The sequence below is a fragment of the Campylobacter sp. GB48 genome, from assembly GCF_049221845.1.
Lineage (GTDB): Bacteria > Campylobacterota > Campylobacteria > Campylobacterales > Campylobacteraceae > Campylobacter_D > Campylobacter_D lari_C.
In genome coordinates this window covers 57672-113834 of sequence record NZ_JBMJAR010000004.1, presented here as the reverse complement: position 1 = coordinate 113834, position 56163 = coordinate 57672, and the positions used below count along the sequence as shown (strand labels likewise).

65 protein-coding genes (2 of these 65 running past the window's edge) are annotated in these 56163 nt (G+C 30.7%); 58 read left to right on the top strand and 7 right to left on the bottom strand.

Features of this window, described 5'->3' with window-relative positions; all coding sequences use genetic code 11:
• From ACOTVC_RS03850 to ACOTVC_RS03745, 22 genes are all read left to right on the top strand, one after another.
• Positions 1-757 carry the 3' portion of a biosynthetic peptidoglycan transglycosylase gene (locus ACOTVC_RS03850; protein WP_250323628.1) on the top strand. It extends 596 nt beyond the left edge of the window, so 757 of the gene's 1353 nt are visible here — the last part of the coding sequence; its start codon lies beyond the left edge, outside the window; the stop codon is at positions 755-757.
• A 184-nt stretch (positions 758-941) separates the two neighbouring features.
• Complete coding sequence (locus ACOTVC_RS03845; RefSeq protein ID WP_421627751.1) at positions 942-2885, top strand: BCCT family transporter; 1944 nt, start codon at positions 942-944, stop codon at positions 2883-2885.
• Between the two features lie 41 nt (positions 2886-2926).
• Positions 2927-4462, top strand: a complete 1536-nt coding sequence (locus ACOTVC_RS03840) for an ABC transporter substrate-binding protein (RefSeq protein ID WP_214115938.1) — start codon at positions 2927-2929, stop codon at positions 4460-4462.
• Positions 4463-4473: 11 nt separating this feature from the next.
• Positions 4474-5412, top strand: coding sequence for an ABC transporter permease (locus tag ACOTVC_RS03835; protein WP_039619694.1), 939 nt, complete (start codon positions 4474-4476; stop codon positions 5410-5412).
• Positions 5405-6181: an ABC transporter permease gene (locus tag ACOTVC_RS03830; protein ID WP_421627750.1), complete on the top strand. Its 777-nt coding sequence runs from the start codon at positions 5405-5407 to the stop codon at positions 6179-6181. Before ACOTVC_RS03835 ends, ACOTVC_RS03830 begins: the two co-directional genes overlap by 8 nt.
• Complete coding sequence (locus tag ACOTVC_RS03825) at positions 6178-6951, top strand: ATP-binding cassette domain-containing protein (protein WP_421627748.1); 774 nt, start codon at positions 6178-6180, stop codon at positions 6949-6951. Before ACOTVC_RS03830 ends, ACOTVC_RS03825 begins: the two co-directional genes overlap by 4 nt.
• Positions 6935-7606 carry an ATP-binding cassette domain-containing protein gene (locus ACOTVC_RS03820; protein WP_421627746.1) on the top strand — a complete coding sequence of 224 codons (672 nt, stop codon included), beginning with the start codon at positions 6935-6937 and terminating at the stop codon, positions 7604-7606. The genes ACOTVC_RS03825 and ACOTVC_RS03820 overlap by 17 nt, the downstream gene beginning before the upstream one ends.
• A gap of 116 nt (positions 7607-7722) precedes the next feature.
• Entirely contained in the window at positions 7723-8142 is a 420-nt protein-coding gene (locus ACOTVC_RS03815) for an NAD(P)H-quinone oxidoreductase subunit 3 (protein WP_039629108.1), read from the top strand.
• Positions 8121-8618 (top strand): NuoB/complex I 20 kDa subunit family protein, encoded by a 498-nt coding sequence (locus tag ACOTVC_RS03810; RefSeq protein WP_039619352.1) that lies wholly within the window; start codon positions 8121-8123, stop codon positions 8616-8618. The genes ACOTVC_RS03815 and ACOTVC_RS03810 overlap by 22 nt, the downstream gene beginning before the upstream one ends.
• The gene (locus tag ACOTVC_RS03805; RefSeq protein WP_039629104.1) at positions 8618-9409 is read left to right on the top strand and encodes an NADH-quinone oxidoreductase subunit C; all 792 of its coding nucleotides are present in this window, start codon (positions 8618-8620) and stop codon (positions 9407-9409) included. Before ACOTVC_RS03810 ends, ACOTVC_RS03805 begins: the two co-directional genes overlap by 1 nt.
• 1 nt (position 9410) lies before the next feature.
• Positions 9411-10637: an NADH dehydrogenase (quinone) subunit D gene (nuoD, locus tag ACOTVC_RS03800; protein WP_257905868.1), complete on the top strand. Its 1227-nt coding sequence runs from the start codon at positions 9411-9413 to the stop codon at positions 10635-10637.
• On the top strand, positions 10634-10861 hold the full coding sequence (locus ACOTVC_RS03795; protein ID WP_039619346.1) for an NADH-ubiquinone oxidoreductase subunit E family protein: 228 nt from the start codon (positions 10634-10636) through the stop codon (positions 10859-10861). The genes nuoD and ACOTVC_RS03795 overlap by 4 nt, the downstream gene beginning before the upstream one ends.
• Complete coding sequence (locus ACOTVC_RS03790) at positions 10858-11574, top strand: hypothetical protein (RefSeq protein WP_214115945.1); 717 nt, start codon at positions 10858-10860, stop codon at positions 11572-11574. Before ACOTVC_RS03795 ends, ACOTVC_RS03790 begins: the two co-directional genes overlap by 4 nt.
• Positions 11571-14024 carry an NADH-quinone oxidoreductase subunit G gene (locus ACOTVC_RS03785; RefSeq protein WP_214115947.1) on the top strand — a complete coding sequence of 818 codons (2454 nt, stop codon included), beginning with the start codon at positions 11571-11573 and terminating at the stop codon, positions 14022-14024. The genes ACOTVC_RS03790 and ACOTVC_RS03785 overlap by 4 nt, the downstream gene beginning before the upstream one ends.
• Entirely contained in the window at positions 14021-15019 is a 999-nt protein-coding gene (gene nuoH / locus ACOTVC_RS03780; RefSeq protein WP_039619340.1) for an NADH-quinone oxidoreductase subunit NuoH, read from the top strand. Before ACOTVC_RS03785 ends, nuoH begins: the two co-directional genes overlap by 4 nt.
• 8 nt (positions 15020-15027) lie before the next feature.
• Positions 15028-15660 (top strand): NADH-quinone oxidoreductase subunit NuoI, encoded by a 633-nt coding sequence (gene nuoI, locus ACOTVC_RS03775; protein WP_039629100.1) that lies wholly within the window; start codon positions 15028-15030, stop codon positions 15658-15660.
• Positions 15653-16159, top strand: a complete 507-nt coding sequence (locus tag ACOTVC_RS03770) for an NADH-quinone oxidoreductase subunit J (RefSeq protein WP_214115948.1) — start codon at positions 15653-15655, stop codon at positions 16157-16159. Before nuoI ends, ACOTVC_RS03770 begins: the two co-directional genes overlap by 8 nt.
• Positions 16159-16455 (top strand): NADH-quinone oxidoreductase subunit NuoK, encoded by a 297-nt coding sequence (gene nuoK, locus ACOTVC_RS03765; RefSeq protein ID WP_039619690.1) that lies wholly within the window; start codon positions 16159-16161, stop codon positions 16453-16455. Before ACOTVC_RS03770 ends, nuoK begins: the two co-directional genes overlap by 1 nt.
• A 1-nt stretch (position 16456) precedes the next feature.
• Positions 16457-18259, top strand: coding sequence for an NADH-quinone oxidoreductase subunit L (nuoL, locus tag ACOTVC_RS03760; RefSeq protein ID WP_421627744.1), 1803 nt, complete (start codon positions 16457-16459; stop codon positions 18257-18259).
• Between the two features lies 1 nt (position 18260).
• Positions 18261-19730, top strand: coding sequence for a complex I subunit 4 family protein (locus ACOTVC_RS03755; protein WP_214099225.1), 1470 nt, complete (start codon positions 18261-18263; stop codon positions 19728-19730).
• Entirely contained in the window at positions 19730-21127 is a 1398-nt protein-coding gene (locus tag ACOTVC_RS03750) for an NADH-quinone oxidoreductase subunit N (protein ID WP_214099226.1), read from the top strand. Before ACOTVC_RS03755 ends, ACOTVC_RS03750 begins: the two co-directional genes overlap by 1 nt.
• Before the next feature lie 24 nt (positions 21128-21151).
• Positions 21152-23515 (top strand): tetratricopeptide repeat protein, encoded by a 2364-nt coding sequence (locus tag ACOTVC_RS03745; RefSeq protein ID WP_214099227.1) that lies wholly within the window; start codon positions 21152-21154, stop codon positions 23513-23515.
• Here ACOTVC_RS03745 and miaA read toward each other — a convergent pair.
• Positions 23506-24381, bottom strand: coding sequence for a tRNA (adenosine(37)-N6)-dimethylallyltransferase MiaA (miaA, locus tag ACOTVC_RS03740; RefSeq protein ID WP_421627741.1), 876 nt, complete (start codon positions 24379-24381; stop codon positions 23506-23508). The genes ACOTVC_RS03745 and miaA overlap by 10 nt on opposite strands.
• 69 nt (positions 24382-24450) lie before the next feature.
• On the opposite strand from miaA, the gene mqnP reads away from it, so the two are divergent.
• From mqnP to purF, 22 genes are all read left to right on the top strand, one after another.
• Positions 24451-25326: a menaquinone biosynthesis prenyltransferase MqnP gene (gene mqnP, locus ACOTVC_RS03735; protein WP_214099229.1), complete on the top strand. Its 876-nt coding sequence runs from the start codon at positions 24451-24453 to the stop codon at positions 25324-25326.
• Positions 25317-25820, top strand: a complete 504-nt coding sequence (locus ACOTVC_RS03730; RefSeq protein WP_039619327.1) for a hypothetical protein — start codon at positions 25317-25319, stop codon at positions 25818-25820. The genes mqnP and ACOTVC_RS03730 overlap by 10 nt, the downstream gene beginning before the upstream one ends.
• Positions 25813-26334 (top strand): hypothetical protein, encoded by a 522-nt coding sequence (locus ACOTVC_RS03725; protein WP_039619325.1) that lies wholly within the window; start codon positions 25813-25815, stop codon positions 26332-26334. The genes ACOTVC_RS03730 and ACOTVC_RS03725 overlap by 8 nt, the downstream gene beginning before the upstream one ends.
• Positions 26335-26343: 9 nt before the next feature.
• Positions 26344-27312 (top strand): GTP 3',8-cyclase MoaA, encoded by a 969-nt coding sequence (gene moaA, locus ACOTVC_RS03720; protein WP_214099231.1) that lies wholly within the window; start codon positions 26344-26346, stop codon positions 27310-27312.
• A complete protein-coding gene (locus ACOTVC_RS03715) occupies positions 27312-28061 on the top strand; it encodes a 7-carboxy-7-deazaguanine synthase QueE (protein WP_421627738.1) in 750 nt (249 codons plus the stop codon). The genes moaA and ACOTVC_RS03715 overlap by 1 nt, the downstream gene beginning before the upstream one ends.
• A complete protein-coding gene (locus tag ACOTVC_RS03710; protein ID WP_039629080.1) occupies positions 28058-28642 on the top strand; it encodes a 6-pyruvoyl trahydropterin synthase family protein in 585 nt (194 codons plus the stop codon). Before ACOTVC_RS03715 ends, ACOTVC_RS03710 begins: the two co-directional genes overlap by 4 nt.
• On the top strand, positions 28642-28842 hold the full coding sequence (locus ACOTVC_RS03705) for a hypothetical protein (RefSeq protein ID WP_039619318.1): 201 nt from the start codon (positions 28642-28644) through the stop codon (positions 28840-28842). The genes ACOTVC_RS03710 and ACOTVC_RS03705 overlap by 1 nt, the downstream gene beginning before the upstream one ends.
• Positions 28842-29252 (top strand): hypothetical protein, encoded by a 411-nt coding sequence (locus tag ACOTVC_RS03700; RefSeq protein ID WP_214099233.1) that lies wholly within the window; start codon positions 28842-28844, stop codon positions 29250-29252. The genes ACOTVC_RS03705 and ACOTVC_RS03700 overlap by 1 nt, the downstream gene beginning before the upstream one ends.
• Entirely contained in the window at positions 29252-29914 is a 663-nt protein-coding gene (locus tag ACOTVC_RS03695) for a 16S rRNA (uracil(1498)-N(3))-methyltransferase (RefSeq protein ID WP_214099234.1), read from the top strand. The genes ACOTVC_RS03700 and ACOTVC_RS03695 overlap by 1 nt, the downstream gene beginning before the upstream one ends.
• Before the next feature lie 77 nt (positions 29915-29991).
• Positions 29992-30192: a 50S ribosomal protein L31 gene (gene rpmE, locus ACOTVC_RS03690; RefSeq protein WP_012662118.1), complete on the top strand. Its 201-nt coding sequence runs from the start codon at positions 29992-29994 to the stop codon at positions 30190-30192.
• Positions 30192-31010 carry a 16S rRNA (cytidine(1402)-2'-O)-methyltransferase gene (gene rsmI, locus ACOTVC_RS03685; RefSeq protein ID WP_421627736.1) on the top strand — a complete coding sequence of 273 codons (819 nt, stop codon included), beginning with the start codon at positions 30192-30194 and terminating at the stop codon, positions 31008-31010. The genes rpmE and rsmI overlap by 1 nt, the downstream gene beginning before the upstream one ends.
• A 19-nt stretch (positions 31011-31029) precedes the next feature.
• Entirely contained in the window at positions 31030-31710 is a 681-nt protein-coding gene (gene rlmB / locus ACOTVC_RS03680) for a 23S rRNA (guanosine(2251)-2'-O)-methyltransferase RlmB (RefSeq protein ID WP_039642360.1), read from the top strand.
• Positions 31703-32581 carry a hypothetical protein gene (locus tag ACOTVC_RS03675; protein WP_039642358.1) on the top strand — a complete coding sequence of 293 codons (879 nt, stop codon included), beginning with the start codon at positions 31703-31705 and terminating at the stop codon, positions 32579-32581. Before rlmB ends, ACOTVC_RS03675 begins: the two co-directional genes overlap by 8 nt.
• Positions 32575-33381 (top strand): hypothetical protein, encoded by an 807-nt coding sequence (locus tag ACOTVC_RS03670; RefSeq protein WP_039629070.1) that lies wholly within the window; start codon positions 32575-32577, stop codon positions 33379-33381. Before ACOTVC_RS03675 ends, ACOTVC_RS03670 begins: the two co-directional genes overlap by 7 nt.
• A gap of 11 nt (positions 33382-33392) precedes the next feature.
• Positions 33393-34595: an LL-diaminopimelate aminotransferase gene (locus ACOTVC_RS03665; protein WP_421627733.1), complete on the top strand. Its 1203-nt coding sequence runs from the start codon at positions 33393-33395 to the stop codon at positions 34593-34595.
• Between the two features lies 1 nt (position 34596).
• Entirely contained in the window at positions 34597-35850 is a 1254-nt protein-coding gene (locus ACOTVC_RS03660; protein ID WP_047208652.1) for a homoserine dehydrogenase, read from the top strand.
• Positions 35850-36188 carry a YraN family protein gene (locus tag ACOTVC_RS03655; RefSeq protein ID WP_039619300.1) on the top strand — a complete coding sequence of 113 codons (339 nt, stop codon included), beginning with the start codon at positions 35850-35852 and terminating at the stop codon, positions 36186-36188. Before ACOTVC_RS03660 ends, ACOTVC_RS03655 begins: the two co-directional genes overlap by 1 nt.
• Before the next feature lie 51 nt (positions 36189-36239).
• The gene (gene trxA, locus ACOTVC_RS03650; protein ID WP_039619298.1) at positions 36240-36554 is read left to right on the top strand and encodes a thioredoxin; all 315 of its coding nucleotides are present in this window, start codon (positions 36240-36242) and stop codon (positions 36552-36554) included.
• A gap of 117 nt (positions 36555-36671) precedes the next feature.
• The gene (trxB, locus tag ACOTVC_RS03645; protein WP_421627731.1) at positions 36672-37610 is read left to right on the top strand and encodes a thioredoxin-disulfide reductase; all 939 of its coding nucleotides are present in this window, start codon (positions 36672-36674) and stop codon (positions 37608-37610) included.
• 63 nt (positions 37611-37673) lie between these two features.
• Positions 37674-37925, top strand: coding sequence for a hypothetical protein (locus ACOTVC_RS03640; protein ID WP_421627729.1), 252 nt, complete (start codon positions 37674-37676; stop codon positions 37923-37925).
• A 111-nt stretch (positions 37926-38036) separates the two neighbouring features.
• Positions 38037-38765 carry a 4-hydroxy-tetrahydrodipicolinate reductase gene (dapB, locus tag ACOTVC_RS03635; RefSeq protein ID WP_214116322.1) on the top strand — a complete coding sequence of 243 codons (729 nt, stop codon included), beginning with the start codon at positions 38037-38039 and terminating at the stop codon, positions 38763-38765.
• Positions 38766-40106 (top strand): amidophosphoribosyltransferase, encoded by a 1341-nt coding sequence (purF, locus tag ACOTVC_RS03630; RefSeq protein ID WP_087685658.1) that lies wholly within the window; start codon positions 38766-38768, stop codon positions 40104-40106.
• Positions 40107-40109: 3 nt separating this feature from the next.
• Here purF and ACOTVC_RS03625 read toward each other — a convergent pair whose 3' ends face one another.
• From ACOTVC_RS03625 to ilvE, 4 genes are read right to left on the bottom strand one after another with little or no spacing between them, the layout of a single operon-like run.
• Positions 40110-40640 carry a DUF2393 domain-containing membrane protein gene (locus tag ACOTVC_RS03625; RefSeq protein WP_039619288.1) on the bottom strand — a complete coding sequence of 177 codons (531 nt, stop codon included), beginning with the start codon at positions 40638-40640 and terminating at the stop codon, positions 40110-40112.
• Positions 40640-41176: a DUF2393 domain-containing membrane protein gene (locus tag ACOTVC_RS03620; protein WP_039642348.1), complete on the bottom strand. Its 537-nt coding sequence runs from the start codon at positions 41174-41176 to the stop codon at positions 40640-40642. Before ACOTVC_RS03620 ends, ACOTVC_RS03625 begins: the two co-directional genes overlap by 1 nt.
• Before the next feature lie 15 nt (positions 41177-41191).
• On the bottom strand, positions 41192-42262 hold the full coding sequence (locus ACOTVC_RS03615; RefSeq protein ID WP_039619283.1) for a prohibitin family protein: 1071 nt from the start codon (positions 42260-42262) through the stop codon (positions 41192-41194).
• A gap of 12 nt (positions 42263-42274) precedes the next feature.
• Positions 42275-43189 (bottom strand): branched-chain-amino-acid transaminase, encoded by a 915-nt coding sequence (gene ilvE, locus ACOTVC_RS03610; protein ID WP_012662102.1) that lies wholly within the window; start codon positions 43187-43189, stop codon positions 42275-42277.
• 97 nt (positions 43190-43286) lie between these two features.
• Between ilvE and ACOTVC_RS03605 the strand changes: the two genes are divergently transcribed.
• From ACOTVC_RS03605 to ACOTVC_RS03555, 11 genes are all read left to right on the top strand, one after another.
• Positions 43287-43493, top strand: coding sequence for a tautomerase family protein (locus tag ACOTVC_RS03605; protein WP_214099241.1), 207 nt, complete (start codon positions 43287-43289; stop codon positions 43491-43493).
• A complete protein-coding gene (gene bcp, locus ACOTVC_RS03600) occupies positions 43490-43951 on the top strand; it encodes a thioredoxin-dependent thiol peroxidase (RefSeq protein WP_214099242.1) in 462 nt (153 codons plus the stop codon). The genes ACOTVC_RS03605 and bcp overlap by 4 nt, the downstream gene beginning before the upstream one ends.
• Positions 43945-45018 carry an epoxyqueuosine reductase QueH gene (locus ACOTVC_RS03595; RefSeq protein WP_214099243.1) on the top strand — a complete coding sequence of 358 codons (1074 nt, stop codon included), beginning with the start codon at positions 43945-43947 and terminating at the stop codon, positions 45016-45018. Before bcp ends, ACOTVC_RS03595 begins: the two co-directional genes overlap by 7 nt.
• A 68-nt stretch (positions 45019-45086) precedes the next feature.
• Positions 45087-45527 carry a 3-hydroxyacyl-ACP dehydratase FabZ gene (gene fabZ / locus ACOTVC_RS03590; protein ID WP_039619275.1) on the top strand — a complete coding sequence of 147 codons (441 nt, stop codon included), beginning with the start codon at positions 45087-45089 and terminating at the stop codon, positions 45525-45527.
• On the top strand, positions 45527-46318 hold the full coding sequence (gene lpxA / locus ACOTVC_RS03585) for an acyl-ACP--UDP-N-acetylglucosamine O-acyltransferase (RefSeq protein ID WP_214116645.1): 792 nt from the start codon (positions 45527-45529) through the stop codon (positions 46316-46318). Before fabZ ends, lpxA begins: the two co-directional genes overlap by 1 nt.
• Complete coding sequence (clpX, locus tag ACOTVC_RS03580) at positions 46311-47540, top strand: ATP-dependent Clp protease ATP-binding subunit ClpX (RefSeq protein WP_039619273.1); 1230 nt, start codon at positions 46311-46313, stop codon at positions 47538-47540. The genes lpxA and clpX overlap by 8 nt, the downstream gene beginning before the upstream one ends.
• Positions 47541-47542: 2 nt before the next feature.
• Positions 47543-48580, top strand: coding sequence for a rod shape-determining protein (locus tag ACOTVC_RS03575; protein ID WP_012662095.1), 1038 nt, complete (start codon positions 47543-47545; stop codon positions 48578-48580).
• Complete coding sequence (mreC, locus tag ACOTVC_RS03570) at positions 48570-49313, top strand: rod shape-determining protein MreC (protein ID WP_214116643.1); 744 nt, start codon at positions 48570-48572, stop codon at positions 49311-49313. Before ACOTVC_RS03575 ends, mreC begins: the two co-directional genes overlap by 11 nt.
• Before the next feature lie 86 nt (positions 49314-49399).
• The gene (locus ACOTVC_RS03565; RefSeq protein WP_087689874.1) at positions 49400-50371 is read left to right on the top strand and encodes a catalase; all 972 of its coding nucleotides are present in this window, start codon (positions 49400-49402) and stop codon (positions 50369-50371) included.
• Positions 50372-50468: 97 nt separating this feature from the next.
• Positions 50469-53732, top strand: coding sequence for a carbamoyl-phosphate synthase large subunit (gene carB / locus ACOTVC_RS03560; RefSeq protein ID WP_214116641.1), 3264 nt, complete (start codon positions 50469-50471; stop codon positions 53730-53732).
• Positions 53729-54151, top strand: a complete 423-nt coding sequence (locus tag ACOTVC_RS03555) for a Sua5 YciO YrdC YwlC family protein (RefSeq protein ID WP_087689870.1) — start codon at positions 53729-53731, stop codon at positions 54149-54151. The genes carB and ACOTVC_RS03555 overlap by 4 nt, the downstream gene beginning before the upstream one ends.
• Here the strand turns inward: ACOTVC_RS03555 and ACOTVC_RS03550 are convergent, their stop codons facing one another.
• Both ACOTVC_RS03550 and ACOTVC_RS03545 read right to left on the bottom strand, forming a co-directional pair.
• Positions 54152-54553, bottom strand: coding sequence for an isoaspartyl peptidase/L-asparaginase (locus ACOTVC_RS03550; protein ID WP_421627759.1), 402 nt, complete (start codon positions 54551-54553; stop codon positions 54152-54154).
• Between the two features lie 65 nt (positions 54554-54618).
• Complete coding sequence (locus tag ACOTVC_RS03545) at positions 54619-55185, bottom strand: isoaspartyl peptidase/L-asparaginase (RefSeq protein ID WP_421627726.1); 567 nt, start codon at positions 55183-55185, stop codon at positions 54619-54621.
• Positions 55186-55368: 183 nt separating this feature from the next.
• On the opposite strand from ACOTVC_RS03545, the gene ACOTVC_RS03540 reads away from it, so the two are divergent.
• The 3 genes in view from ACOTVC_RS03540 to bioD are tightly spaced (at most 7 nt apart) and all read left to right on the top strand, a layout consistent with a single transcriptional unit that may run on beyond the window.
• Positions 55369-55716, top strand: coding sequence for a DMT family transporter (locus ACOTVC_RS03540; protein ID WP_039619258.1), 348 nt, complete (start codon positions 55369-55371; stop codon positions 55714-55716).
• Positions 55716-56030, top strand: a complete 315-nt coding sequence (locus ACOTVC_RS03535; protein ID WP_039619256.1) for a DMT family transporter — start codon at positions 55716-55718, stop codon at positions 56028-56030. The genes ACOTVC_RS03540 and ACOTVC_RS03535 overlap by 1 nt, the downstream gene beginning before the upstream one ends.
• Before the next feature lie 7 nt (positions 56031-56037).
• Positions 56038-56163: the beginning of a dethiobiotin synthase gene (bioD, locus tag ACOTVC_RS03530; protein ID WP_087685449.1), read on the top strand. The gene runs 447 nt beyond the window's last position; only the first 126 of its 573 coding nucleotides appear in the window; the start codon lies at positions 56038-56040; its stop codon lies off the right edge, out of view.

Genomic DNA, 56163 nt, shown 5'->3' with positions numbered 1-56163 from the left:
TGTAAATGAAACATTATCTTTGGTTATTTTAAGATTTTTGTTTTCAACTCTTGGTATAAGTTTTGTAGATAATTTTGAGCATATTCTATATAGAGCTAAATTGTCAGTTTATGAGTGTAAAAGACAAAAGATAGATTTAGATAGTCTTAAAAAAATACTGATTGCGATTGAAGATCAAAAATTTTATCAACATAAAGGAGTAGATTTTAGGGCATTGTGTAGAGCTTTGTTGTCTCGTTGTAGAAAAATACCTTTTATTAAAAAAATACCTTTTATTAAAAAAATTCCATTTACTGGCGGTTCTACTATTACTCAACAGCTTTTTAGGACTTTGTTTATTGAAGATATGGATAAAAAAGTATTGAGAAGGAAGATAGCTGAAATTTTATTGAGTTATTTTTGGTTTAATAAAATTTTAAATAAAGAAGAGCAAATTGAAATCTATTTAAATGCTGTGCGTTTTGATAAAAAAGTATTTGGAATAAAACAAGCAATGGGGCATTTTTATAATAAATGTATTAAAAATCCTTCAAAAGCACAATCTTTTTTTCTTATCGAGCGTGTTTCCGTTACAAGCGGAACAATGCTTCCAAAAGTGATTGATACTATCGTTAGATTAGAAAAAGAAAAACTTTTAAATAAAAAGGATATTGAAGATATTATCAAAATATATACTCAAGTTCATCAAGATAATAAAATTAAAGTATTTTTTAAGAATAGAAATATTTTAGAAGAATTATCCAAAAAATATAAGTAAAAATTAGTATTTTAATATCGTAAACTTTTACTCTGTATATTCTCGCTCCAAAAAACCGCACGTAAAAACTCCATAGTGCCAAGCTAAATCAAAAGGCTTATTAAAGCCTTTTTGTTTTTTGGTTTTTAAATTTTGCTCATTTTTAGCTTATGGTATAATGAAAATTATCCAAAAAAGGAGTGCCATGCTAAAGACAAGTTTTAAAAAATCAGTTTTTATCCCAAGCATTAGCATTATAATTATCTTAAGTCTTAGTTGTATTTTCTTGCCTAAGCTTACAAATGATTTTATCAATCATATCAAAGGTGGGATTTTTGCAAATTTTTCATGGTTTTATATATTAAGCGTGAGTTTTTTTGTGTGTTTTATGCTAGCACTTGCTCTTTCAAAATTTGGCGATATCAAGCTCGGCGATGATGATGAAAAACCTCATTTTAAATTTACTTCTTGGCTTGCTATGCTTTTTGCTACGGGTATGGGTGTGGGGCTTATGTATTTTGGTGTGGCTGAACCTCTCATACATAAAAAAGCCTTACAAACAAGCGATGAAGAAGCTATGCTACATACTATCTTTCACTGGGGAATTCACCCATGGGCTATTTATGGGGTGTGTGCTTTGGCTATGGCGTATTTTGGTTTTAGATATAAAATGCCTCTTAGCTTGCGTAGTGCTTTTTACCCTTTGCTTAAAGACAAAATTTATGGTTTTTGGGGAAATTTAGTCGATATGCTAGCTTTGATTGTCACGGTTTTTGGTATTAGCACTACGCTTGGTTATAGTGCTTCTCAGCTTAATGCTGGCTTTTTAAATTTAGGCATTTTAAACGAACAAAGCTTTTTAGAACAAAGCGTGATTATAATCATCATCATTTTTTTAGCTACGCTTTCATCGATTAGTGGTTTGACAAAGGGCTTAAAAATTTTAAGTGAGGCAAATTTGGTTTTTGCAGTGTGTTTAATGCTCTTTGTGCTTTTTTCAACCAACACCATTCAAATTCTTTCACAATTTAGCTCTAATATTGGCAATTATTTGCAAAATTTAATTTCTTTGAGCTTTAAGACTTATTATTATGAAAAAGAACATATAGAATGGTTTAATAATTGGACTATTTATTATTGGGCTTGGTGGCTTAGTTGGGCGCCTTTTGTGGGCTTTTTCATTGCTAAAATTTCTCGCGGTAGAACGATAAGAGAATTTATCTTTGGTGTGCTTGTAGTGCCTACTAGTTTTAATATACTTTGGTTTAGCATTTTTGGCAATAGCGCTTTAAATTTTAATGATATTTTAAGTCCTTTTACTTCAGCACCTGAAAGTTTGCTTTTTTATTTTTTACAAAATTTTTCTTTTTCTTATTTTAGTTCTTTGCTTGCACTTTTGGTTTTAGCTTTGTTTTTCATCACTTCAGCAGATAGTGGGATATTTGTGTTAAATTCTTTAAGCAGTGGTGGGGCTCATGAGCCATACAAATGGCAAAATATCCTTTGGGGTTTTGTGCTTGCACTTTTAGCTACTTCTTTGCTGTATTCAGGCGGTTTGGGAGCGATTTTAAGTATCACCATGATAGTGGCTTTACCTTTTGCATTTTTGCTTTGTTTGATGTGCTTTTCACTGCTTAAAGGTTTAATCGTAGATGTAAATTACTCTTTAACTAAGCTTAGTCAAAGTAGTGTGTATTTTTCAGGGGAATTTTGGCAAGAAAGACTAGCTAGAATTTTAAAACAAAGCAAAGAACAAGACATACAAAATTTCTTAAATACCAAAGTTAAAAATGCTATGGAATCACTCAGCCAAAGTCTAAAAAACTACGGCTTGAAAACACAGATTGTTCAAGAAAAATCAAGTATAAGTTTGATTATAAAAAAAGAATTTGCAAAAGATTTTATCTATGGAGTGCAAGTAGTAAAAAAACAAGCAAGTCAAAGCATAATCGATGATAAATTTATGCCAACTTATTCTAAAGAATTTATCTTTGAGCCACAAACTTTCTTTGCTGATTCGCGTAATGGTTATAATATAGAGTATTTAAATGAACAAGAAATCATCGTAGATATACTAAAGCAATATGAGAGGTATTTGCAACTTTTATTTGATGATAAAAATGAAATTTTTACTAAAGCTTATGATTAAAAGTACTATAATTAAAATTTATTTCAAAAGAAAGGAAAATTATGTTGCGATTTTTTTTAATGCTTTTTTGTGCTTTAAATCTTTTTGCTGCTACGCCAAAAGATACGATTGTTATAGCAGTGGAGAATGAACCAGAGCGTATTAATCCGCTTTTTAGTGAAGATCATGATGTGGCGATTGCTCTTGTGTTTTCAGGGCTTACACGCTTTGATGAGAATATGAATCTAGCGCCTGATCTTGCTAGTTCTTGGAAAGTTAGCAAGGATGGGCTTGTTTATGAATTTACTTTAAGAGATGATGTGTTGTGGCATGATGGGGCTAAATTTAGCGCTAAAGATGTGGAATTTAGTATAAATGCTTTAAAAGATGAGAAGCTAAATTCACCTTCAAAAGTAAATTTTGACGCAGTTAAAGAAGTAAAAATCATCGATGATTATCACTTGTCTATCACACTCTCAAAGCCTTTTCCTGCATTTTTAGACGCTTTGAGTGTAGGGATTTTACCAAAACACTTGCTTGAAAAAGAAAATTTAAACACCACTAAATTTAATCAAATGCCTATAGGAACAGGATCTTATAAGCTAAAGCAATGGAAACAAGGTCAATACATGATCTTAGAAGCAAATGAAAATTATCATTTAGCTAAGGTAAAAACACCAAAACTCATACTAAAACACATTAAAGATCCAAGTATAAGTGCTATTGAGCTTAAAAATGGTTCTATTGATGTAGCTTTGGTTGATTTTGCTCTAGCTTCAAATTTTGAAAATGATAAAAACTTTAAAATGCTTATAGAACCTTCGGCTGATTACCGTGCTTTGATGTTTAATCTTAATCATGAGTTTTTAAAAGATCAAAATGTGCGTTTAGCACTAAATTATGCTATTGATAAACAAGCTATTATAAATTCACTTTTGCATTCTTTTGGAAAGGTAGCAAATCATCCTTTAGAAAAATCATGGGCAAATCCTAAAGAATTTGCAAGCTATGTTTATGATGTAAAAAAAGCAAATGAGCTTTTAGCAAAAGCGGGCTTTGTGAAAAATAAGAATGGAATTTTAGAAAAAAATGGCAAAGAATTTAGCTTTGAAATGTATGCTATGAGTGAAGATCCACTAAGAGTGGCTTTGGTAAATATCTTACAAAGTGAGTTTTTAAAGCTTGGCATAAAAGCAAAAGCGGTAGCTAAGCCAAGTGGAAGTTTTGATTATACGAAAATTGATAGTTTTTTAGTGGGTTGGGGTAGTCCTTATGATCCTGATTTTCATACCTTTAGAGTTTTTGCAAGCTCTCAAGATAGTGCTTTAAACTCAAGTGGATGGAATTTTGGTCATTATCAAAATGCTAAAGTTGATGAGGCTTTAACAAAGGCTAGAAATTCGCTTGATGTAAACGAAAGAAAAAAACACTATAAAGAATTTATCGATGCATTGCATGAAGATCCTGCGTTTTTATTTATAGCTTATATTGATTATCCTTTAGTTTTTGCTAAAAATATCCAAGGTATAAAACCTCACATTTTAGGTCACCATGGGGTAGGTTTTACTTGGAATGCTTATGAGTGGAGCAAAAATTAGTGTTAAAACTCATTTTTAAACGCCTTTTATGGGCGTTTTTTTTGATGATTTTTGCAAGTTTTTTATGCTTTGTGATGATTTATCATGCCAAAGGAAGCGTGGTCTTTGCTAGTGTGCCTCAAGGAACTAGTATTAAAATAAAAGAAGAAATCGAGCGTAATTTAAATTTAGACAAGCCCTTATTAGAGCAGTATGAAAATTGGCTTTTTAATGCCTTAAAAGGCGACTTTTCCTACTCTTTAATCAGCGGAGAAAAAGTTAGTGAAATTTTAAAAGAAAAACTTCCTTATACCATCATACTGGGGAGTTTAGCTTTTTTTATACTTTTTGTGTTATCTTTGGTTTTAGCACTTTTTTGTGTTCTTTATAAAGATAGCTTTTTAGATAAATTTATCACTTTTTTAACGATGAGTTTTTTTGCATTGCCTGCTTTTTCTTTATCATTAATGCTTATTTTAGTTTTTGCTGTATTTTTTAAGCTTTTTCCAAGTTCGGCTATTGCTGATATTGGTTTTGAAGATGATGTGTTTAATCGTTTGTGGCATTTGTTTTTACCAGTATGTGCTTTAGTGCTTTCGCATTTAGCTGTTTTTGTGCGTTTTATAAGGACAAGTTTGATTGATAGTTTAAATCAAAGCTTTATAGAAAGTGCTTTTGCAAGAGGGCTTAGCAAAACAAGAATTTATTTGCACTTTGTGTTAAAAGATGCTTTTGGTTCTATACTTGCGTACTTTGGTGCTTCTTTTGTGAGTTTTTTAATGGGAACTTATATAGTAGAAAGTGTGTTTTCTTATGAGGGCGTGGGAAATTTGGTAATTAAAAGCATATTGTTTAAAGACTATCCTGTGGTGCTAGCTGTGGTGATTTTTAGCATTTTAGTGGTGGTGCTTGTAAATTTGATCGTAGAAATAATTTGTAAGATGATTAATCCAAGGTTTGCTAATGCGTAAGTTTTGCGTGATGATGATTTTGCTAAGTTTTATTTTAGCACTTTTTGCACCTTTAATAAGTTCTTATGATCCAAATTTAGTGGATTTAAGTAAGGCTAAAATAGCCCCAAATTTAAGTCATATTTTTGGTACAGATTTGCTTGGCAGAGATATTTTTACGCGTATTTTATATGCCTTGCGTGTTTCTTTATTTGTAGGGGTAATGGCAGCATTTTTTAGTGTGCTTTTTGCTTGTGTTTATGTGTTTTTAACAAGATTTTTTGCCTATGCTTTTTTCGCTAGAGTGCTTGATATGCTTTTAGCACTACCTTCTTTGCTTGTGATTATGTTTTTTCAAAGTTTTTTGGCAGGATCTTTGTGGAGCATGATTTTTATCATCGCTTTGGGGCATTTTGCTTTTGTGGCAAAGGTGCTTGATACCCAACTGAATAAATTTCAAAAACTTGAGTTTTATCAAAACGCTATCATTTTAGGTTCTAGCAAGATGAAAGCTTTATTTAGCGAGCTTTTGCCTGCTTGCTGGAATTTGCTTTTTGTGCTTTTTGTTTTAAATATCGCTCATGCTATTACAAGTGAAGCCACTTTGAGTTTTTTTGGCTTGGGTGTAGAGCTTTGGACTCCAAGTTTAGGAAATATGCTAAATGAAGCAAGTAAGGCTGTGTTTTTAGGATTTTGGTGGATGATAGTTTTTCCAGTAGTCTTTATACTTATGCTTATCTTACCTTTGCTTGCTTTGGGCAATGATTTACAAGAAGAGATTAAAGCATGATAGAAATTTCAAATCTTAATCTCAGCTTTAAAGATAAAATCTTACTAAAGGATGTAAATCTTAATTTAGAAGATGGCAAAGCTTTGGCTATCATGGGTAAAAGTGGAGCAGGAAAAAGCTTGCTTTTAAAAAGTATGATTAAGCTTTTTGATAAACACTATAAACTCAATGCACAAAAATTTCAGATAGATCAAAAAGATATTTTAAATTTAAAAGAAAAAGAGCTAAACGCCTTAAGAGCTAAGGTAAATTTGCTTTTTCAAGATGTTTATGGGAGTTTTTATCCTCTTGTTGATATAGGGAGTTATTTTAATATAGTTTTAAAAACTCATACGAGTTTAAGCACAAAAGAGATTAAAGAAAGGGCCTTTTATTATTTTGAGTGTTTAGGGCTTAAAAATCATGATCTTTTGTGGCATTCTTTTATATATCAGTTAAGTGGTGGTATGGCAAGACGTGTTCAAATAGCGCTAGCTTTGTTAAGCGAGGCTAAGTATTTATTGTGTGATGAGATTACAAGTTCTCTTGATAGGGCTAATGAAGAAAAAATCATCACTATTTTAAAAGAGTTAAAAGCACAATTTAAAAATCTCATTTTCATCACGCATGATATAAATTTAGCCAAAGAGCTTTGCGATGAGGTGGCCATCATAGAAGATAAAACTTTGCTTTATCAAATGCCTATGAAAGAGTTTTTAAACAATCCAAAAGGTATTTTTGCCAAAGAATTGTTAAATTATTTTGAGAATGAAAATGTTTTTAGAAGTTAAAAATTTAAGCAAATCTTATAAATTTAAAAAACACTGGTATTTAAAAGAAGAAGAAATTTTTGTTTTTAAAGATGTGAGTTTTGCTTTAAATCAAAATGAGAATTTATTGCTTTGTGGGGAAAGTGGTAGTGGAAAAAGCACCTTGGCTAAAATTCTTTGCATGCTTGAACGCGCAAATACTGGAGAAGTTTTGTTTGAAAATGAAAGTATATTAAATTTAGATTTTAACACTCAAAGAAAATTACGCCAAAAAATTCAATATATTTTCCAAGATCAAAAGCTGGCTTTAAATCCTTACAAAAGCACTAAAAGACTTTTACTTGATGTGTATGAAAATTTTAAACTTAAGCCCGATTTTGAAGAGCTTTTTAAGCTTTTTGATGCTTTTGAGCTTGAAAAAGATATTTTAAATTTAAAACCCTCTAAGCTAAGTGGTGGTCAAAGTCAAAGATTAGGTTTGATTAGAGCTTTGCTTTTAAAGCCAAAATTGCTTATTTTAGATGAAATCACAGCAGCGCTTGATATAGTGACTGCTTATAAAATTTTAAACTATTTGCACGCTTTTCAAAAAACGCATGATATTACTTATATATTTATTTCTCATCAAGAAAAAATCTTACAAGATATATGCCATAAAAAAGTGTTTTTGCAATAAAGATAAAAATTGTTTCATTTTGAAATATCATAAAATTTATTTTTTTGATAATAAGTTTTTATATAGCTAAGTTAAAGTAAAATAAATTTTAATTATGCTTGAATAAAAGGTTTATTATGACGCACGCAACTATAGAGCATCAATACTTTGGCATCTTTGCAATGCTTGTTATTGCAAGTGTTATATTTTTTACTTTGGTGTATATTTCTTCTAAAATAGGCTCCAAACTCGCCTCTCATAATAGAAAAAAACTCGGACTTGGAATTTATGAATGTGGGCCTATGGCTTCTAAGCAAGCAAATAAAATCAATTCTCAATTTTTTGTTTTTGCTTTGATTTTTATTTTGCTTGATATTGAAGTTGTGTTTTTATTTCCATGGGCGGTGATTTTTAAAGATTTAACCGCAGAGCTTTCAAAATACGGCTTATCTTTATTTGCCTTAGTGGAAGTATTTGTTTTTATTTTATTGCTTGCAATAGGTTTTTTATACGCTTATAAAAAAGGAGCATTCGCATGGCAGAGTATCAAAAAATGAGCAATGCGCCAGTTGTTTTAACTACGGTTGATAAGTTAGTGCAATGGGGTAGGAGTAATTCTTTATGGGCGCTATCTTATGGGCTTGCTTGTTGTGCTATTGAAATGATGGCAGCAGGTGGTGCAAGATATGATTTTGATAGATTTGGAACGATTTTTAGAGCAAGTCCAAGACAATCTGAAGTAATGATTATAGCGGGTACTTTAAGCAAAAAACACGCTGAATTTACAAGAAGACTTTATGATCAAATGCCTGATCCTAAATGGGTTATTTCTATGGGTTCTTGTGCAAATACTGGTGGTATGTTTAATACCTATTCTACTGTTCAAGGGGTAGATAGAATCATTCCTGTTGATATTTATGTACCAGGTTGCGCCCCACGCCCTGAAACTTTTCAATTTGCTTTGATGATTTTACAAAAAAGAATTCGTAAAGAAAAAGCAAGTAGAAAAATAGCTCCAAAAAGGCTTATATGATGAGAAAATATAGCGATAAGAAAAATGCTCAGCTAAAAAATTATTATGAAGATAGATTTTACCATGCACCTGCAACTAAAAAACTAAGCACAGAGAGTAGTGTTTTTGAGAGTGATCATCAAATCTTAAACCAAGAATTTGAGTTAAAAAATTCTTTTATAGAGCTTGATTTTTGGGTGATTGAGATAAACAAAGATGATAATGTTGCTATTCTTAGCAAGCTTAAAAATTTAGGTTATAGTTGTTTTACTGATGCAAGTGCGATTGATTTTGTTGCTCAAAAACAAGGTTTTGAAGTATATTATCAGCTTTTAAATATGGAGAAAAATTTAAGAGTGAGAGTAAAGACTTTCGTTGGTTTAAAAGAAAAACTTCAAAGTGTTATGAGTGTTTTTAAGGGTGCTAATTGGTGTGAGAGAGAAATATATGATATGTTTGGAATTTTCATTATCAATCATCCGAATTTAAAAAGACTTTTAATGCCTGATGATTGGTATGGACATCCTTTTTTAAAAAGCTATCCTTTGCATGGTGATGAATTTGCTAAATGGTATGAGATAGATAAAATTTTTGGAAAAGAATACCGCGAGGTAGTAGGCGAGGAAAATAGAGATCCAGGTTTTGTAGATGAAAAAGACACGCTAAACTTTAGCAGAATTTATCATGAGGTTGGTAAAGGCGAAGCCCCAAGAGAAGATAAATATCTACAAGAATATCAAGAAGAAGGTGGTGTGCCTTTTGTGAAAAAAGCCAAAAGAACGCAAGTAAAAATTTTAGATAAGAGAAGATAAAATGCAAATTTCTACTAAATTAAAACCTTATTATGAAAATATAAGCTTTGAGCGTGAAGATGGTACTATGATAGTAAATCTTGGTCCCCAACATCCAAGTGCTCATGGGAATTTACGCCTTATTTTAGAACTTGATGGAGAAGAAATCACCAAGGCTGCTCCTTGTATAGGCTATATGCATCGTGGTATGGAAAAAATGGCTGAAAATATGATCTATCAAGAGTTTATCCCGACTACTGATAGAATGGATTATATCGCAGCTAGTGCAAATAATTATGCCTATATAGCTGCTGTAGAAAAACTTTGTGGTTTGGAAATTCCGCGCAGGGCAAGTGTGATAAGGATGATTTTGCTTGAGTTAAACCGCATTGCTTCGCATTTGTTATGGCTTGCCACACATGCTCTTGATATTGGTGCGATGACAGTATTTTTATACTGCTTTAGAGAGCGTGAATATGTGCTTGATCTAATAGAAAAATATTGTGGGGCAAGACTTACACATTCATCTATGAGAATAGGCGGGGTAATGCTTGATTTACCTGAAGGTTTTTTAGATGAACTTTTAGCATTTTGCAATAAATTTCCAAATGATATAAAAGATTATGAAGCCTTGCTTGATGATAATAGAATTTGGCGTGCAAGAACTGAAAATGTAGGAGTGGTAAGCAAAGAACAAGCGCTAAGTTGGGGTTGTAGCGGGGTTATGCTAAGAGGAAGTGGGATTGCTTATGATGTTAGAAAAGAAGAGCCTTATTTGCTTTATGATGAGGTAGATTTTGGCGTACCTGTGGCCAAAATGGGTGATTCTTATGCAAGATATAAGGTTTATATGCAAGAATTTAGAGAAAGTTTGAAAATTTTAGTTCAATGTGCTAAGCTCTATCAAGATACTCCACCTGAAATTTTATGCAATCATCCTGAGTATGTAAGTGCTTCAAAAGAGCAAATCATGACACAAAATTATTCACTTATGCAACATTTTGTCCTAGTAACCCAAGGCTTAAAGCCACCAAAAGGCGAGGTGTATGTGCCAACTGAAAGTCCAAAAGGCGAACTTGGGTTTTTTATTCACTCAGATGGTAGCGGTAGGCCATATAGATTAAGAGCTAGAACCCCAAGTTTTTTTCACTGTGCGTTTTTAGAAGAAATGCTTGTTGGATCATATTTGGCTGATGCGGTGGCAATTTTAGGAAGTATTAATATAGTTTTAGGTGAGATAGACCGATGAGACGCGTGGATTTAAGAAAAAGTCAAGATTTGTTTAAGGATTTAGAACAAATCATTCAAAAAGCCTATATGGGTGAAGTTTTAGTGGTTTTGTTTGAAATAGGAGATTTTTCTAATGTAGAAAAAAGTTTTGCTTTCATAAAAGAGCAAAATTGTGAACTTTTAAATTCTTTAAAATTTAATCAAGTAGATTGGACTATAGTTTTTAAAAAGGTAGGACAATGAAATTAGCAAAATATCAAGAAGGCTTAAATGCTTTGTGTTTTGTGGATTTACTTTCTTTAAAAAATCCTTCACTTTGTGCTAAGCTTAACAAAAGTAAAAATTACAATATTTCCTGTATAGAAGATAAAATTTTAAAAGCAAGCTTTTATAAATGTGAGATTGCAAGTGTGTCTTTCGTGCTTGCATTACTTTGTAAGATGAGTTTAGAGGCTGAATTTAACGAGCTTGATGAGGGTTATTTAAGTGCTGAATCTTGCTTCGGCGAAGAAGAAGCTTTAGAGATTTTGGAGTTTTTAAAAGAAGCAAAGTGTATTATTTTTGATGAAAATTTATACCAACATAAAGACTTTGAAAATATTAAGTATTTTTTAGAAAAACTTTGTCATAAATTTAATCTTTTGCTAATTTGCTCTAATGAAAATGAAGAAAATTTGTCAATACAAAATTCTTTTAGTGCACTTTTAGAACTTGATAATTTTGATGGAACTATCATCATGCAAGCACCTTTAGGGGATAAAAATTTGCATTGTTCTCCATCTTTTGCTTTGATTGCTAAGGTTAAAGATGAGGATAAAATTAATTTAAAAATAAACACTCAAGAATTTACAACTATAATAAAAATCAATCATGATTTAAAAGGCACAGTGGCTTTGTTTGATTATGAAAGCGCTGGTTTTGCTTTTTCAAAAGCTCAAGTTAAGGTTATAAAATGAAAGTTATCATTAATGGTATAGAATGTGAGGCAAATGAGGGTGAGTATATCTTAAATGTCGCAAGAAAAAATGATATTTTCATTCCTGCAATTTGTTATTTAAATGGTTGTTCTCCAACACTTGCATGTCGTATGTGTATGGTAGAAGCTGATGGTAAAAAGGTTTATTCTTGCAATACTAAAGTTAAAGAAGGTATGGTAGTAGAGAGTGATTTGCCAAATTTATGGGATGAGCGCAATGCTATCATGCAAGCATATTGTATCAACCACCCTTTACAATGTGGGGTGTGTGATAAATCTGGCGAATGTGAGCTTCAAAACTTTACACATAAAGCAAGAGTGAATGTGCAAAATTATTGGATTAAAGATACCCATAAAGAGCATAAAAAATGGGGCGAGATTAATTATGATCCAGCTTTATGTATAGTATGTGAAAGATGTATCACAGTTTGTAAAGATAAAATAGGAGAAAGCGCTTTAAAAACTACTCCAAGAGGGGCAAATGCACCTGATGCAAGTTTTAAAGAGAGTATGAGTAAAGACGCGCTAGCTATTTGGACTAAATTTCAAAAGAGTTTAATTGCGCCAAGTAGTGGTGATATGCTTGATTGTTCTTTTTGTGGAGAATGTACAAGTGTATGCCCAACAGGAGCCTTGGTGGGTTCGGCTTTTCAATATACATCTAATGCTTGGGAATTAAAGAAAATTCCAGCTAGTAATCCACATTCTAGTGATTGTGAGTTGATGTATTATGATATTAAACAAACTAGTATTAATAATCAAAAAGAAAAAATTTATAGAGTGAGTAATGATTTTGCTTTTGCTACGCTAAATAAAGCTGCAAGATATGGTTTTAATACCCAAAATGAAGTTCAAGATAAAGATGAAAAAGCCTTTGAAAAACTAGTAAATATGATAAAAAATGATGAAATAAAAAATATTTTATTTAATAGTTTTATTACTAACGAAGAAGCTTTAATCTTGCAAAATTTAAGTAAAAAATTTAATCTTAATCTTATAAATCATGAAGCTAAAAAATTCCAAGATTTTCTAGCTTGTTTTTATCAAAATGCAAATGCAATGTATAATGCAAATACAGATGATATCACTCAAAGTGATTTTTTAATCATCGTAGGTTCATTTTTACGCTATGATGCGCCAACGCTAGGATATAAAGTTAATAATGCTTTAGTGATGAATAAAGGCGCAGGGCTATATTTTCACCCTATAAAAGATAAAGGTGTGGATAAATATTCTAAAAATTTCTTGCAGATTAATCATGATATTAAAGATAATGAAAATATTTTATTGTTTATCTTGCAAAAATTTGCTAAAGAGTTTCCACAAGAATTCAAAAATACATTAGAAAATGCGTATTATCAAGGCACTAAAGAAATAGAAGAAACTATTAATGAAGAAGTTATTGAAAAGATAGAAAAGCAAAATGAAAATGGCAAAACTATTATAGAAGAAGTTAAAAAGCTTGTGCCTAAAAAAATTAAAAAAAGCATAGAGGTGCAAAGATCAAATTATGCGAAAAATCTTGGCATAGATGAGGATATTTTAGAAACTTTATTAGTTAAAAAGCAAAAATTTACACTTATTATAGGAAGTGATTTTTACTATGATGAGCAAAGTGCAAAGCTAGCAAAACTTTGTGCTTTGGTGCAAAAATATACCGATTTTAAAGTCTTTTTAAATCCAACTTGCACTAATACTTTAGGTGTGAGTTTGATTTGTGATTTAAGTCAAGATTTTCAAGCGGGAAAAACACTAGGTTATAATGAAAAAGGTGATTTTACTTTTTCTTATGATGGGCATTTTGATCTTGCAAGTTCTAGTTTAAATCAACAAGAAGGTAGCTTTGTAAATTATGACAAAAGATTAGTTCCTACAAATGCAGCTTTAGAATTTAAAGGTTATTTTTTAAATGATTTAGCAAATGCTTTAGGTTTTGATGAAGAATTTACAATCAACTATACTAAATTTTTACCACAAAATAAAGGCTTTAGGGCAATTGATTTTGATGAGTTAGAAAATCATTATGATAATGGTGGGGTAAATCATAGAGGCTATGAGCTTGATTTTTCTCATTTTGAGTTTGAAAAAATATTAAACACCCAAGAAGTCAAAGAACAAAATGAAGGAAATTTAACCTTATATCATGCAAATCGTATTCATCAGTTTTCAAAGCTTAGCAATAGAGCTTTTAATGAGGTTGGAGCTTTATTTTTATCGCCTGATTTAATGCAAAAATTTGATTTAAATCAAGATGATAGTGTTATTTTAAAAAATGAAAAAACTCAAATTGCTATAAGTGTAAAATGTGATGAATCTTTAGAAAATGGTGCGTATTTAGGGGATTATGATAGTAAGATTGATTTTAAATCTTTGTTTAATAATACTCGATATGCAAAAGTTTGGCTTGAAAAAGCAGGAGCTAAAATATGAGTGATATTACTTTTTTTATTATAGAAACAATTATCAAATGCGTGCTTGTTATAGCTATTTTTGCTACTTTAGCAGGCTTGGCAACTTATCTTGAAAGAAAGGCTTTGGCTTTATTTCATCGTCGTTTGGGACCTGATATGGTAGGTCCTTTTGGATTGCTTCAAGTAGTTGCTGATATGATTAAGCTTTTTACTAAAGAAGATATAGTGCCAACTTATGCTCAAAAAGTGGTGTTTTTAATCGCTCCATTAATCGCAGCAATTTGTGCTTTTGTGGCAATTGCAGCTATTCCTATTTTTCCTGAATTTACTTTATTTGGTAGAGTGATTCGCCCTATTATTGCTGATATTAATGTGGCCTTACTATTTGTCATAGGCATGGGCGGGGTTAGTTTTTATGCTATTTTTTTAGGAGGCTTGGCAAGTAATAATAAATGGTCATTGTTAGGTGGGGCAAGAGGGCTTGTTTCTATTATCTCTTATGAGAGTGTTGCAGGTCTTTCTTTGGTATGTGTTGTAATGCTTGTTGGTTCTTTGTCTTTGGTAGATATTAATAATTATCAAAGTGAAGGCATACTTTCTTGGCTTATTTTTAAACAACCTTTGGCTTTTATTTTATTTGTAATAGCCATTTTTATAGAAACTAATAGAACTCCACTTTGTTTAAGTGAAAACGAAACTGAACTTGTTTCAGGCTATGGCACTGAATATAGTGGGCTTAGATGGGGTATGTTTTTTATCGGAGAATATACAGCCATGATCACCGGAGCGATTATGATATCGCTTTTGTTTTTAGGTGGATTTAATGATTTTTGGATTATACCAGGGGCTATTATGATGCTTTTGAAAGTGTCTTTTGTGTTCTTTTGGTATTTTTGGGCTAGAGGGGCTTTTCCGCAACTGCGTCCTGATCAAGTAATGAGAATGTGTTATTTGATTTTAATTCCTTTAGCGGTTTTAAATTTATTAATTAGTGCTTTAGTGCTTGTGATATAGGAAAAACAATGAAAAAAGGTTATTTTAAGGTAGATTTTGAGCGTAAAAATCCTCAAAATGCTTATGAAAAATTCATACAAGTAATCAAGCGTTCTTTAAATACAGAACTTTTTGTAGGTTTATTTGTCGTATTAAGAGAAATGTTTAAAAAGAATAATAGCGCAACGATTAAATATCCTATGGAAAAAGTTGCTTTAGATAATCGTTACCGTGCGGTACATCGTTTGATGCGTTTTATTGAAAGTGAAAATGAATGTTGTATTGGTTGTGGCTTGTGCGAAAAAATTTGCATTAGTAATTGCATAAGAATGGAAACAAGCTTAAGTGAAGATGGACGTAAAAAGGTTGAAAATTATAGTATTAATTTAGGGCGTTGTATTTATTGTGGCTTTTGTGCTGATGTTTGTCCTGAACTTGCTATTGTGCATGGCAAAGAGTATGAAAATGCAGCAGAGCAAAGATCGTATTTTGGTCAAAAGCAAGATTTTTTAACCCCTATCGATGAGCTTAAAAATCAAGTAGTATTTGAAGGAAGTGGTAGTTTAAGAAAAGATGCTGATGATTTAGTAAAGAAAACTCCAAATTATTATGAGATAGATTTACAAAGACAGCAAGATACCCCAAAGGAAGAAAATGTTTGAAACGATAGCTTTTTGTTTATTAAGTGTTTTAGTATTGGGATTTTTTTTAATTAGTGTTTTAAGTACTAGCGTGCTTTATGCTATTAGTTCTTTGGCTGCGGCTATGGTTTTTTTGAGCGGATTTTATTTTTTACTGAATGCTGAATTTATCGGGGCGATTCAAATTATCGTTTATAGTGGGGCTATTTTAGGTCTTTATAGTTTTGCTATGATGTTTTTTGATGCTTCGATAAAAGTAAAAGAAAGTTTAAAGGGTAAAAGAATATTTATTTTCGCTGTGATTTTTAGTGCAATTTTGCTAATTAGTATTATTATGAGTTATAGTTTTGGTTTAAATGAAGCTAATGAGATTTATGGTCTTGATTCAACTCAGCAAATAGGTTTTGCCTTATTTACAAAATACATGCTTGCTTTTGAATTTATGGCAATTTTACTTTTAATAGCTTTAATTTGCGCTATAGCGCTTACTCAAAAAAATATAAAAAAGGACGAGCAATGATGTTAGAAAAATACTACATTGTGGCTATTTTGATGTTTATCATTGGTCTAATAGGTATTATAAAACGCCAAAATTTAATCATGCTTTTTATTTCAAGTGAAATTTTATTAAACGCTGCTAATTTGGCTTTAGTTACAGCAGGGGCTTCTCATAAAGATATAGAAGGACAAATTTTTGCTTTGTTTGTAATGGGAGTTGCAGCTTGTGAAGTAGCTGTTGGAATAGCGCTTTGTGTTTTGTGGTATAGAAAAACAGGAACACTAGAGCTGAGTTCTTTAGCTGAAAAAGGAGAATAAAATGCAAAATTTAGCTTTAATTGCGCTTTTTTCTCCTTTGGTTTCGGCTATTATTTTAGGTATTTTTGCTTTTAGCGCTAAGAAAATTATTTTAGGTTATTTGGCTTCTTTGCTTATAGCTTTTTCAGCACTTGCTTCAATTGTTTTATTAAACAATGGAGCGCATTTTAATTTTGAACTTGGCACTTGGATCTCTTTAGTAGATGTTAGTTTTGGTTTCAAAATAGACTCTATTACTTTAATTATGATGAATGTAGTAAGTATAGTTGCTACTTTTGTGCATTTATATAGTATATTTTACATGGAGCATGATGAAGGGTTTAATCGCTATTTTAGTTATTTAGGACTTTTTGTTTTTTCTATGATGTTTTTGATTATGAGCGATAATTTCCTAGGGCTTTTCATAGGTTGGGAAGGTGTTGGACTTTGTTCATGGCTTTTGATAGGTTTTTGGTATCATAATGAAAAATACACCTTTGCTGCTAATGAAGCATTTATCATGAATAGAATTGCAGATTTAGCTTTGCTTTTAGGAATTTTCTTAATTTATATAGAGTTCAATTCTTTAAAATATGATGAATTTTTTGCACTTTTATCTTTAGGTTGCGCTAATAATGCTATTTTGATATTAATAGCAATTTTGCTTTTTATAGGTGCTATGGGTAAATCAGCACAATTTCCTTTCCACACTTGGCTTGCTGATGCCATGGCAGGACCTACGCCGGTTTCAGCACTAATCCATGCTGCAACTATGGTTACTGCAGGGGTTTATTTGGTAATTCGTGCAGGAGAGCTTTATTTACAAGTTCCTGAAGTAGGGTATTTTATTGCTATACTTGGAGCTTTTGTAGCACTTTTTGCCGCTTCTATGGCTATGGTAGCTAAAGATTTAAAAAGAATTATTGCTTATTCAACGCTTTCTCAGCTTGGTTATATGTTTGTAGCAGCAGGTCTTGGAGCTTATGCCATAGCTTTGTTTCATCTAGCAACCCATGCATTTTTTAAATCTTTACTATTCTTAGGTGCGGGTAATGTTATGCATGCGATGAATGATAAACTTGATATTAGCAAGATGGGTGGGCTTTATAAAAGTATGCGTTTTAGCGCTATTTTAATGCTTATAGGCTCTTTGGCTTTGGCAGGAATTTATCCTTTTGCAGGATTTTTCTCTAAAGATTTAATTTTAGGATTTTCTTTTATAAGTCATCACCATGGAATTTTTTTAGCGCTTTTAATAGCAGCTTTTATGACAGCTTTTTATAGTTTTAGACTTTTAATGCTTGTATTTTTTACTCCAAAAAGACATGAAGAACATCCTCACGAAGCTAGTAAGATAGCTTTGCTTGCGATGAGTCCTTTGGCTTTACTTGCTATTATTGCAGGATTTTTTGAGCATAGCTTTATGGAGTTTGTAAGTAAAAATTTAGCTTTTATTGACGGACAAAATTCTTTAGTTATGGCACTTGCAAGTGTTGCTGCGGTGCTTGGAATGCTTTTGGCTATTATAGCTTATTGGAAAAATTGGTTTAAACCATCACTTTCTAAAACAAGCATTTATAGGCTTTTGTTTAATGAATATTATATACCAAGATTTTATCATCAATTTATTGTTAGTAAATATGCTTTATTTTGTGAATTTTTAAGAAAAAGCGATAAAGAAATTTTAGATATTTTGGTAGATAGTGTTGCATTTTTCCTTAGAAGTTTTGCTAGAGTGCTTAGTGTGGGCAAGGATTATTCTTTGGTTTTAAGAATTGCAGTGTTGGCTTTTGTGTGTTTATTTTGTTTAGCGTTGGCGGTGTAGAATGCTTAGTTTATTAATGTTATTTCCATTTTTTGCAGCTTTTATAGCTTTGTTTTTACAAAAAGAAGATTTTAAAACTTTTGCTATTTTAATTAGCTTTTTGACTTTAGTTTTAAATGTTTTTTTATTGTTTAATTATCATGATGGCATAGCGTATGAGTTTAGCTTAAATTCTTTGATAGTTAATTTTCATATAGGTGTAGATGCTATAGCACTTTATTTGATGTTGCTTTGTTCTATTATGATTTTTTTATCTTTTATATGTTTAGATATTCAAGATAAAAGTGTTATTGTAAGTATATTTTTACTGCAATTTTGTATTATAGGGCTTTTTGCTTCACTAGATGCTTTATTATTTTATGTATTTTGGGAGTTTTCTCTTGTACCACTTATTTATTTAATAGGTAGATATTCAGATAATTATAAAGCAGGAATTAAATTTTTCATTTATGCATTTTGTGGTTCTATGCTTATGCTTTTAGCGATTATTTATGTAGGGTTTTTGTATTATCAAAGTTTTGGGTATTGGAGTTTTGATTTACTTGCTTGGTATAAGAGTGAATTTTTTATACCTGAGAGTGTGCAAAATTTAATTTTTATAGGATTTTTTATCGCTTTTGCAATTAAAAGCCCTTTGTTTCCTTTCCACACTTGGGCACCAAAGGTTTACGCAAAAAGCCCGACTTTAGTATCTGTAATGCTTGTAAGTTTTAAAATGGCTCCTTTTGGATTTTTAAGATTTATCTTGCCTTTAACACCTGATGCTTTAAATCATTATTATTCTTTACTTGCTATTTTATGTATAGTTGGAATTTTATATGCAGCTTTAATTGCTTTTAAAACTAAAGACTTGAAAGAGTTAATTGCTTATAGCTCAATTTCGCATTTGGGTGTGGTGATTTTGGGTATTGTGACTTTTACTTATAATGGAGTTAGTGGTTCTGTATTTTACATGTTTGCACATGGTATAGTAACAGGCGGTTTGTTTTTAGCTGCTTATATGCTTTATAAAAGATATTATACTTTTGATTTAGACTTTTATAAAAATTTAGCCAAAACAGCTCCGTTATTTAGCTTTTTCTTTGCGGTGTTGTTATTTTCATCTATTTCACTACCTTTGACTATTTCTTTTGTAGGTGAGTTTTTAATTTTACAAGGCATAGCAAGTGTGAATTTGTGGTATGCATTATTTGCAGGCGGTGTGATCATTTTAGGGGCTATTTATATGCTAAATATTTATAGAAATATGTTTTTTACCACTAATACAGAAAAAATAGAAAAGCTAGTTTTGAAAAAAGGTGAAATTTTTGTTTTAAGTGTGTTGAGCGCATTGGTAATTTATTTAGGGATAGCTCCAAGTGCTATGCTTGATGAAATTGCTTTGAATGTAAATAGTATTCTTGAAGTTATGCAAACAAGAAATATTGCAATAGAAAATCAAAAAATCATAGATAATATAAGAGGTTTTTAATGAGTGATTTTAGTTTAGAAAAATTAAATTTTGTATTATTATTTCCTGTGTTGTCATTGCTTTTTTGGGCTATTACTTTACTTTTATTGGGTGCTTTTAAAAAACTTTCTAGAAATTTTTATATAGGAGTAAGTGTTATAGCTTTGCTTAGTACTTTATGTTTTTTATTGTTTTATAATGGCTTTGTTTTAGATAATTCTCAAGCTTTTTTTGGTTTATTTGTAAGTGATAATTATGCAATTTTTACTCAAATAGTTATTTTAGTTTTTTCAATGCTTTATTTATTGATGGATAAAGATGAGCAAAAGCCAGAGTTTTTTTCTTTATTTTTGTTTATGATTGCTTCTTTGATGCTAATGGTGTCAAGTACTAATTTGATCGTAATTTTCCTAGCCTTAGAAGGTTCTTCTTTAGCTCTTTATACATTAATAGCTTTAAGAGGAACTCATAATGCTATTAGCTCTAGTATAAAGTATTTTACTTTGGCTGCGGTGGGAGCTGGGTTTTTTGTCTTTGCATGTGCTTTTGTATATTTAAAAACTAAGTCTTTAGATTTAGATAATTTGTTGCATTCTGAATATATTTCAGATCCTATTTTGCTTTGTGCTGGAGTAATGTTTTTAGTTATTGTTGGAGTAAAGCTTTCTATTGCACCTTTTCACTTTTGGTTAAAGGATGTATATTATGGAGTACATACAAATTTTATAGCATTTATATCAATTGTTCCAAAAATAGCTATGATAATAGTAGTTTTAAGAATTTTTTCTGCTTTGGGTGGTGGGGTAAAATTTGAATACATAGTAGCATTGCTAGCGATTTTTTCTATGCTTGCTGTAAGCATAGTAGCTTTAATCCAAAAAGATGTAAAAAAAATGCTTGCATATAGTTCCATCACTCATTCTTCTTTTATATTAGCAGTTATTGTTTCTAGCATGAGTGTAAGTTCTCAAGGAGATGAGACTTCTTATTTGCTTTCAATTTTTGCTTTGTTTGTGTATTGGATTTCTTTTGCTTTTGCAAATTATGGAATTTTTTTAATATTGAGTTTATTTCAAAAAAGTTCATTTGAGAGTTTTTCGGGCTTGTTTGATCAAAGACCGGTATTGTCTATAATGTTAGCTATATTTATTTTATGTATAGCAGGTATTCCGCCTTTTGGTATTTTTTGGGGTAAAATTTTAATTTTAGCTTCTATTTTAAACTCAGGCTACTATGTGCTTGTATTTGCTATAGCTTTAAGCTCTATGATTATGCTTTATGCTTATTTGAAAATTTTAATTTATGTTTTTTTCAAAAAAGCTCAAATCATAGAAAGTGCAAACTTAGATGTAAAACAAAAGATTATTTTATGCTTGTGTTTGATTGGAAGTGTTTCTTGCGTGTTTTTGCTTTTGTAAAATAATATTGCTATAATCACGCTTATGATAAGGGTTTTATTTTTATTTTTATTAAGTATAACTTATATATTTTCTTTTGAAATTATTGTTAATAAAGGGGAGGAAAGTAAGCGCCCTTTTACGCTTTTGCATTTAAAAGACGATAAAGATTTTACTTGCAAAAGTGTTTTTGAATTTGAAAAAACCCATTTTGAGTGCAATGTTTTGGGTGTTAGCAATATGCAGTTTCAAAATAAGGAATTTGATGATTTTACGATTTATTTTGAAAAGCACCAAACTTTTTTGACAATCAAAATCTATCCTAAAATTTTAGCTAAGATGTTTAATTATTCTCAAGATATCTTCAATGCTAAAGAAATTCGAAGTCAAAGTGGAGATATTTCTAAACATTTTGTATTTATTTTTACTAAAGACTTAAAATATTATAAGCCTAGCGATGGGCTTGATTTTGATATTTATTTTGATGATGCATTAATGCCTTATATCGGAGCTTTAGATTTAAATTCTAATCCTATGGAAACTTCTAAAAGTGCAGATTTTAATACTTATTTTAATATTAAACAAGAATATGAGGCTAAAAAATATGACCAAGTATTAAGAGATACTGTTAATGCTATTAAGCGTTATCAAGGTAGTGTATTTATGAATGAATTTGAGCTTTATAAATTAAGAGCTCAAAATAAACTATACACTTATGAACTTGATAAAGACCAACTAATTTTAGAACAAATGCTAGATGATGCTAAAAGATGGGTAAGAACTTATATTAACGACAAAGATTATACAGAAGTGATGTATATTATGATGAGAGTTTATATGGGTTTATCACAAAGATCTAATGTTGAATATATTATAGATACTTTAAATACTGAGCATAAAGGCGATAAATATACTATAATGGCTCTGCTTGATTATGCAGATTATTTATATCATTTAGGTAAGAAAAATACTGCAAATAATATTTATCAAGATGTGTATTATTCTACCCCAAACGCAGATTTAGCTAGTAGAGCTGCTTTATTTTTATCAAAAAATTATTTAGAAACTCAAAATACTAAAGAAGCTAAAGAGTTAGCAAATAAAATTTTAGAATCAAATCCTGAATTTTTTATGAGTGATTTGGAAAATTCTTTATCTTTGGCTAAAGCTTTTGCTAATAATAGGGTTTATGATTTAAGTTCTAAAATTTATGAATATATTTTTACACATTTAACCAAGGTAGATAAAGAATATGAAAGAGTATTAAAAGATCTTGCTTTGTCTTTATTAAATGCAAATGAGCATACTAAGGCTCAAAAATATTTAGATCTTTACGCAGAAGATTTTCCTTTGGGTGAATATGTGAGTTTAATTAAAGAAGCGCAAGATAAAAACTTTTTATATTTAAAAGATGCTAATGCAAGTTTTTTGCACCAAAGATATGAAGAGATCATGAAAAAATATGCTGGAGAAATTTCTAGTAAGGCGTTGTTTGATAATGTAAAATTGTATTTTCAAGAAAAAAATTATGAAAAGGTTGTAAGTTATCAAAAAGACATTGAAAAATACTCTAATAAAGAAGTTAAAAATCTTTTAGAGCAAGCTGCTATTTTAGTTTTAGAACAAAAATTAAAAAATGATGAATGTTTAGCTGCTGTGAAAATATATGATGATTTTAAAGCTTATAATGTAGGGGGTAAAATACAAAACAAAAAACAAATGCTTGAGTGTTTTAAACGCACAACGCGCATTGAAGAAGCTAAAAAATACATAGTGGACAATGAAAACGATGATATTGTCTTTTATAAGCTTCAAAGCGCTGATTTGGCTCTTAAAGATAAGCGTTATAGCTTTGTTATAAAAACGATTAATGATATTTTAAATACAAGAACGATTATTAGTGATAATGAAAAATTTGAAGCAAATTATATTAAATTTTTTGCTGAGCTTAGATTGCAAGATTATAATGCTATGATAAGAACTTTACAAAAACTAGAGCAATTTCCTATGAATTATCGTATGGTAGAGCTATATTATGAGTTTTTGCGTTATTGTGAAAAAAATAATTTTTTAACAAGTATCTTAACTTATGCTCCAAAGGCTATTGATTATCAAAACTTAAAGGGAGTAAATCTTTTTAGTCCTGATTTAGAATTTATCTATATCAAAGCTTTAAAACAAAGTAATCAAGCTCAAAAAGCTTTAACTTTGTTTAAAGATTTACTTGCTAATCCTTTAAAAGATGATGAGCGTGCAAGAGCTTTTTATATACAAAGTAATATTTATGAAGATTTAAAAGATGTGCAAAATCAAAAGCAAAGTTTGCAAAATTGTATAGATATTAATGCAACAAGCAATTGGCAAAATTTATGTAAAGATAAATTAAATGTCTTAAATACTCAGCCTTGATATTTTTTTAAAATATAAGCTTTTAAATTCTCATAAGCGTTTTGAAAATCTAAAATTTCTTTATTGAATTTTTTATTAAAAGTTCTTTGTCTTTTGGCAAGTTGTCTTGTGTGAATGATGATGAGCTCTTCAAGCTCATTTAAATTTATTTTTTTATCTAAAAACTCTTTGCATTCTTTCAAACCTATGGAATTTAGTGCTTTTAAATGATGATCATAATTATCAAATAACATTTTAGCTTCATCTATTAAGCCCTCATTGAGCATATTTTGTGTGCGCGTAATAATGCGTTTTTCTAAAAGTTCTTTTTGCCAAGAAATTTCAAAAATATCAAGTTTTTTAATCAAAGCTTCTTGTTTGGTTTCTTTCAAAACCTTACTTGGAATTTTATTAGTTTGCTCATAAATTCCAAGCCATTTTTTCAAACGATAAGTATCGTTTTTTTCTATTTTTGCTTGTGGATCAATTTTTGTCATTAAATGATAAATTTCATCATTACTTAGCATGCTTTGGCTTTCTTTAAAATTTTCACTCAAACCATCCATTAAGGCTTTTAAATAAAAACTAGTTCCACCTGTGATAATAAGCATTTGATTATTTTTTTGGGCAAAAGCTTTTGCTTTTTTGTATTCTTCAAAAAACAAAGCGATGTTAAAATGCTCATTGACATTTAATAAATTTATGCCAAAATAATCAAGCTCATCTAGGGTTTTTTGCTCTGTTTTGGCTGAAGCGATGTTGATTTGTTTATACACGCAAAGACTATCAAGGCTTAAAATGCTTGCATTAAATTCATAAGCTAGTTTATTAGTAAGTTCTGTTTTGCCACTTGCAGTAGTTCCAATGAGTGCAAATTCAAAAAACATCGTAAAAATATCCTAAATTTAAAATTATTTTAGTAAAATCATAACAAAAATATATTATAAAGAGAAAAAATGCCTATATTAAAAGAAAAATTAAAAGATATTTTAGATTTGATAGTTTTTAAGCATTCTATTTTTGCTTTACCCTTTTTATTCACTTCAATGATTGTGGCTTCTGTTATTTTAAATGATAGCACTTGGTTTGGCTTTAAGGCTTTGTTTTTGGGTGTTATTTGCGCAGTGAGTGCAAGAAATTTTGCAATGGCGATTAATCGTTTGATGGATGAGGATATTGACAAAAATAACCCAAGATGTGCAAATAGACCTAATATCGATGGACGTATAGGTAAAACTAGTATTTTGCTTTTTATTATTTTAAATGCTATTATTTTTGTTTTGGCAAGTTATTTTATTAATAAATTAGCCTTTGTTCTTTCTTTGCCGGTATTGTTTATTTTAGCTATTTATTCAGCTTTTAAAAGATTTTCATCCTTAGCGCATTTAGTATTAGGATTTTGCTTAGGACTTGCTCCTATTGCAGGTAGCATTGTAGTTTTGGGAAGTATTGAAATTTATAGTGTTATTTTGTGTTTGGGTGTTACTTTTTGGACAGCTGGGTTTGATTTGCTTTATGCTTTGCAAGATATGGAGTATGATAAAAAAACAGGCTTACACTCTATACCTGCTAAATTTGGACTTGAAGCAACCTTATTTATCTCAGCATTTTGTCATGTTTTGGCAGTGCTTTTTTGGCTTTTATTTGTTTGGGTGGCTCCAACAGGAAATATTGCCTTTTTAGGTGTGATAATTAGTGCGATTATTTTATTTTTTGAGCACCGCATTGTTAGAAAGAATTTTGCAAAAATTGATAAAGCATTTTTTACTTTAAATGGTTATTTGAGTATAGTGTTTTTTATATTTATTTGGGTTGATCTTTTATGGAGATAAAATTTTTTAAAAGCTCATTAGAACTTGAGTTTGAAGAGAGCAAAGAAAGATATGAAGAGTTTTTGCAAGAATATCTTTCAAGTAATAATTATGTCAATTTAAGCAAATGGAAAAAGCTTGCCTCAAGAGTGGAATTTAGCGAAGGTGAGCAAATTATTTTTGATTTGCTTATGGATATAAAGCAAGAATTGTATTTGATAAAAAATGATATCAATAAAACAAAATTATTTACAGATTTAAAACATAAAGCCTTTGTGGTGGGTGTAAATTTTGCACACATTCAGTTTAAAGATAAGTGTTTAACTCAAGATGAGGAGTATTATGCAAGATTTGAGTTAAATGGCCAAAAAATTAGTATTTTTTTTAAAGCCTTAAATGAAAATGAGGCAAAAATCACACAAATAAAAGCAGAAGATGAGCTTGTGTATGATAATTTTGTGGCAAATATGCAAAGAGCGATGATTAAGATTTTAAAGGAGCAAGAAAATGGGTAGTGATTTATTATTGTGGCTTGTGGTGGCTTTGCTAATTTTTGCTATGTTTGCGTATATGATGATAAAAGAAAAAGAAAATATTGCCAAAATTAATGAACTTGGTAAGATGATAGAAGATTTAAATAAACAATATCATTATTTAAAAAAAGAAAGCTTAGAGGAACAAGAACAAGAAAAAGAAGAAATAGACACTGAAGCTATTAAAGAAGAGCTAAAAGAAGAACTTTTGCAAGTACTAGAACAAAAAATCAATCAAAATATCCTTCCTATTTTAAGTGCTTTAAAAGAAGTAGAAGAGGTAATCGAAGAGTTTCAAAGTGAACAAAAAAATCGTTTGTTAAATTTAGAACAAAAAACCCAAAGTATTACAAAATTAAGCCCAAGCTATGATAATGAAGAGCAAAAGGTAATAGAGCTTTTTAATCAAAAAAAATCCATAGAGCAAATTGCTAAAGATTTGCGTATAGGTATGGGTAGGGTTGAGCTTATTTTAAAATTTAATAAATTATTATAAAGGCCTTTGATGTTAGTAGATAGCTATGGAAGAGTGATTGATTATTTAAGAATTTCAGTAACACAAAGATGTAATTTTCGTTGCCTTTATTGTATGCCAAAAACTCCATTTGAATGGAGCGCTAAGGAAAATCTTTTATCATTTGAAGAACTTTTTATGTTTGTTAAAGTTTGTATTGATGAGGGGGTTAAAAAAATTCGCATTACAGGTGGTGAGCCTTTAGTAAGGAAAGATTTGCATAAATTTATTGCTATGATTAGTGAGTATAAGCAAGATATAGACTTAGCACTTACTACTAATGCTTCTTTATTAAAACAACAAGCAAAAGACTTAAAGCAAGCAGGCTTAAAAAGAATTAATATCTCTTTAGATACCTTAAAAGAAGAAATAGCTTTTAAATTAGCCCAAAAAAATATACTTAAGGATGTGTTAAGTGGTATTAATGAGGCTTTAGAATTAGGCTTTAATATTAAATTTAATACCGTAGTGCTTAAAGGGATTAACGATAATGAATTTATCGATCTTTTGGAATTTGCTAAAGCACGCAAAAGTCAAATTCGTTTTATAGAATTTATGGAAAATTATCATGCTTATGGAGATTTAAAAGGTTTAAAATCAGCAGAAATTTTAAACATCATCGCTCAAAAATATTCTTTTAAACAAGGACAAAAAATCCCTAATGCGTCCGCGACTATTTATGAACTTGAAGATGGATATGAGTTTGGTATTATTGATCCGCATAGCCATGATTTTTGTGATAGTTGCAACCGTATAAGACTTTCAGCCGAAGGACTTTTGATACCTTGTTTGTATTATGATGAGGCTTTAAGCATTAAAAAGGCTATACGCAATAAAGACATAGCAGGAGCATGTGAGGTTTTAAAAACCGTGATAAAAAACAAATCAGAAAAAAACAGATGGGCTGAAAATGAAGCCAATCAAAGCTCAACAAGAGCTTTTTATCAAACAGGTGGATAATGGAAGTTGTCGAGACTTTTTTAAGCTTGCAGGGTGAGGGAAAATATAGTGGAAATTTAGCTATATTTGTAAGGTTTGCTGGGTGTAATTTTAACTGCACAGGCTTTGGAGTAAAAAAAGAAAAAGATTCTAAAATACTTTTGGGTTGTGATACTATAAGGGCTGTTTTTACCAAAGAATTTAAAACTTGTTATAAAACCTATACTTCAACAAAGCTTTTCGATGAGGTTTTAAAATTAGCCAATTCACACAAAGTTGTAGTTGTCATTACAGGTGGAGAGCCTTTATTAAATTATCAAAATAAAGATTTTTTGTGTTTTATAAATTTACTTTTAGAAAATGATTTTAAAGTGCATTTTGAAACCAATGCAAGTATTGAAATTGATTTTGAAAAATATCCTTTGTATAAAAAATGTTATTTTGCTTTGGGTGTAAAGCTTAGCAATAGTGGTGTAAAAAAAGAAAAAAGGATTAATGAAAAAGCATTGAAAGCTTTTAAATATTATGCTAAAGATAGTTTTTATAAATTTGTTTTAGATAAAGATTTTTTACAAGAAAATAAAGCCTTAGAAGAAATCAATGAAATTTTACAAGTTTGTGAAAATGAGGTGTTTTGTATGCCCATGGGGTCAAATGAAGAAGAAATTTCTAAAAATGCCTTAAGTGTTGCTGAATTTTGTATAAAAAATGGATATAATTACTCTGATAGATTGCATATTAGAATTTGGGGAGATAAAGAAGGCGTATGATTATTAGAAAAATGTTTGAATTTGAAAATGCTCATATTGTTAGATTTTGTAGCTCCAAGCGATGTAAAACAAGCATACATGGCCATTCTTATAAGGTAGAAATTTTACTTGAGAGTAAATACCTTGACAATGCGGGAATGGTATATGATTTTGGCTTGTTAAAAGATGAGATAAAACAAATTATTGATAGTTTTGATCATGCTATTACGCTTTTTAAAGATGATGATAAAGTTTATTTAGAAGATATGAAAAAGCACTCACAAAGATGGGTAAGTTTGCCTGTGAATGTAAGTGCGGAAAATTTTGTACGCATATTTTTTATTTTGATAGATACCTTGCTTTTAAAAACCAAGATGGTTAATGGCGAGCAAGGTGTAAGTTTAAAAAGTATCATTGTACATGAAACAAGAACAGGCTATGCGCAAGGTTTTAGAGAAGATGCTTATAGTGAGTTTTTGCCAAAGATAAATTTGGCAGATATTGAATTTTCACAAGCTATAAGTGATGAATGGAAAGATAAAGATTTTTTTAAAAAACTTCAAGATGCAAATTTTGTTTTTGTCAATCAAAAGGAGGTGTGATGAAAAAGATTCTGTTAGTTGTGCCATTGTTATTTTTTATGGCTTGCTCAAATCAAGAAAATAACAATACAAAAAAAGAAGTGCAAACCGAACAAGTTCAAATTGAGCAAAGTGACTCTAATGTTATTATAGATGATGAAACACTGCCTATACCCGTAGATGATGATATCAAAGATGAAAATAGCACACAAGGACAGTGATGGATCAAAGTTATGAGTTTTTTTTAGCATTGCATGTGTACAGCCTATATGCAAATGGCTTTTTAATGTTGTTTTATTTATATCTAACTCAAAGTAGTTTTTCACAAGAGTTTATTTTTATAAAAAGAATTCGCCTGTTTTTGCCAATTTATTATTTATTTTTAGCAATTACACTTTTTACAGGAAGTTTGCTTTGGGCTTTAAAGCATTTTGAGCTAAATTTATACATACTTTCTATGTGGTTTTGTTGGATTTTGATTTTTGCTTTGGCTATTTATCAATTTGTTTTATTTAAAAAAGCAAGATTGTTTAAACGTTATGCTAAATTTAGATTTTTAAGCTTTTTTATTTTGTGTTTAGGTATATTTTTACTTTTTGTACCTTATTTGCTTCAAAGGTTTTATTTTTAATGCGATTTTTATATCACCCACAAAGTGGTGTTTTAAATTTAGAGTTAGAAAATGAAGCTTTTTTGCACTTAAAGGCTCGAAGAATTAAAGTAGGTGATAAAATCATATTAAAAAATTTAAAAGATTTTTTTGCTTATACTTATGAATGCATAGAGCTTTCTAGACGCTCTTGCGTATTAAATTTGCTTGATAAAAAAGAAGAAAAACAAGAATTAAAAACGCATTTACATTTAGCTTTAGCGGTGATTGATCCAAAGATTATAGAAAAAACTTTGCCTTTTTTAAACGAGCTTGGAGTAGCAAAGCTTTCTTTTGTGTATATGGATTATTCACAAAAGAATTTTAAATTAGATTTTAAAAGAATGGAAAAAATTCTTATAGAATCATCCCAACAATGTGGTCGCGCTTCTTTAATGGATCTTGAAAGCTTTGATGATTTTAAAAAATTTCAGCAAGTTTATGAGAACATTGTTTTGATAGATTTTGAAGGTGAAGATTTGATGAGTTTTGAACCTAGTAAGTACGTGTTTTTAATAGGTGCTGAAGGTGGATTTTCTCAAAAAGAAAGAGAGGAGAATATAAAAAAAGCAAAATTACAGGCTAATTTTGTACTTAAAGCACAAACAGCTTTAATAGGGGTTGCTTCGAAATTCATAATTTAAAAACACGCTTAAATTTAGCTATTTTTTATATAAAAATCTATATAATTACGCCTTAATGTTTTGAAAAAGGATAAACAATGAAAAAAGAAATTCACCCAGAATATGTAGAATGCAAAGTTAGTTGTGCTTGTGGAAATTCTTTTACTACTAAGTCAAATAAACCAGAAATTAAAGTTGATATTTGCTCAAGTTGTCATCCATTTTTTACAGGTAGTGAAAAAATCGTAGATGCTGCGGGTCGTGTAGAGAAATTTAAGAAAAAATACGCAATGCAATAATGTTATATTTTATTCCTACACCCATAGGAAATTTAAACGATATTTCTTTTCATTCTTTAGAAATTTTACAAAAATGCAAACTCTTTTTATGTGAAGATACGAGAGTTTGCAAATCCTTAGTTCATCTTCTTAATGAAAAATTTAATTTAAAAATAAAACCTGATAAATATTTAGCCTTACACACGCATAACGAAAAAGATTTTTTAGCAAAAATAGATGGTGATTTTTTTAAACAAGATATTGCATATTTAAGTGATGCGGGTATGCCAGGTATTAGTGATCCGGGGCAATTTTTAATTGAATATGTCATTAAAAACAATATTGACTATGAAGTCTTAGCAGGGTCAAATGCCGCTTTGCTTGCATTAGTTTCAAGCGCATTTTGTAAAAAAGAATTTATTTTTATGGGTTTTTTGGCTAATAAAAATCCTCAAAGACAAAAAGATATTGAAAGTTTACTACTCAATCCTTATCCTAGTATAGTTTATGAAGCACCCACCAGAATACTGAATTTGGTAGAAGAAATTAGTAAAATTGATCCTTTAAGAGAAATTTTTATCATAAAAGAAGCAACAAAGAAATTTGAAGCCAAATTTAGAACAAATGCTTTAGAAGCTTTAGAGAAATTAAAAACAATGGATTTGCGTGGCGAATGGTGTGTGGTGGTAAGTGCTAAAGAAAAGCAATTTTATCAAAATACCTTGTGCGAGCAAGATATTTACGAGCTTGATTTGCCTTTAAAAACAAAAGCAAAACTTCTTTCAAAAATCAATGCAAAATCTCCAAAAGAAAATTATCAAAAACTGCTTTTAAGTTGAATTTGGTTATTATTTAAAAATGATAGTTTATGGTAAGCAAGTGTTTTTTTATATCTTAGAAAAGCACAAAGAAAAAATTAAAGAAATTTATTTAGCAAAAGAATGTGAAAAAGCTGAATTTTCAAAAATAGCAAAAGCTTCAAAAAAAATTAAAAAGCTTGATTTTAAAACCGCACAAAGCTTAGCAAGAGGTGGAAATCATCAAGGTTTTTTAATGGAAATTGATGAGTTTGAATTTAGCTCTTTTGAAAGTTTAAAAGAAAAAGATTTTATAGTTATTTTATATAATATTAGCGACGTTGGAAATATCGGAGCTATCGTGCGTAGTGCTTATGCTTTGGGTGCTGATGGGGTTATTTTGGTAGCTAAAAGTGTAGCTATAGATGGAGTAATCCGTGCAAGTAGTGGCGCAGCTTTAGATATGAAAATAGTTTTAAATGATGATATTTTAAGCATGATAAATGAATTAAAACAAAAAGGTTTTTATATCTATGCTAGTGCAAGCGGAGGTAGTGATATACATACTATCAAGGCCAAAGATAAAAAAGTTTTGATTATGGGAAGTGAAGGTTTTGGTATAGCACCAAAGGTGCTTAAAAAATGCGATGAATGCGTAGGTATAAAAATGCACAATGACTTTGATAGTTTAAATGTAAGTGCAGCATTTGCAATACTTTGCGATAGGATGAAAAATGGATAGTTGGAAAAAATTAGAAGATTTAAATTTGTTAGAAGTTCAAAAAAGAACACAAATAGAAATAGCTTGTCTTGAATATATCATTAAAAAAGATTTTAAGTCTTTATCTCGCTTTAATGTAAATGGCTTTATTAAAATTTTACAAAGAGAGTATGAGCTTGATTTTTCTAATTTTTTAGAAGAATATCATGCCTATTTAGAGGAAAATGGCATTGAGAAAAAAAATCATGTATATATTGTGCCCAGAATGAACTCATATACTAAAGAAAGTTCGAGTGTATGGTATATTGTGATTATAGTGGTAGTGCTTTTGATAGTGGCTTTAGCTTGGGGTGTTTCAAGATTTTTTCAAAGTTCCACTTTAGATGAAAATACCACTAATGTATTAAATCAAGAGCAGGTTGTTTTAGAAGAAAAAGTCGATGAGAATGAAACTCCGGTTGTTAATTTTTTTGCTGATGATGTTATAGAAAACAATGAAACAAACACAAGTGCTATTTTAGAATCAACAGATGAGAGTAATAATACCATAGAAGAAATACTAGAAGACAATATTAGTTTAAATATGCCTGAAGAAAATATGGTTTTGCTTAAAGAAAGTATTATAAAACCAAGCGCAGAACTTTGGCTTGGTATGGTGGATTTAAAAACTTTTAGAAAAAGCTCTTTGACTATTAAAAATGATTATATTTTATCTTTAGATAAAGATATGCTTATTACCACAGGTCATGCTGCTTTTAGTTTAAATGATGAAAATAACAATACTTTAGAGTTTAAAAACGGTGTGTCTAAGTTTTTAATGATTAAAGATGGCAAAATCAAACAAATTACAAAAGCTGAGTTTGTAAAAGCAAATAGAGGAAAATTATGGTAAGAATTTTAATATTTTCCATTTTTTTTACTCTTAATGCTTTTGCACTAAGTGCTTTAGAGGTTGCTAAGCATATCGTTAATGATAATTCTAAAGATGCACAATTGGAGCTTTTGTTTGCAAGAAATGATTATAAAGATGAGCGTGGAAATGTAGATATTTACACTATTTCTCAAATTTTAAAAACCAATTCTTTGGCAAATTTTATATTAAATGAACCAAAAACTTTAACTTTTAGTTTTAAAGCCCAGGCTGATTCTGTTTTGTTTTTTAAAACAATCAATGATACTTTAAATGAACTAGGTTATATATATTTTATACCAACTGAATTAACTTTAAGGGAAAACTATATCACATATAAGTTAGCTGTAGATTCTCAGTATATGCTTGATCCAGGAGTTTTTTATAAGGCTTTGTTGGGTAGTTCTGTTTTTATTAAAGATATTTATAAAATTTCAGAGTTAAATTATGAATATGAGCTAGATTTTTCAAAAGCAAAACCTAAAGTTAATACTCAAATTCCACTAAATACTATTACTCAATTAAACAAACCTTTAAGAGAATATATTATTGATTTGCAAGGTGCAAAAAGTATGGAGCTTAGTGCACACAATCTTGACTCTTGGTTTTGTAAAATCCAGTTTTTAGATAAAAATTTAAATTTTATTCAAGGTGTAGAAAATACACATAAGCAAAATGAGGTAAATGTAAATATACCATTGGGCGCAAAATATGCTATTATAGGGGATATGTTTAGCCTTGATAATATAAAAAGGGGTTTGAAAATTTACTTAAGACGCTAAAAGGACGGACGATGTTTGAAGAAATTCATTTTAATACCATAGAAAGACTTCCAAATTATGTTTTTGCTGAAGTTAATGCGATTAAAATGGCAGCAAGAAGAGCAGGGGAGGATATAATAGATTTTTCTATGGGGAATCCTGATGGCAAAACCCCTCAACATATTATAGACAAGCTTTGTGAAAGTGCAAATAAAGACAAAACTTCAGGTTATTCTGCTTCGAGTGGAATTTATAAACTAAGGCTTGCAATTTGTAATTGGTATAAAAGAAAATATGATGTTGATTTAGATCCTGAAAGTGAAGTAGTTGCAACAATGGGTTCTAAAGAAGGCTTTGTAAATTTAGCAAGAGCTGTTATTAACCCAGGAGATGTAGCTATTGTACCTACACCTGCTTATCCTATACATACTCAAGCTTTTATCATAGCAGGTGGTAATGTAGCGACAATGAATTTTGATTTTAATGAAAATTATGAATTAAATGAAAATACTTTTTTTGAAAATTTACAAAAAACATTACATGAAAGCATTCCACGTCCAAAATATGTAGTAGTAAATTTTCCGCATAATCCTACAACAGTTACAGTGGAAAAAAGTTTTTATGAGAGATTGGTTGCTATGGCAAAAAAAGAAAGATTTTATATTATTTCTGATATTGCTTATGCGGACTTAACTTTTGGTTCTTATAAAACCCCTTCGATTTTTGAAGTTGAAGGTGCTAAAGATGTAGCAGTAGAAACTTATACACTTTCAAAATCTTATAACATGGCAGGTTGGCGTGTAGGTTTTGTGGTGGGCAATAAACGTTTAATTGCGGCTTTGAAAAAGATTAAATCTTGGTTTGATTATGGTATGTATACTCCTATACAAGTTGCTGCTACTATAGCTTTAGATGGAGATCAAACTTGCGTTGAAGAGATTAAAGCAACTTATGCAAGAAGATTAGAAGTCTTACTAGAATCATTTTACCAAGCAGGATGGGAGCTAAAAAAACCTAATGCAAGTATGTTTGTTTGGGCAAAACTCCCTCAAAGTAAAGCTCACCTTGGAAGTATGGAATTTTCTAAGCAGCTTTTACAAAAAGCAAATGTAGCAGTAAGTCCTGGAGTTGGCTTTGGTGAAGCGGGCAGTGAGTATGTTAGAATAGCTTTAATAGAAAATGAAAACCGTATTCGTCAAGCAGCAAGAAATATAAAAAAATATTTAAGAGAATAAAATGAAAATAGCAATTTTAGGCTATGGCACGGTAGGAAGTGCCGTTGTAGAAACTTTGTTAAAAAATCAAGATTTAATCAAAGCAAGATGTGATGAAGAAATTATTCCAGTGATTGCTTTAGCAAGAAATCCAAAACCAAATGCATTAATTCCTGTGGTTAATGATATTGATGAAGTTTTAGAGCGTGAAGATATTGATGTATTTGTGGAGTTAATGGGTGGTATTGATTTACCTTTTGAGATAATTTCAAAGATTTTAAAAAGAAAAAAATCAGTAGTAACTGCCAATAAAGCTTTGCTTGCTTATCATCGTTATGAGCTTGAAAAATTAGCACAAGATACAGCTTTTGGTTATGAAGCAAGTGTGGCAGGCGGAATTCCTATTATTAAAATTTTAAAAGAGGGTTTGAGTGCTAATAATATTGTTTCTATTAAAGGCATTTTAAATGGTACAAGCAATTATATTTTAAGTAAAATGACTGAAGATAATGCTAAATTTCAAGAAGTATTAAAAAAGGCTCAAGATTTAGGATATGCCGAAGCTGATCCTACTTTTGATATAGAAGGATTTGATGCTGCACATAAGCTTTTAATTTTAGCAAATATTGCCTATGGATTAAGAGTAAAACCTGAAGATATCTTGATTGAGGGTGTTAGTAAGGTAAGTGATGAAGATATTTATTTTGCAAAGGAATTTGAATATATCATAAAGCATTTGGGTATTGCTAAAATAAAAGATGAAAAAATAGAACTAAGGGTTCATCCTGCTATGCTTAGTAAAGATAAAATACTAGCAAAGGTTGATGGAGTGATGAATGCTATTAGTGTTGATGGGGATATTTTGGGTGAAAGTTTATATTATGGCCCAGGTGCAGGTGGCAAGGCAACTGCAAGTGCTGTTATAGCTGATTTAATCGATATAGCAAGAAAAGAAAAAAATAGTGCTATTTTTGGGTATTTAAATGATACTTCTTATAAACTTTTAAATAAGGATGAAATTTATACAAGATATTATTTAAGATTGAAAGTATTAGATAAAATAGGGGTATTATCAAAAATCACACAATTAATGAGTGAACATCAAATTTCAATCGATACTTTTTTACAAAAGCCAAAAAAAGAAAAGCAAGATTGTAGTACTTTATTTTTTATCACTCATCAAACTTATGAAAAAAATATACAAATTTTAATTCAAAAACTTAAAGAACAAGAATTTGTAAAAGATGATGTTTTTATGATGAGAATAGAAGATTAATGGCTTTATTACAGTATCTTTTTGGCAAAAAAGGAGAGGATTTAGCGTGCGAGTATTTAAAAACTCAAGGTTTTGAAATTTTAAAAAGAAATTTTCATTCTAAATTTGGAGAAATTGATATCATTGCTAAAAAAGATAAAATTTTACATTTTGTTGAGGTTAAAAGTACGCAAGGAGATTATGAAGTAGCATATAGATTAGATAATAAAAAATACAATAAAATCATCAAAGCTATAGAGTATTACTTTATGAAACACAAAAGTGATGAGAATTATCAAATAGATTTACTTTGTGTATATAAAGATGATATAAAACTTTTAGAGAACATTGGTTATTAAGAGAACATTTATTCTAATTTAATAAAATGTGAAAAAATAAAGGAGAAAAAAATGGGAAAATATATTGATTTAACTACAGAAAATTTTGCACAAGCAAAAGAAGGTGTAGCTTTAGTAGATTTTTGGGCTCCATGGTGTGGACCTTGTAGAATGCTTGCACCAGTAATTGATGAGCTTGCAAATGATTTTGATGGTAAGGCTAAAATTTGTAAAGTAAATACAGATGAGCAAGGTGATTTGGCTGCACAATTTGGTGTAAGATCTATCCCAACTATCATTTTCTTTAAAGATGGTGAAGTAGTTGATCAGCTAGTGGGAGCTCAATCAAAACAAGCTTTAGCAGACAAACTAAACTCACTTTTATAATCTTAAGCCACTTTTTGTGGCTTTTCTTCATATTTTTTACTATTTAATAATTTTTATTATTTATAATTAAAGAAAAATTTGTATAATACCTATAAATAAAACTACAAGGAAAATATTATGTTAGATTTAGCTATTATAGGTGGTGGACCTGCAGGATTGAGCGCAGGTTTATATGCTACTAGAGGTGGATTAAAAAATGTTGTCATGTTTGAAAAGGGTATGCCTGGTGGGCAGATTACTTCAAGTTCAGAAATCGAAAATTATCCTGGTGTTGCTCAAGTTTTAGATGGAATTTCTTTTATGGCCCCTTGGAATGAACAATGTATGCGTTTTGGTTTAAAACACGAAATGGTAGGCGTGGAACAAATTAGCAAAAATGCTGATGGAAGTTTTAATATAAAACTAGAAGGTGGTAAAAACGAACAAGCAAAAGCTGTAATTGTATGTACAGGTTCTACACCACGTCGTGCAGGTTTTAAAGGTGAAGATGAATTTTTTGGAAAAGGCGTAAGCACTTGTGCAACATGTGATGGCTTTTTTTATAAAAATAAAGAAGTAGCTGTTTTAGGTGGGGGAGATACTGCTTTAGAAGAGGCGTTATATCTAGCTAATATTTGCTCAAAAGTATATTTAATCCACAGAAGAGATGAGTTTAGAGCAGCACCTTCAACAGTTGAAAAAGTAAAAAATAATGAAAAAATAGAATTAATTACAAATGCGGTAGTTGATGAGGTTTGTGGTGATAATATGGGTGTTAATAAAATTAAAATAGCATTTAATGACGGTTCTAAAAGAGAGCTTGATGTACCTGGAATATTTACCTTTGTTGGATTAAATGTAAGAAATGAAATCTTAAAACAAGATAATGGTGAGTTTTTATGTACCATGGAAGAAGGCGGTCAAGTGAGTGTAGATCTTAAAATGCAAACTAATATTGCAGGATTATTTGCAGCAGGTGATTTAAGAAAAGATGCGCCAAAACAAGTAATATGCGCAGCAGGTGATGGAGCGGTTGCAGCACTTAGTGTTTTAGCTTATATTGAAAGCTTGCATTAATCTTCACATGTATTTCACAAAAATTAATTAAGATTCTCCTATAAAAATTAAGGAGAATCTAAAATGAAAAAAATGCTAATTCTAGGCATGGCTTTAGCGCTAATGGCTAGTGCAAATATTACACAACAAAATACTAATTCATATCAACAAAATATGTTTCAACATAATCCTTATGCGCAAAATTATTATGGGCTTTCTAAACCTATTATGGATAAAATTCAAAGTTCCTTTCCTGGGGCTTTTATTGTAGATGTAGATTGGGAAGAGTTTGGATATGAAATTAAACTAAGCAATAATATGGAAATGTTTTTTTGATAGAAATGGAAATTTTTTAGGTCAAAAATGGGATGATTAATTAAAAGAGTTATTTGCTTTTAAATAAATAAACGCTACAATTTTCCAAATTCTAAAAAGGCAGATTTTAAAATGATTAATATTGGAATTCATGGAAGTAATGGGCGTATGGGTACTCAAATAAGACTTTGCTTAGAAGATGATGAGCAGGCAAAGGCTAGTGCATTTTTTGATCAAGGATCAAATTATGAATATTTTTTTAATAGATGTGATGTAATTATTGATTTTTCTACTCCAAAGGGGTGTGAGGATTTGCTTTTATACGCAAGAAGTAATCCCAAGCCTTTGGTGATAGGTACTACAGGTTTAGATGTTAAGCAAAATGAATTGATGCAAAGTGCAAGTATTACTATGCCTATTCTTTATGCAACTAATATGTCTTTGGGTGTTGCAATTTTAAAAAAACTTTCTTATTTAGCTAGTGAAGCTTTGAGAGATTTTGATATAGAAATACTTGAAATGCACCATAATAAGAAAAAAGATGCTCCAAGTGGTACTGCGATGACTTTAGCACAAAGTGTTGCTAAAGCTAGAAATTTAGACTTAGAAAAGGTCAGAGTAAGCGGTAGAGACGGGATTATTGGGCAAAGAAGTAAAGATGAAATCGCAGTGATGAGTTTAAGAGGTGGTGATATAGTAGGTTCGCATAGGGTTGGTTTTTATAATGAAGGTGAATTTATAGAGTTAAACCATACAGCCACTTCAAGAGCTACTTTTGCAAAAGGTGCAATAAAATGTGCAAAATGGCTAGTTTCTCAAGAAAATGGCTTATATGATATAGATGATTGTTTAGGAATTTAAATGTGTGCAGTAGTTGGAGTAATTAATTCAAAAAATGCAAGCACGGTGGCTTATTATGCTTTATTTGCAATGCAGCACCGTGGACAAGAAGCAAGTGGGATTAGTGTAAGTGATGGTTTAAATATCAAAACCCATAAAGCTAAAGGCGAAGTAGGACAAATTTTTAATACTCAAATTTTAGCAGGATTAAAAGGCGAGATAGCTATAGGACATAATCGTTATTCTACTGCAGGAAATTCTTCTTTGCATGATGCACAGCCTGTTGCGGCTACTTGTTCTTTGGGGGATATTTCTTTAGTGCATAATGGAAATTTAATTAATAAAGAAGAAGTTAGAAAAGAGCTAATTGATAATGGCGCTATTTTTCACTCAAATATGGACACAGAAAATGTGGTACATTTAATAGCAAAAAGCAAAAAAGAAACTTTAAAAGATAGATTTATAGAAAGCTTGACTCAAAGTAAGGGAGCATATTGTTTTATGCTTGCTAGTAAAAATCAACTTTTTGTCGTAAGAGATCCTTATGGGGTTAGACCTTTGTCTTTAGGCAGATTAAAAGATGGCGGGTATATTGTAGCGAGTGAAACTTGTGCTTTTGATTTGATAGAGGCTGAATTTATTCGTGATGTAAAGCCAGGTGAGATGCTAGTTTTTACTCAAGGTAGTGATGAGTTTGAAAGTATTCAAGTTTTTGATAAGACAGATCCAAGAATTTGTGCATTTGAATATATTTATTTTGCTAGACCCGATAGTATTATAGAAGGTAAAAGCGTATATGAAGTGCGTAAAAAAATGGGCGAAGCCTTGGCTAAAAAATTTAAAGAAAAGGTAGATTTTGTAGTGCCAGTTCCAGATAGTGGCGTGAGTGCTGCTATAGGTTTTGCACAGTTTTTAAAAATTCCACTTGAAATGGCAATAGTGAGAAATCATTATGTTGGAAGAACTTTCATAGAGCCAACTCAAGAAATGAGAAATTTGAAAGTAAAATTAAAACTCAATCCTATGAAAAAAGTTTTAGAGGGTAAAGATATAGTGGTGATTGATGATAGTGTGGTAAGAGGAACAACTTCTAAAAAAATCATCGCACTTTTAAAACAAGCAGGTGCAAGAAAAATCCATTTAGCTATAGCATGCCCAGAAATTAAATTTCCTGATATTTATGGTATAGATACGCCTACTTTTGAAGAGCTAATCTCAGCTAATAAAAGTGTTGAAGAGGTTAGAGAATATACGGGTGCAGATAGCTTGACTTTTTTAGATATTGATGAGTTAGTTTCAAGTATAGGCGATGAAAGAAAATATTCTTTGATTAGTTTCGATGGGGATTATTTTATTAAATAATCCTTATTTGCATTTTAATTGTTTGAATATTTTATAACTTTGAAAATGAGGTGGCAATCCCACTTCAAATGAAAAATCTTTATAAGTATGTCCTGGAAGATTTTTTGCGATACTTATGTTATATGAGGCATCTCTTTGTTGTTGACTTGCTCTTTTGATGCTATCAAAATTTTGTTGGTTAAATATTTCGCCACTTACTTCATGTTTTTTGTTATCATCGATTATTCTAAGCTCTAAAAAGCACTCTGAAAGTTTGAAGTTAGTATCATTGGTTACTCTACCTTTTACAATAATACTCTCTGTTGCTAAGCGTCTATAGGTTGAAAAATTACTCAAACTTGCTTTTTTGGTGTATTGATCTATGGTTAGCAGTAATGAAATGGTTAAAATTAAAGCAAGTATAAAACTTACTATGCAAAAAATAATCATATATTTTTTATTTTGAACTTTTAAGTAAAGTAAAACCCAAGTTAAACCTGTAGAAGCTAGCATAATGAAAATGATTAGAATATGAAAAAAAGTAAAATATCCCATTAGAAACACTTTGAATAAATTTTAATGTCAAAATTTTGACCTTCTTTAAAATCGGAAAATTTGGTTTTAAAATTAATGGTTTGGCTAGGGTTTATTGTTTTTTCTACAATAGTAGATTTGCTTCTTAGAGGTTTTATGGTGTGTATTAAATTTTTAAAAGTGCTATTATTGTCACTTTTTTTAAAGACTTCTACTTTTAACTTACAATACTTAAAACTTTTTTTGGAAGTATTTGTTAAGCTATAATCAACGCTAAGCGAGTTGTCGTATACAAAAAATTGAGCATTATCTAAACTAGCTATTCTTGATCTAACTTTAGTATCAATTAAAAAATATCCTAAATATGCTATGCTAGCTGAGCATAAAATTCCTAAAAAAATAACCATAAAAGCAAAAGTAGGTTTGTTTCTAATAATTAAAGCAATAAATAAAGTGATAATGAAAAAAAATATAACCAAAGCCATTAGTAAAAAATCAATCAAGTGCAAATGAGTGGTATAAAAAATCATTTGCTCTCGAATGTGCTGGGTGTTCATTATCACTCTTTAATTTTAGTTTGCTACTGAGCTCGTTCTTTTACTATCTTTACTATCAACCCAAATATTTGGCACAGCTCCACCAGGTGTTAAGAAAATTTTGGCATCTTTGTTAACCTTAAGTGCTTCGTTAAACTGCTTTTGAGTTTCGATTTGTTTTAAATCAAGCAAAGGATTATTTAAGCTTTTTGCTATTTCTCTATTTGAATATGCTTGCGCATCAGCTTCTATTTTAACCGCACTTGCTCTACCTTTAGCGCTAATGATGGTTGCATTTGCCTCCCCTTCAGCTAAAGCTGCTTTTTTAAGTGCTTCTTGATTAGCTCTTTCAACTTCATATTTAGTTCTTTCAGCCTCTTGTTTGGCAATTTGCACTCTTTCAATTTGTTCTTTTACTTTGATAGGCAAGATGATCTCTCTAAGTTGAACTGCTTGAAGCTCGGCAGGCTCATTTGGTTGACTTTCTATAGTTTTTCTAATGCCTTGATCAATTTGCACTGCTATGGTGTTACGATTTGTTGGAAGCTCTTCTGCGGTATATTGACCTACCACATTTCTTACTACATCTCTTACAACTGGATCAATGATTTTATTTTCCCAATTAAGCCCCCAAGTAGCTATGGTTTGAGGAACTTGCAAAGGATTTAATCTATATTGAACGGTTACATCAATAGATACAGGTAAACCTCTTGAATCAAGTACTGAAATACTATTTTTATTTACAACCCCTGAGCCTATTTGTAAATTTTCATTTACGCCTTCAATGGAAGCATAATTGATTTGTCTTACTCTAGTATCTACTATAGTGATTTTTTGTAATACCGGCATAAAAAAATGAAGTCCTGGCTCAAGCGGAGTAGGGCTGTATTTACCCGTGGTAGACTTGATCCCCATTTCCCCTGAATTAACTATTGCAAAAGGCTTAAAAAGCGCAAAAACTAAAATAATCGCAATCGCACTATAAATTAATGGGGAAAATTTTCCAAAACCTTTGAAGTTAAATTCAGGAGCTTTGAAATTTAAATTTTGTTTATTGTTGTTTTGATTGTTTTTTTTGTTAAAATAATCATTCAAATCAGCTGGCATTTAGTTCCTTTGTTAAATATAAGTTAGCATAGAAGCGTATTTTTCATTGCGTCCATAAACTATATCAAAATACGCATTTTGGAGCTTTGTCGTTAGCTCACCTCTTTTTCCATTTCCTATAATTCTTGCGTCAATATTATTTATCGGAGTTATTTCTGCTGCAGTTCCTGTGAAAAATGCTTCATCAGCTACATAAACTTCATCTCTTGAAATTCTTTGGCGTACTACGCTTATGCCTAAATCATGTGCAATTTTTAAAACAGTATCTTGAGTGATACTTTTTAATGAAAAATCATTTGGCGGGGTGATTAATTTCCCATCTTTAACCATAAAAAAGCACTCGCCTGTTCCTTCTGCTACAAAACCTTCTTCATCAAGCATTAAAGCTTCTTCATATCCTGCTTCTATAGCTTCATACTTAGCCATTTGAGAATTTAAATAATTTGCACTTGCTTTGGCTTTGCCTAGGCTAGATTTTACGCTATTTCTAGCAAAAGAAGAAATTTTAACCTTAATACCTTTTTCTAAGCCTTCTTCGCCCAAATAAGCACCCCATTCCCAAGCAGCAATAGCTACTCTAACAGGAGCTTTAGCATGATAAACTCCCATAGTTCCATCACCTAAAAAGATCAATGGGCGCAAATAAGTGTTATTTTGAAAATCATTTGCTCTTAAAAGTTCAACTTGCGCATTTTCAAGTTCTTCTTGAGAAAAAGGTGAGTTGATTAAAGTGATTTTTGCAGACTCTAAAAGTCTTTTGGTGTGTTCTTTTAATCTAAAAATTGCTAAACCATTTTGTGTTTTATAAGCTCTTGTTCCTTCAAAAACTGCATTTGCATAATGTAATGAATGTGTTAAAACATGAATTTTAGCATCATCAAAATCAATGATTTTTCCATCCATCCAAATTTTTTTTGCCCTAATCATGAGTAAGCCTTTATTGAAAATAAAACTAATTTTATCAAAAATATACTAATAATTGCTAGAATATAGTAAAATTCTTTATTTAAAGCAAGGAAAAACAATGCCTATTATTAATATCAAACTTGCTAAACCAGAATTTAGCAAAATACAAAAAGAAGAGTTAATAGCAGATATTACAGAACTTTTGCATACAAAATATAATAAACCAAAGCAAAATATAGTCATAATGCTAGAAGATATTGAACCATATAATATTGCTTTTGGTGGTGAAAGTGTAGAAAAATTAAGATTGAAAGGTAAAAAATGAAAGAATTGCAAATTGGCGATAAAGCTCCGGTTTTTGAACTTTTAAATCAAGATGGAGTTAAAATTTCTCTAAGTGATTTTTTGGGTAAAAAAATTGTTTTGTATTTTTATCCAAAAGATAATACCCCAGGTTGCACTACACAAGCTTGCGAATTTAGTCAAAATTATGAAGATTTTTTAGGACAAAATACTGTGATTATAGGTATTAGCCCAGATAGCGTGAAATCACATGAAAATTTTATAAAAAAATATGATTTAAAACACACTTTATTAAGTGATAGTGAAAAAGAAATTTGCAAACTTTATGGTGTTTGGGGTTTAAAGAAAAATTATGGAAAAGAGTATGAAGGGCTTATAAGATCTACTTTTGTAATTAATGAGGAAGGAAATATCACAAAAATTTATAAAAATGTAAAAGCAAAAGATCATGCTTTTAAGGTGTTAAAAGAATTATGTTAGTTCATATTTGTTGTAGTGTGGATAGTCATTATTTTATACAAGAATTAAGCAAAGCCTATCCTGATGAGAAAATCATCGGGTATTTTTATGACCCAAATATTCATCCATATAGTGAGCATGAGCTTAGATTTTTAGATGTTAAACGCAGTTGTGATAAACTAGGCATTAAACTTTATAAAGGTGAATATGAGTATGAAAAATGGCTTGAGAGTGTAAAGGGTTATGAAGATGAACCTGAAAAAGGTGCAAGATGTCAAATTTGTTTTGATTTTAGAATGCACAAAAGTGTTGAATTTGCCCAAAAGATAGGAGAAAAAAAACTCACAACAACTCTTTTAACATCTCCTAAAAAAGATTTAGAGCAATTAAAATTAGCATTACAAAAAGAATGTGATAAATTTGGCATAGAGTTTTTAGCGCCTGATTTTAGAAAAAATGGAGGCACACAAAGACAATTTGCCCTAGCAAAGCAAGATATGCTTTATCATCAAAATTATTGTGGATGTATTTATGCACTTTCTAAGCAAAAAGGCCAAAAAGCCTTTATAGATGAGCTTATGAGTCCTATAAATAAACAAATATTGCCTTCAAGTATAGAAGAAAAAATTAAATTTTACAACCAAGTAAAAAGTTTAGAAAAAAAAGGCATTAAATTTGAAATTCAAAGAGAAAAATTTTTAAATTATCGTTTATTAAGAGCTTTGATAAAACAAAATAAGCAAGCTATAAAAACTCATGTTTTATTTTACTCACATTTTAAAAATTCTTACACTAAATTTAGTATTTTAGATGAGGGTTTAAAGCATTATAAAAGTGTAAAGGATGAGATTAATTTATGGAGTTTTGATTATTTCAATAGCTTATGTAAAATGCGATTTAAAAATTATGAAGATTTTTTACAAAATCCTTTAAAAATAGAGCAAGAAATCAAAATAAGACAAAAGTATTTTGGCGCTTATGATCTTTCACCGGTAATTATTGTTGAAAATATTATTAAAGGCGCTTATGAATTTATGGCAAAAAGTGAAATTTATTTTGATAGCAAAGAAAAGATTGTGAAGTTATAAAACTTAATTAATTTATTAATATTTTTTTTGTAAAATCTGAATTTTGAATATATTTTAAGGCTAAATTTATGATAGATGTAATGCAAATTCAAAAAATTTTACCACATAGGTATCCATTTTTACTTGTAGATAAAATCGTAGAATTAAAAAACAAAGAAGTTGTTAGAGGTTATAAAAATATTAGTATAAGCGATCATGTTTTTATGGGGCATTTTCCAGATCATCCAATTTATCCAGGTGTGTTAATTTTAGAAGGTATGGCGCAAACTGGAGGGGTTTTAGCATTTGAAAGTATGGATGATAAAGTAGATCCAAGCACTAAGGTGGTATATTTTACGGGTATTGATAATGCTAAATTTAGAAATCCAGTGCGTCCTGGTGATAGACTTGATTATGAAATGAGTGTAGTGAAAAATCGTGGAAATATGTGGATTTTCCAAGGAAAAGCTTTTGTAGATGGACAATTAGTAGCAGAAGCTGAACTTAAAGCCATGATAGTAGATAAATGATGAGCAAAATTCATCCAAGTGCAGTTATAGAAGATGGAGCTATTATAGCAGATGATGTTGTAGTAGAAGCTTATGCTTATGTTGGTAAAAATGCTAACATAGGCGCAAATACCATCATCAAACAAGGTGCAAGAATTTTACCTAATGTAACTATAGGTGAGAATTCAAAAGTGTTTTCTTATGCCATAGTAGGAGATATCCCGCAAGATATATCTTATAAAGATGAGATAAATTCAGGTGTTATTATAGGAAAGAATGCGGTTATTAGAGAATTTGTTACTATTAATTCAGGTACAGCTAAAGGCGATGGCTTTACAAGGATAGGTGATAATGTTTTTATTATGGCTTATTCTCATATTGCGCATGATTGTACTTTAGGAGATCATATCATCTTAGCAAATAATGCTACTTTAGCAGGTCATGTAGAGCTTGGAGATTATACCGTAGTAGGTGGGCTTACTCCAATACATCAATTTGTAAAAGTAGGAGAAGGATGTATGATAGCAGGTGCTAGCGCACTTTCTCAAGATGTGGTGCCATTTTGTTTAGCTGAGGGAAATCGCGCAAGCATTAGAAGCTTGAATTTAGTAGGCATTAGAAGACGTTTTGATAAAGAAGAAGTGGATGTTTTAAGCAAGGCTTTTAAATTTTTATTCAGACAAGGAAATTTAAAAGACAATGCTTTAAGTTTATTAGAAAGTACTTCTAGTGAAAATGTGAAAAAAATGTGTAATTTTATCTTAGAAACAAAAAGAGGAATTCCTATATATAAGGAAAAAAACCATGGTTAAAAGATGTAGTTTTTGCAATGAAATAGAAACAAGTGAAAGAAGAATTTTAGTAAATGATTATAATAATGCCTTTATATGTGAGTATTGTGCTGAAAGTGCTTGTAATATTTTCTTTGGAGAGGAAAAAGAGCTAAAAAATAAAGAAGTTGATAAAGAAAATTTTAAAGATATAACCCCTAAAGAATTAAAAGCATATTTAGATAAATATGTCATCGGGCAAGATAGAGCTAAAAAAATCTTTAGTGTAGGAGTGTATAATCACTACAAAAGGCTTTTTAGATCTGACTTAGAAGATGATGATACAGAATTGGCAAAATCAAATATTTTATTAGTAGGTCCAACAGGAAGTGGAAAAACTTTACTAGCACAGACTTTAGCTAGATTTTTAGATGTGCCTATTGCAATTTGTGATGCGACTTCTTTAACTGAAGCAGGTTATGTGGGAGAAGATGTTGAGAATATCCTTACTCGTCTTTTACAAGCTGCTGATGGAGATGTGCAAAGAGCTCAAAAAGGGATTATATTTATTGATGAGATAGATAAAATCGCAAGAATGGGTGAAAATCGCTCCATTACAAGAGATGTAAGTGGTGAGGGTGTGCAACAAGCTTTACTTAAAATCATCGAAGGATCTTTAGTAAATATCCCACCAAAAGGTGGTAGAAAACACCCAAATCAAGATTTTATACAAATAGATACGACTAATATTTTATTTGTATGTGGCGGGGCTTTTGATGGTATTAGCGATATCATTAAAAGAAAACTAGGCGATAATGTCATGGGCTTTTTTACTGATGATAAAAAAGATGAAAAAGAAGCCTTGCTTCAAAGATTAGAGCCTGATGATTTAGTGCATTTTGGGCTTATCCCTGAACTCATAGGAAGACTGCATGTACTTGCTTCTTTAGAAGAGCTTGATGAAGAAAGCATGGTGCGTATTTTAACTGAGCCAAAAAATGCCATTATTAAACAATATCAAAAACTTTTTGCTATTGATAATGTGGAATTAAAATTTGAAGATGAGGCACTAAGAGAAATTGCTAAGCTTTCATTAGAGCGTAAAACGGGAGCTAGGGGTTTAAGAAGTATTATTGAAGAGATGATGGTAGATTTGATGTTTGATTTGCCAGAGTATAATGGATATAGCATAGTAATTACTAAAGAAGTGATCAAAGAAGGTGCAAAACCTTTATTTATAAAAAATAAAAAAGTTAAAGGCTGAGAATGATTTTAGATCAAATAATTGGATTTTTTTCAAGTGATATGGGGATTGACTTAGGTACTGCAAATACTTTAGTGTTGGTAAAAGATAAAGGTATAGTGATTGATGAACCTTCGGTTGTTGCAGTAGAGCGTGAAAGATATGGTAGGGTTAAAATTTTAGCTGTTGGAAAAGAAGCTAAGGAAATGGTAGGAAAAACCCCAGGTAATATCGAAGCAATCCGTCCTATGAAAGATGGTGTGATTGCTGATTTTGATATGACCGAAAAAATGATCCGTTATTTTATAGAAAAAACTCATAGAAGAAAATCTTTTTTAAGACCTAGAATTATCATTTCAGTACCTTATGGTTTGACCCAAGTTGAAAGGAAAGCAGTTAGAGAAAGTGCTTTAAGTGCGGGTGCTAGAGAAGTATTTTTGATAGAAGAGCCTATGGCAGCAGCTATTGGTGCAAATTTACCAATCAGAGAGCCTCAAGGGAGCTTAGTGGTAGATATTGGTGGTGGTACAACTGAAATTGGCGTTACTTCTTTGGGTGGACTTGTGATTTCAAAATCTATCCGCACAGCTGGCGATAAACTTGATACTAGTATAGTAAATTATGTAAAAGAAAAATACAACCTTGTCATAGGTGAAAGAACGGGTGAGGAAATTAAAATCGCAATAGGCTCAGCAGTTCAACTTCCAAAAGAGCTTTCTATGGTGGTTAAAGGGCGTGATCAAGTAACAGGCTTGTTAAATAGAATCGAATTAACAAGTGAAGATGTAAGAGAAGCTATGCGTGAACATTTAAAAGAAATCGCTGATGCTTTAAAAATCGTTCTTGAAATGATGCCACCTGATCTTGCGGCAGATATTGTTGAAAATGGTGTTGTTTTAACAGGAGGCGGAGCTTTAATACGCGGGCTCGATAAATATTTATCTGAAATTGTAAAACTTCCAGTATATGTAGCTGATGAGCCACTTTTAGCAGTTGCAAAAGGTACAGGTAAAGCTTTAGAAGAAATTTCATTATTACACCAGCTAACGAATGAAGAGTAAAATTCTTAGCGTTTTAATATTATCTTTTTTAGTATTTATTTCGTTTTATTATGGAGATGTAATAAAACGAAATGTTTTAGATTTAAATATTGCTATTGTTAATCAATTTTCTCAAAGTATTGATCTTTTAAAAAACAAATTCAACGAACATTTTAATCAAGCTGAAGAAATTAGAACTTTAAGAGAAAGAAATGCTGAGCTTGAAAAAAATAATATCTATATGAAAAACTTTGCTAATGAGCTAAATAATATTTTAAGCGATAAAAACTCAAGTTTTTATTATCCTAATGTGAGTTTGGTTAAAGCAACTTCTTATGCGCAAATTAGTGATTATCATAAGGTTTGGCTTGATGTTGATTATAAAGGAAAAATCAAAGGCTTGATTTATAATGGCTATACAGCAGGCATAGTCATAGAAAAAAATGGTAGAGCTTTGGGGCTTTTGCAAGGTGATGAAGAGTGTATTTTTTCTGTTTATATAGGTAAAGAACAAGCACCAGGTATAGCTCATGGAAGAAATGATTATGTTTTAGTTAAATATATCCCTAAATGGCTTGAGCTTAAAATGGGTGATAAGGTTTATACAAGTGGCTTAGATGAGATTTTCTTTTCAGGAATTCCGGTGGGAGAAATTTTTAAAATAGAAGAAGAGGGTGCTTATCAAAATGCTTATGTTAAACCTTATGCTAAGATGAAAGTACCAAGCTATTTTTATATGGTAGAAAATTTATAGTAAAAAATTATTTATTTTAATTAATATAAATTATTATTTAGAATTAAATATTACAATAGCTTCTAAGTTTAAAACTAGGAGCTTTAATGAAAAAATATATCAGCAGTTGTTTGGCTATTTGTTGTTTAAGTAGTGCTATTTATGCAAATGATGTAGAATATGATGCGCAAAAAATAGCAGATATTTTTTATCAACTTAACGCAGATCCTAAAAATCCAAAAGCAAAAGTTAATCATGCAAAGGGTTTTTGTGCCATGGGAACTTTTGAGCCAGCTTTGTCTATCAATAAAGAAGTTGATGTGCCTTTGTTAACACAAAAAAGCTTACCAGTCCAAGTAAGATATTCTTTGGGTGGCGCTTTTAAAGATGATAAAAGCAAAACAAGAGGTATGGCTATTAGAATTACTGATCCTAAAGATTCTACCTCTTGGACTATGGTTATGCTAAATACAGAAATAAATTTTGCAAAAAATCCTAAAGAGTTTGGTCAGTTTTTTGAAATGAGACTTCCTGTCAATGGTAAAGTCGATCAAGAAAAAATAAGCAAGATGATGCAAGAGGTTGATTCTTATAGAAATTTTGCTGCATATACGGATAAAATTGGTATCAGTAAAAGCGTAGCAAATACTCCATTTTTTAGTATCCATACTTTTTATTTTAAACAAGCAAATGGAGAAAATTATCTACCAGCAAGATGGAAATTAGTTCCAAGCGAAGGTGTGGCGTATTTAAATGAGGTACAAATGAAAAGTGCAAGTAGTGATTTTTTAAAAGAAGATTTTCAAAATCGTATAAAGGCTAATAAGCCAGTTGAGTATAAAATGTATTTAGTATATGCAAATAAAAATGATATTACTAATAATACAACGGCTTTGTGGAGTGGTAAACACAAAGAAAGTTTAGTTGGGACTTTTAAAATTAATGCTTTGAGCAAGGAAGATTGTAATTTTGATGTTTATTTTCCTTCAGATGTACCCCAAGGTGTTAATCCACCACAAGATCCTTTATTTGATGTAAGAAATGAAGCTTATGCTATAACTTTTGGTAAGCGTCAATAAAATTTAGCTCTTTAAGAGCTAAATTCTTTATTAATTTCAACTTCTAAAAAACTTATATTTGTTATAATTTGGCTAAAAATTCAGCTTAGGAAAATACATGCCAAAAAGAACAGATATCAAAAATATATTATTGATAGGCAGTGGACCTATCGTTATAGGTCAAGCTTGTGAGTTTGATTACTCAGGGACTCAAGCGGCAAAAACCTTAAAAGAGCTAGGTTATAGAGTAGTTTTGATCAATTCTAATCCAGCTACGATCATGACAGATCCTGAATTTGCTGATGCAACTTATATAGAACCAATTACCAAAGAAAGTATTCTAAGTATTATCAAAAAAGAAAAAATCGATGCGATTTTACCTACTATGGGTGGCCAAGTTGCTTTGAATGTTGCTATGGAAGTTTATGAAAGTGGCGAGCTTGCAGATGTCAAGTTTTTAGGTGCAAATCCTGAGGCGATAAAAAAAGGCGAAGATAGACAAGTCTTTAAAGAATGTATGAAAAAAATTGGCATGGATTTGCCAAAATCTATGTATGCGTATAATTATGAAGAGGCTTTAAAAGCTGTTGATGAGATTGGTTTTCCTTTGATGATTAGAGCTTCTTTTACTTTAGGTGGTGCAGGAAGTGGCGTGGTGTATAATATGGATGAGTTTGCAGAACTTGCAAATACTGCTTTAGCACTAAGCCCTATCCATGAAATTTTAATCGAAGAAAGCTTACTTGGTTGGAAAGAATATGAAATGGAAGTCATTAGAGATAAAAATGATAATTGTATTATCGTTTGCTCTATTGAAAATGTTGATCCTATGGGAGTTCATACGGGTGATTCTATTACTATAGCCCCTGCTTTAACTTTGACTGATAAAGAATACCAAGCAATGCGTAATGCCTCTTTTGCTATTTTAAGAGAAATCGGAGTAGATACAGGTGGGTCAAATGTGCAATTTGCTATCAACCCAACTAATGGTAGAATGATAGTTATTGAAATGAATCCTAGGGTTTCAAGATCTTCAGCCTTAGCTAGTAAAGCAACGGGTTATCCTATAGCTAAGGTAGCTACGCTTTTAGCAGTTGGATTTAGTTTAGATGAGATTAAAAACGACATCACAGGCACTCCTGCTTCATTTGAACCGGTAATTGATTATATCGTAACCAAAATTCCTCGTTTTACTTTTGAAAAATTCCCAAATGCAAACACAGAGCTTGGCACTGCTATGAAAAGCGTGGGTGAGGTTATGGCTATAGGAAGAACTTTTAAAGAAAGCATTCAAAAAGCACTTTACTCACTTGAGAGAAATTTAAGTGGGTTTGATACTATAGAATGTGATAAAAATGAGCTTTTGGCAAAAATTCGCCAAGCTAATGAAAAACGCTTGCTTTATATAGCACAAGCTTTTAGAGAAGGTTTTAGCACACAAGAGCTTTTTGAGCTTTGCAAAATAGATCCTTGGTTTTTAAATCAAATCAAAGAAATAGTGGAATTTGAAAATCAAATTGATATGGATATTTTAAGCAATAAACAACTATTAAGAAAAGCCAAAACCTTAGGTTTTTCAGATAAAAAAATCGCTAGCTTAATTAATCAAAAAGATAATCTTGAGTTAAGCCAAAATGATATTTATTATGCAAGAATTAAACATAAAATCATCGCTCAATATAGCGAAGTAGATACTTGCGCAGGCGAATTTGAAGCATTAACTCCGTATTTATACTCAAGTATCAATGCAAATGAAGCTACACAAGTAAAAGAAAGTAAAGATAAAAAAGATAAAAAAGTAATGATTATAGGTGGTGGGCCAAACCGCATAGGACAAGGCATTGAGTTTGATTATGCTTGTGTGCATGCTTCTTTTGCTCTAAAAGATATGGGCGTAAAAACTATAATGTATAATTGTAATCCAGAAACGGTTTCGACAGATTATGACACAAGTGATATTTTATACTTTGAGCCGATTGATTTTGAGCATTTAAGAGCGGTTATTGATAGAGAAAGACCAGATGGAGTGATAGTGCATTTTGGTGGTCAAACTCCGCTTAAATTTGCAAAACGCCTTAGTGCTTTTGGAGCAAAGATCATAGGAACAAGTGCAAGGGTGATAGATTTAGCTGAAGATAGAAAGAAATTTGCTAAATTTATCGAAGATTTAGGCATAAATCAACCTAAAAATGGCACAGCTATAAGTGTAGAAGAAGCGATTATAAAAGCAAATGAGATAGGTTATCCTGTGCTTGTTAGACCAAGCTATGTTTTGGGTGGTCGTGCAATGCGTGTTGTACATGATGAGAGTGAGCTTAGACTTTATATGCAAGAAGCCGTAGATGTGAGTGATAAATCCCCGGTATTAATCGATCAATTTTTAGACAATGCTACTGAACTTGATGTAGATGCAATAAGTGATGGAAAAGAAGTTTATGTAGCAGGTATTATGGAGCATATTGAAGAAGCAGGTATTCATTCAGGCGATAGTGCTTGCTCTTTACCTGCTGTCAATATCGATGAGGCTATGCTTGAAATGATTGAGCAAAAAACAAAAGATATTGCTTTAAATTTAGGTGTAGTAGGGCTTTTAAATATACAATTTGCTATTCATGATAATAAACTTTATATGATAGAAGTTAATCCAAGAGCTAGCAGAACTGTGCCTTTTGTGAGTAAAGCTACGGGAATTCCTTTAGCTAAGGTTGCAACGCGCGTGATGTGGCAAGGAAATTTAAGAGAAAGTTTGAAATTTTATGATACCTTTAAAGTGGTAGAGGAAAAAAATGGAATTTTAAGAGCTAAAAAACCAAAACACATTAGTGTAAAATCAGTGGTATTTCCTTTTGCTAAACTTAGTGGAAGTGACCTTGAGCTTGGGCCTGAAATGCGCTCAACCGGCGAAGTTATGGGAGTAAGCAAAGATTTTGAAAACTCTTACGCAAAAAGCCAACTTGCTTCTTCAAATTTCTTACCAGAAAGTGGCAATGTATTTTTATCATTAAGAGAACAAGATAAAAAATACGCAGTAGATTTAGCTAATGAATACATTAAGCTAGGATTTAAAATCATTGCTACAAGTGGAACTTATAAAATTTTACAAGAAGCAGGTTTGGAGTGTGAGTTTGTGCATAAAATTTCTGAAGGACGCCCAAATGTAGAGGATAAGTTAAAAAATTCTCAAATTCAACTTGCCATTAATACAAGCGATGAGCATAGCTTTAAAGGTGATACTAAAAAAATTAGAGCAAATATTTTACGCTTTAAAACCCCGTATTTTACAAACCTAAGAGCAGCGTATGCAGGTGCTAAAGCGATTAAAGCTATACAAAATAAATCATGCCTTGAAGTAAAGAGCTTGCAAGAATACTTAAAAGCATGATTTATCTTGCTCAAACTGATACAACAGCAGGGTTTTTAAGCAAGGACTTAAAAGCCCTTAATACTTTAAAAAAAAGGCCTTTAAGTCAGGATTGTTTGATTACCACAGCTAAATTTAGCGAGCTTAAAAAACTTACAAGAGTGCCAAATCATTTTAAAAATACTATTAGAAAATCCAAAAAAACTACTTTTTTATATCCTAATTTTAAAGCAATACGCGTTGTGAAAGATTGTGCTCATGAGAATTTTTTAAAAGAGTTTGATTGGCTTTATTCTACTTCTGCAAATCTTCATGGAAAAAAATTTGATCTAAATTGGGCTATGCAAAATGCAGATAAAATAGTAGATGAAAAGTTTTTTGAAAGTGGAGCCTCAAAGATTTTTAAACTTCGAGGCGTTAAAAAAGTTAAGTTACGCTAATTATTTTCCAAGCGGCCAAAATACTTTTGGTTCTTCACCGATTTTTGCTTGTCCATGATACATTCCAAGTTTATCTTTAGTCCAAGCATAACCAACTTTTCCATTTTTATCTATCGATATGATTCCGCCTGTACCACCAAGTTTTGCAACTTGCTTGATAGTTTCTTCGGCTGCTTTTTGCACTGAGAGTTTTTTGTATTTATATAAAGATGCAACCTCATGAGCTGCAGCCACTCTTATGTAAATATCGCCTGTTCCTGTACAAGAAATCGCTACTGAGTCATTATTTGCGTAATTTCCTGCCCCTATGATAGGAGAATCCCCAATGCGTCCTGTCATTTTATTTGTAGTGCCACCTGTGCTTGTGCCTGCTGCTAGGTTGCCGTTTTTATCTAAAGCTATCGCACCTACTGTCCCTAAATATGGCTCGGTGCTTATACCAAGATGAGCTTTTGCTTTATCACTATCTAATAAAATTTCTTTACTTTTTTAGCTTCTTGAAGTTGTTTATATCTGTGCTCTGTAAAGAAGTATTTTTGTCCCACTATTTCTAAACCATGTTTTTTGGCTAATTTATCAGCACCTTCGCCTGCTATTAAGGTGTGAGGTGTTTTTTCCATAACAAGTCTTGCTGCTTCTATTGGGTTTTTAATCGTCCTAGCCATAGCAATTGCACCTGCTTTTAAATTTTTTCCATCCATTAATGATGCGTCAAGTTCATTAAATCCATCAGAAGTAAAAACAGCGCCTTTTCCAGCATTAAATTCAGGACTATCTTCCATTACTTTAATGGCAGCTATAACTGCATCAACCGAACTTCCACCTTTTTTAAGTATGCTTTGACCCGCTTTTAAAGATTCTTTCATTACCTTTTCTCTTTTGGCAAATTCTTCTTTGGTAAGTCCTAAGCCACTTGTTCCACCATGTATAACGATAATAGGTTCAAAATCTTTTGCAAAAATATTATTGCTTGTTAAAAATGCTAAACTAGCTAATGTCAATAAAGCCTTTTTGCTGCCTGCTAAAAATTTCATGTATTCTCCTTTGTTGTAAGCTATAAATTTTATAATAATAAAAATTAAATATAAATTAATATTATAAAAATATTAAAAATATTTATAAATATAATAGATTTTTATTTAAAATTATTTTTTTATTTAAATTTTTATTTTGTAAATTTTTAGTTATAATTTGCGCTTTTGAAAAAAAGGTAGATTATGATAGAAAGAACAAAAATAAGCTCTAATTTTGGTTGGTTTATGGTGATTTTAGGTGGTTTGGTTGAGTGTTTTTGGGTGAGTGGTTTAAAATACTCAACTGAAATTTGGCATTATGCTTTAACAGCTATTGGTGTAAGCATATCTTTTACATGTTTTTTAAAAGCTTGCGAAAGACTTGAAGTAAGTATTGCTTATAGTGTCTTTGTGGGTATTGGCACAGTTGGAGTGGTGCTTAATGAGATGTTTATTTTTAATGAGCCAACTTCCATTACTAAGCTTGCTTTAATAGCCATTTTGCTTTTAAGTATCATAGGCCTTAAAATCATTAGCAAGGAAGCTAAATAATGGAATGGTTTTTTTTATTTTTAGCGACTGCTTTTGAAATTTTTGGTGTGATTATCATGAAACAACTTGTAAGCACTAAAAATAAGCTTTATCTTTTAGCTTTGATAGTGTGTTTTGGTTTTTCGTTTGGGTTTTTAAGCCTTAGTATGCAAAGCATTGCTATGAGTGTGGCTTATTCTATATGGACAGGAGCTGGAACCGCAGGTGGGGTTATCATCGGAGTGCTTTTTTATAAAGAAAGTAAAAGCTTTTTAAAGCTTTTTTTAATTGCTCTTATCATTGCTTGTACTGTGGGTTTAAAAATACTTTCATAGACTTAAAATGAAAATATACATTAGTGGTATAGACACAGATGTTGGTAAAACTTATCTAAGTGCTAGACTTTGTAAGGAATTGGATTTTGATTATTTTAAGCTTATCCAAGCAGGCACGCCAAAAGATAGCGAG

Coding starts and splice junctions, on each gene's coding strand:
- ACOTVC_RS03845 (WP_421627751.1), top strand. CDS start 942: ATGCTAAAGACAAGTTTTAAAAAATCAGTTTTTATCCCAAGCATTAGC.
- ACOTVC_RS03840 (WP_214115938.1), top strand. CDS start 2,927: ATGTTGCGATTTTTTTTAATGCTTTTTTGTGCTTTAAATCTTTTTGCT.
- ACOTVC_RS03830 (WP_421627750.1), top strand. CDS start 5,405: ATGCGTAAGTTTTGCGTGATGATGATTTTGCTAAGTTTTATTTTAGCA.
- ACOTVC_RS03825 (WP_421627748.1), top strand. CDS start 6,178: ATGATAGAAATTTCAAATCTTAATCTCAGCTTTAAAGATAAAATCTTA.
- ACOTVC_RS03820 (WP_421627746.1), top strand. CDS start 6,935: ATGTTTTTAGAAGTTAAAAATTTAAGCAAATCTTATAAATTTAAAAAA.
- ACOTVC_RS03815 (WP_039629108.1), top strand. CDS start 7,723: ATGACGCACGCAACTATAGAGCATCAATACTTTGGCATCTTTGCAATG.
- ACOTVC_RS03810 (WP_039619352.1), top strand. CDS start 8,121: ATGGCAGAGTATCAAAAAATGAGCAATGCGCCAGTTGTTTTAACTACG.
- ACOTVC_RS03805 (WP_039629104.1), top strand. CDS start 8,618: ATGAGAAAATATAGCGATAAGAAAAATGCTCAGCTAAAAAATTATTAT.
- nuoD (WP_257905868.1), top strand. CDS start 9,411: ATGCAAATTTCTACTAAATTAAAACCTTATTATGAAAATATAAGCTTT.
- ACOTVC_RS03795 (WP_039619346.1), top strand. CDS start 10,634: ATGAGACGCGTGGATTTAAGAAAAAGTCAAGATTTGTTTAAGGATTTA.
- ACOTVC_RS03790 (WP_214115945.1), top strand. CDS start 10,858: ATGAAATTAGCAAAATATCAAGAAGGCTTAAATGCTTTGTGTTTTGTG.
- ACOTVC_RS03785 (WP_214115947.1), top strand. CDS start 11,571: ATGAAAGTTATCATTAATGGTATAGAATGTGAGGCAAATGAGGGTGAG.
- nuoH (WP_039619340.1), top strand. CDS start 14,021: ATGAGTGATATTACTTTTTTTATTATAGAAACAATTATCAAATGCGTG.
- nuoI (WP_039629100.1), top strand. CDS start 15,028: ATGAAAAAAGGTTATTTTAAGGTAGATTTTGAGCGTAAAAATCCTCAA.
- ACOTVC_RS03770 (WP_214115948.1), top strand. CDS start 15,653: ATGTTTGAAACGATAGCTTTTTGTTTATTAAGTGTTTTAGTATTGGGA.
- nuoK (WP_039619690.1), top strand. CDS start 16,159: ATGTTAGAAAAATACTACATTGTGGCTATTTTGATGTTTATCATTGGT.
- nuoL (WP_421627744.1), top strand. CDS start 16,457: ATGCAAAATTTAGCTTTAATTGCGCTTTTTTCTCCTTTGGTTTCGGCT.
- ACOTVC_RS03755 (WP_214099225.1), top strand. CDS start 18,261: ATGCTTAGTTTATTAATGTTATTTCCATTTTTTGCAGCTTTTATAGCT.
- ACOTVC_RS03750 (WP_214099226.1), top strand. CDS start 19,730: ATGAGTGATTTTAGTTTAGAAAAATTAAATTTTGTATTATTATTTCCT.
- ACOTVC_RS03745 (WP_214099227.1), top strand. CDS start 21,152: ATGATAAGGGTTTTATTTTTATTTTTATTAAGTATAACTTATATATTT.
- miaA (WP_421627741.1), bottom strand. CDS start 24,381: ATGTTTTTTGAATTTGCACTCATTGGAACTACTGCAAGTGGCAAAACA.
- mqnP (WP_214099229.1), top strand. CDS start 24,451: ATGCCTATATTAAAAGAAAAATTAAAAGATATTTTAGATTTGATAGTT.
- ACOTVC_RS03730 (WP_039619327.1), top strand. CDS start 25,317: ATGGAGATAAAATTTTTTAAAAGCTCATTAGAACTTGAGTTTGAAGAG.
- ACOTVC_RS03725 (WP_039619325.1), top strand. CDS start 25,813: ATGGGTAGTGATTTATTATTGTGGCTTGTGGTGGCTTTGCTAATTTTT.
- moaA (WP_214099231.1), top strand. CDS start 26,344: ATGTTAGTAGATAGCTATGGAAGAGTGATTGATTATTTAAGAATTTCA.
- ACOTVC_RS03715 (WP_421627738.1), top strand. CDS start 27,312: ATGGAAGTTGTCGAGACTTTTTTAAGCTTGCAGGGTGAGGGAAAATAT.
- ACOTVC_RS03710 (WP_039629080.1), top strand. CDS start 28,058: ATGATTATTAGAAAAATGTTTGAATTTGAAAATGCTCATATTGTTAGA.
- ACOTVC_RS03705 (WP_039619318.1), top strand. CDS start 28,642: ATGAAAAAGATTCTGTTAGTTGTGCCATTGTTATTTTTTATGGCTTGC.
- ACOTVC_RS03700 (WP_214099233.1), top strand. CDS start 28,842: ATGGATCAAAGTTATGAGTTTTTTTTAGCATTGCATGTGTACAGCCTA.
- ACOTVC_RS03695 (WP_214099234.1), top strand. CDS start 29,252: ATGCGATTTTTATATCACCCACAAAGTGGTGTTTTAAATTTAGAGTTA.
- rpmE (WP_012662118.1), top strand. CDS start 29,992: ATGAAAAAAGAAATTCACCCAGAATATGTAGAATGCAAAGTTAGTTGT.
- rsmI (WP_421627736.1), top strand. CDS start 30,192: ATGTTATATTTTATTCCTACACCCATAGGAAATTTAAACGATATTTCT.
- rlmB (WP_039642360.1), top strand. CDS start 31,030: ATGATAGTTTATGGTAAGCAAGTGTTTTTTTATATCTTAGAAAAGCAC.
- ACOTVC_RS03675 (WP_039642358.1), top strand. CDS start 31,703: ATGGATAGTTGGAAAAAATTAGAAGATTTAAATTTGTTAGAAGTTCAA.
- ACOTVC_RS03670 (WP_039629070.1), top strand. CDS start 32,575: ATGGTAAGAATTTTAATATTTTCCATTTTTTTTACTCTTAATGCTTTT.
- ACOTVC_RS03665 (WP_421627733.1), top strand. CDS start 33,393: ATGTTTGAAGAAATTCATTTTAATACCATAGAAAGACTTCCAAATTAT.
- ACOTVC_RS03660 (WP_047208652.1), top strand. CDS start 34,597: ATGAAAATAGCAATTTTAGGCTATGGCACGGTAGGAAGTGCCGTTGTA.
- ACOTVC_RS03655 (WP_039619300.1), top strand. CDS start 35,850: ATGGCTTTATTACAGTATCTTTTTGGCAAAAAAGGAGAGGATTTAGCG.
- trxA (WP_039619298.1), top strand. CDS start 36,240: ATGGGAAAATATATTGATTTAACTACAGAAAATTTTGCACAAGCAAAA.
- trxB (WP_421627731.1), top strand. CDS start 36,672: ATGTTAGATTTAGCTATTATAGGTGGTGGACCTGCAGGATTGAGCGCA.
- ACOTVC_RS03640 (WP_421627729.1), top strand. CDS start 37,674: ATGAAAAAAATGCTAATTCTAGGCATGGCTTTAGCGCTAATGGCTAGT.
- dapB (WP_214116322.1), top strand. CDS start 38,037: ATGATTAATATTGGAATTCATGGAAGTAATGGGCGTATGGGTACTCAA.
- purF (WP_087685658.1), top strand. CDS start 38,766: ATGTGTGCAGTAGTTGGAGTAATTAATTCAAAAAATGCAAGCACGGTG.
- ACOTVC_RS03625 (WP_039619288.1), bottom strand. CDS start 40,640: ATGGGATATTTTACTTTTTTTCATATTCTAATCATTTTCATTATGCTA.
- ACOTVC_RS03620 (WP_039642348.1), bottom strand. CDS start 41,176: ATGAACACCCAGCACATTCGAGAGCAAATGATTTTTTATACCACTCAT.
- ACOTVC_RS03615 (WP_039619283.1), bottom strand. CDS start 42,262: ATGCCAGCTGATTTGAATGATTATTTTAACAAAAAAAACAATCAAAAC.
- ilvE (WP_012662102.1), bottom strand. CDS start 43,189: ATGATTAGGGCAAAAAAAATTTGGATGGATGGAAAAATCATTGATTTT.
- ACOTVC_RS03605 (WP_214099241.1), top strand. CDS start 43,287: ATGCCTATTATTAATATCAAACTTGCTAAACCAGAATTTAGCAAAATA.
- bcp (WP_214099242.1), top strand. CDS start 43,490: ATGAAAGAATTGCAAATTGGCGATAAAGCTCCGGTTTTTGAACTTTTA.
- ACOTVC_RS03595 (WP_214099243.1), top strand. CDS start 43,945: ATGTTAGTTCATATTTGTTGTAGTGTGGATAGTCATTATTTTATACAA.
- fabZ (WP_039619275.1), top strand. CDS start 45,087: ATGATAGATGTAATGCAAATTCAAAAAATTTTACCACATAGGTATCCA.
- lpxA (WP_214116645.1), top strand. CDS start 45,527: ATGAGCAAAATTCATCCAAGTGCAGTTATAGAAGATGGAGCTATTATA.
- clpX (WP_039619273.1), top strand. CDS start 46,311: ATGGTTAAAAGATGTAGTTTTTGCAATGAAATAGAAACAAGTGAAAGA.
- ACOTVC_RS03575 (WP_012662095.1), top strand. CDS start 47,543: ATGATTTTAGATCAAATAATTGGATTTTTTTCAAGTGATATGGGGATT.
- mreC (WP_214116643.1), top strand. CDS start 48,570: ATGAAGAGTAAAATTCTTAGCGTTTTAATATTATCTTTTTTAGTATTT.
- ACOTVC_RS03565 (WP_087689874.1), top strand. CDS start 49,400: ATGAAAAAATATATCAGCAGTTGTTTGGCTATTTGTTGTTTAAGTAGT.
- carB (WP_214116641.1), top strand. CDS start 50,469: ATGCCAAAAAGAACAGATATCAAAAATATATTATTGATAGGCAGTGGA.
- ACOTVC_RS03555 (WP_087689870.1), top strand. CDS start 53,729: ATGATTTATCTTGCTCAAACTGATACAACAGCAGGGTTTTTAAGCAAG.
- ACOTVC_RS03545 (WP_421627726.1), bottom strand. CDS start 55,185: ATGAAATTTTTAGCAGGCAGCAAAAAGGCTTTATTGACATTAGCTAGT.
- ACOTVC_RS03540 (WP_039619258.1), top strand. CDS start 55,369: ATGATAGAAAGAACAAAAATAAGCTCTAATTTTGGTTGGTTTATGGTG.
- ACOTVC_RS03535 (WP_039619256.1), top strand. CDS start 55,716: ATGGAATGGTTTTTTTTATTTTTAGCGACTGCTTTTGAAATTTTTGGT.